A 57671-nucleotide genomic window follows, 5' to 3' on the forward strand; every position below is an offset into this window, starting at 1 on the left:
TGGTGGGTGGATGGCTGCCAATTATTCACATCAAGTTCATAAACCTTATTGGCAGCGTTTTCATTTTTCCCAGCTGAGGAACTACATGCTGCTAAACCAATAGAAATGAGCAAAACCAGCAGTATCCCTACGTACTTTTTCATCCTATCTTCCCCTTTTTAGGATTGCCATCTACAATTGTATCGATATACGATAATTGATTCTGACAACCAATATTTTTAAATAGAATACTCTCTTTTTATTATAAAATCAATATTTATTCAGAAAATTATTTATTTTATTTATTTATTTAATTTTCTGATATTAACATCTAAAAAAAATAATAATAATCATTAGTGGTTAGATAACCCCTCTTTCTTTTAACCTCGCGATCTCTTCTTTTTCCAGCCCTATTTCAGTTTCTAAATATTGTTCTGTATGTTCGCCTAGCAACGGAGGATGAGTTTTAGTTTGTACTTGTAAGGTAGAGAATCTAATAGGGCTCTTAACAAGTTTTACAGTACCAAGGGTCGGATGAGAAATCTCCTCAACAGCCTCCCTCGCTATCACTTGTGGGTGCTCAAACACTTGCTCAATATTGTTAACAGGCCCTGAAGGTACGCCGCTTTTTGAAAAAACATCAAACCATTGATCTGCTGTTTTTTCGTAAAATACTGCTTGGATTTTTTTCGTAAGCTCTTCCCGATTTTCCACTCTTCTTTCATTCGTCACATATCGTTCATCCTCAGCCCATTCCGGATGGTTTAAAGCGATGCATAGCTGCTTAAATAACCGTTCATTGCCTGCGCTGACCATTAATGGGCGATCCGAGCATTGAAATACTTGATATGGAACAATGTAGCTATGCCCATTGCCGATTCTTTTTGAGACTTTACCAGTATTTAAATAACTGCTGGCAACATTGGCTAATGAGCTTAACTGGACGTCAAGCAATGAAATCTCTATCTTTTGTCCTTTGCCTGTTAAATCTCTTAACCGAATGGCTGATAGAATACTAATTGCAACGTATTGAGACGTCATTATATCAATGACAGGCAACCCCACTCTGGTAGGCTCTCCCTCTGGAGAACCGGTTACATCCATCAGTCCACCTATTGCTTGAATAACAGGGTCAAAACCTGGTTCATTTTTATAAGGTCCTGTATGCCCATAGCCTGTAACAGAACATAAGATAAGATCTGGTTTAATAGACTTTAATACTTCATATCCTAAACTCATTCTTTCTAATGTTCCTGTTTTGAAATTTTCTAAAATAACATCAGCTTTCTTTATCATATTTAAAAATAATTCCTTGCCCTCTGGATCCTTTAAGTTTAAGGTAATCGATTGCTTATTCCGATTTGCACAGAGATAATAAGTACTTTCCCCCTCAATAAATGGAACCCAATCTCTCATGCTGTCTGTTCCTTCAGGAGATTCTACTCTAATTACCTCCGCTCCCAAGTCTCCTAATATCATCGTTCCCCCTGGTCCAGCATAAACTCTCGATAAATCTAAAATCCTTATTCCTTCCAATGGTTGCATTATACTCCTCCTAAAAAATCAAATAAGTGTTCATAAGAAAGAAACGATAGAAACTCCTTTACGCTGCTAACAAACTCAGCTTTCTTTTACAGCTTCTTTAGTCAAATCGCTACTTAACGAAAACCTTCTGCTAATATGATGTCTGTTCGCATTTTTTAAACCTAAGGCATCGTTGGCAATAAGAATCCTTTGTATATTTGCCGAACCCTCCCCAAAATGAAGCATGTTGGCATAATTCACATATTTCATGATTGGATAATCATCTGAAATACCATTTCCGCCGAATATCTCTAATGCACTCCTTGTCACTTTAGCAGCCACCTCAGAGGCAAAGTATTTTGCATATGAACTTTGTCTTGTCGCAGCTTCACCTTTATCTTTTAAATAGCCGCTTCGATAGGATAAAAGTCTTGCCCCGTCCGTTTCAACAACCATATCAGCAATTAAATGCTGTATCATTTGATACTCGCCAATTGGCTTGCCGCTTACTACTCTTTCATGACAATATTTTAAGGATTCATCGATACAGCCTTGTGCAATGCCAACCAGCCGTGAAGACACTGTAAGCCTGCCGTAATCAAGTGCATTCATAGCGATTTTAAAACCCTCTCCTTCCTTCCCCAGAAGGTTTTCCTTTGGAATGCGATAATCTTCAAGGAAAACATCACAGCTTCTAGTCATATAGCCAAGTGCACTGATTTCTAACGGATTCGCTGTAAAACCTGAGCGGTCTGTCTCGATAATAAATGCAGATATGCCATTATGCCCCGCGTTTACATCCGTCTTTGCGAATAGCACACCTACATCCGCTTCATTTGCAAAGGTGATCCAGGCTTTTGAACCATTAAGCACATACTCATCCCCATCCAAACGAGCGGTCGTTTTCATGGAACCTGCAGGATCTGATCCACCACCTGATTCAGTCAAGGCAAACATGCCTATTTTATCGGCTTTGATTAAATCAGGAACATATTTTAGGATTTGTTCTTCTGTACCCCAATTCAGGATAGTAAATGGACATGTCATCGCTTGCATATTGAAAGCGTACCCAAGAGAAGGATGAGCTTTAGAAATCTCTTCAGCGATAATTGTTAAATTGAGAAACCCAAGTTCCGAACCGCCAAACCTTTCAGGAAAACACGCTCCAAAAAAACCTGCTTTCCCCATCTTTTGAAAAATTGGTTTAGGAAACAGCCGATTTTCTTCATAGTATTTTAAGTTTGGTTGGATCTCTTTTGCAATAAAATCACGAACCATGCCTCTAATTTGTATATTTTCCATCGATAAATCGAAATTCATTCATCACAGCTCCTATTATTAAAATTTTTAAATAATTATTAATTTTATAATATTATATTTTTTAATATTATTCAATATTTTATTTATTTTTATTATATAAATGAAAGATAAAAGACCCTAGAGCACTTTAGCTCTGGGTCTTTTCCTTGTTTTTTGTATCATTAAAAATCGTTTTGCCTATGCTGTACCAATCACTTCCTTGACTATCAATAATCACTGTTGCCGGAAAATCTTCAACAGTAAGTTTATAAATAGCCTCTGGCCCTAGCTCTTTATAAGCAACGACCTCCATTTCCTTAATTGTCCTTGAAATGAGTGCACCTGTTCCGCCTATGGCTGCTAAATATACTGCTTTATTCTTCACGATAGATGCAACGACCTCTTCACTCCTATAGCCTTTACCAATCATTCCTTTGAGTCCCATATCCAAGAGCGTGGGAGTATATTTATCCATTCTGCTGCTCGTTGTTGGACCTGCAGAACCAATCACCATCCATGGCATAGCCGGTGTAGGTCCTACATAATAAATAAATTGATCTTTAATATCAAAAGGCAAGTCTTCACCTTTTTCTACTGCTTCAAACATACGTTTATGCGCGGCATCTCTTGCAGTGAAAATGGTACCGCTAATCAGCACTTGATCACCAGCTTGTAAATCTATTAAACATTTATTATCACAAGGTATCTTAAGTTTTAACAGAGAAATAATATTACCCTCCTATAATCGTATTTCTTTATGTCTACTTGCATGACAATTTAAATTTACCGCTACCGGTAAAGCTGCAATATGGCATGGTTCGATCTCTATTTTCACATCCAAAGCGGTGGTATCTCCTCCCAGCCCTTGTGGTCCGATCCCTAAATCATTCATTTCCTCCATCAGTTCAAGCTCTAAGGCCGCTATTTCCGGTCGGTCGCTGCGATGACCAATAGGACGAAATAATGATTTTTTCGCTAAATAAGCACATCTTTCAAAGTTGCCGCCGATGCCAATGCCAACAACTAAAGGAGGGCAAGCATTAGGACCGGCATGGGCCACCGTTTCAAGGATAAACTCTTTAACTCCTGCTTTTCCATCAGATGGTTTCATCATCTTTAAAGTGCTCATATTCTCACTTCCCCCGCCCTTCGCAGACATATGGATCGTAAGATGAGCACCTTCACATACCTCTATATGAATAATAGCTGGTGTATTATAAGTCTCGCTTTTTTCACGAGTGAGCGGGTGATCGACGATAGAATGGCGCAAGTAGCCTTCTTCATACCCTTTGATCACGCCTTCATTAATCGCATCATAGATATTGCCGCCTTCTATAAAACACGCCTGACCTAGTTCAACGATAAACACAGATACTCCTGTATCCTGGCACATTGGAATTCTCTCACTACTTGCGATATTTGCATTCTCAATTAAATCTTGCAGAACATCCTGGCCGATTGGTGATCTTTCTTTTTTTAACGCATCTCTAAATGCTTCAACTACATCATTTCCTAATTCAAAATTTGCTTCCTGACACATTTTAGCTACTTTTTCAACAATTGAAAGATAAGGAATTGATCTCATTTTGTCTAAACTCCTCTTATGTTCATTTTCAGGAAAACTTGGCGTTTGCCTGTCCTTTGGCAAATGCCGTAGCTTTTGCGTTTAATAAGCGTTCAAATTAACCAGGAATGTTTTTTTAGCCAGTTTAAGGTTAAGCTTTCTGATTTGCCAAATTGTAACTAAGCTTAGAGAGCCAGTTTTTAATTTTAATATTTTCTAAATTAAAAATGGTGGCCGCTTCTTCATCAGGACTTAAAACTTTGTCACTGACCATATTTGAAAATTTCGCAATCATCTCGTCCTTTTCTGCCCGGTTTTCAGGATCACCCTTAGGATAATCGGTTGAAGCTTCATATTTCATGCCATTCTCTAGAGTGATTTCTACTTTCGCTCCCCATTTTTCAGGGTAGGCTCCGTTGTAGTAAGGATCTGCCCTAACTGTCACTTTGTCCATTAGCCCTCGTATAGCAGGAGAATGTAATGACTCTTCAGTAAAGTCTTTCAATGATGCAGATTTATGGGCGGCAATAAGTGCTACGCAAAACTGACTGCTAAATTTAGATGCATAAATACTATCTGGTTGTGGATTATCTGTGATGTTTAATACCGTTTGGTAGGTTCGTATATCGATGCTTACAATGTTTTCATGTGTGAGGTTATGTTCCTGTGCAAGCTGGAGTACACAGTCCATAGCAGGGTGAGTGTGCCGGCAGGAAGCATGTATTTTAAAACTATTTTCAATAATTTTAAATTGTTTTCCTAAATGCTCTGTGATTTTTTCTTCATTATATTCAGTTGACATTGATTCAAAGAAGCCCCTTCTCCCTTCAAGTATTTTACTTGCAGAGGAAAAGTTTTTCCTTGCCAGCATCGCAGCTAATACGCCATTATAGGCTGCCTTAGCTGTATGAAGCTGTTTTGTATTTGCTCCGTCTTCAATAAATTCCCATAATCCTGCAGCTTGTGTACCGGCATTCCCTAGTGCAAAAGCAGTTTGCTCAACATTTAAGTTTAATAGTTTTGCACTTGCGGCCGCAGAACCAAAAGTGCCGCAAGTTGCTGTATTATGCCAATAATAATAATGCGATGGAGATACCGCTTCACCTATCCGGTAGCAAACCTCATAACCTGCCACAATCGCAGTAATTAACTCTTCACCGGACAAATCATATGCTTCCGCTATTGCGATAGCTGCGGGGATAACCACTGTACCTGCATGTATAATAGAAGATTTATGAATATCGTCTAACTCCACGATATGACTGCTGGCAGCATTAACGAGGCATGCGTTGCCAATCGATGATTTTCCACCGGTAATCAAAGTAGATTGTTCATTGCCGCCCCATTCTTCAACAAGCTCTTTTATCGATTGAATCGGTTTCTCATCTTTACCTGCGATAGCTGAACCGTACCAGTCAAGAATACATATCTTTGTAAATTCCACAACTTCTAAAGGCAGGTCTTCGTATTTTAATTGCACTGTATACTCAGCCAGCTTTTCACTTAAAGTCATTACTCTCCCTCTTTTCAGAAAATGTTAATATTAATCTATTTGAACATTGAAAAGCTTACACCATCTATCACGAGAAATGGAGAAGCCTATTCTCCATCCGATTTCAAATTCTTTATTAACGTTTCACCGGTACGTAAAATATGATTGCTTAAAATTTCGGCTGCCGCTTCCTTGTCTTCCCTCTTCAATGCCTCAAGTATTCTCCGATGTTCAACATTGGATGTTTCACTCTGTCCAGTAATGAGATGCGGCGTTTGTTGTGGAAGACCGTTCCATAAAGTATCAATGAATGTATTGAGACGCTTCCATTTGCATTGTTGCAGGAGCAAGCGATGAAACTCGATGTTACGCTCTACAAACTGATTTACATCAGTTGCTTCATCCATTAAATCAACCATTTTAGATATTTCTTCTAAATCAGCTCTCGATAAAGTATCTGCACTTTGAAGCAATGCCATTTTTTCTAGTTCTGCACGAAGCGCATATACTTCCTTAATATCTTCATGTTTAATCGTTTTAACAATCGCACCTTTGTGAGGTACGAGTGTGATTAGCCCCTCTGTTTCCAGCTTTCTGAGTGCCTCTCTAATTGGCATCCTGCTTACACCTAATTTTTCTGCAAGATCAGATTGCTTTAATCGTTCCCCAGGCTTAAATTGACCTTTAATGATTGCTTCTCTGATTACATTGCAAACTTTCAAATGCAGTGTATCACGATTATCTAACTTTAAATCAATATCATTGGACATATACATACCATTCCTTTATACCTTTTACAGATAGGATACAAAATCCAATCTAAATTGTCTATACTTTTCAGAAATTAAACTCACATAAGTCCTATCCAATTCCACCATGTCATTGCAACAGCGATTGTCACAACAATCATTACGAGTGTCATAATTAATCCTGGTAAAAGAAATATCTTTTGCTGAATTTGTCCAGAACTATAAACAACAATATTAGGAGTAGATTCAACAACTAATATATATCCATGTAAACAAGCGAGTGCCGCTGTTAAACAAATTAAGACTGGATCGACCCCTGCACTGGCTGATAAGCCAATGTAGATTGGAATTAATGTCACTACCGCTGTAGAGACGTTGGCAACAGCTAAATGTAAAATATGAGTAATGATCAGGATAGTTGTGACTGCCATAATTGGCGATTGCAGCAAATTCAGTATCCATTCAGCGCTCAAACTATTGCCAACAAACTGTGAAGCACCAGAATCATTAAATGCATAGCCAAGTGACAAAGTAGCTCCTGTTAATAGGATGGTATCAAAATTTATTTTTACGATATCCTCCCATTTAGCGATGCCAGTTCCAGGCAAACTCATTAAAATAACACCTACGAGTGCGGGAATGGCAGGATTTAATCCATGAAAAGGCTCAGAAAACCAGAGACAAACGATGGTAAATAAGATTGCTAGACATTTTTTTTCTGCAATTCCCATTCTACCGAGACTTTTTAACTTTTTCCCCATCTCTGCCTTTACATGAGGAAATTGTTCTTCTCCCTTTGGCAGCGGAAAACATTTTAATAGTACAAACCATGAAGCCGGGATAAGAAGCAGCCAAATCGGTACGGTATATAAAAACCATTGAATATATGTAATCTGTATTCCAGTAAATTCTTTTAACAATTCAACTGCAAGTATATTGCCAATAGCTGCTGTTAAAACGATGGTTCCGCTAATAGTTCCGCCAAAAGCAACACCTAATAAAATCATCTTTCTCAAATTCCCTTTGCCCTTATCTCCTATATAGTCCAACGACATTAAGGCAATCGGCATAAGCAGGGTGGAACGAACGGCTGCAGTTGGAATAAAAAACGCCTGAACTTGAGGAATCATAATAATACTGGCCAAGAGCCCTTTCGCATTTCCACCCCATTTGGCTAAAATATAAAATGCCATTCTTTTAGGCAGAACGGTTGCATTAACTCCCTTGGCCAACATCATTCCAGCAATAATTAGAAACAATGCAGGAGAAGAAAACCCACTAAAGACAATGTCAATCGAAGCAACATCCAGAATAAGCATGAGTACAAGTAAGAGCACAGATGTCATCCCAAGTGGAATCGGTTCAAATGTCCAATAAAAAACACTAAGAGCTAAAAGAGAAATCATTAGTTTTGCTGTTGTTGAATATCCCCCTGGAAGTATCCAGTAAATCACAGCCATAAAACAAACACCTAGTATAAGAAGGATTATTTTCTTGAATTGTTCATTACTGAATCTTGAAGGTTCTTTGTCTGCCTTCTCACTAACAAGGGGTTCTGGAAGACCCATTATTTACGCCTTCTTTCTGCATTCGAAACAACCAATTGAACTTAATTGATCAATTAGATCATACGGAACAATCTAAGCATTGTAGCATTAAGTTGTATTTATCCTCATGATGTATAAAGCCTTATGAGCATGTTTCGCTTCTTTATTTTTCGACTATTCAATCATAACATCTATGGATGAATATACAGCTAGGATAGAGAAAGCAAGAATGAAGGATTGTTAGAGCTTGTCAACAATTAGGAATCGTATATGGCTTCTCCACAAAGGTAAGAGGGAAAAGATATTATTCCAAAAGTGCTTTAGCTTTTTTATAAACAGGGTAATCAACTAGCCTTTCATTTACTTGTATAGAGGCAAGTCCCCTGACCTCGGCTGCTTCAAATGAAGCAACAATTTCCTTTGCCTCCATCACTTCTTTTTGACTGGGCTGAAAGATATGATGAATGGTTTCCAATTGTTTAGGATGAATAGCGAGCTTTGCTTTAAAACCATATTGTTTTCCCCTCTCAGCCTCCTTCATTAAGCCATCTTTATCATTAATATTAGAAAACACCGCATCAATCGGACTTTGAATTCCTGCAGCCCTGGATGCATTCACTATTTGAGATCTCGCGTAGATTAACTCTGTTCCTTCACTAGAAAGCGTTATTCCTATATCATGAGAAAAATCAATTGAGCCAAACGCCATTCTCGAAACAAACGGGTGCGAACGTCCTATCTCATAAGCAAAATGAATGCCTTTGGCAGATTCTATGAGAGGAATAACCTCAAAATCAGTTCTATTTCTTCCTGTTAGATGAAGATTGTACTCTATATAGTTACATACCTTCTTTAATTGCTGCTCAGATTCCGCTTTTGGTAAAACAATTCCTTGTACATCAGTGTTTATCGCTAAATCTATATCTTCTTTCCAATAAATTGTTGATGAGTCATTTATTCTTATAAAAATGTTTGATAAATCATTCAGATTTATCAAACATTTCTTTACTTCTTTTCGTGCTTTAATTTTTGCTGATACTGCCACAGAATCCTCTAAGTCAAGAATGACATAACCAGCATCACTTTTTACCGCTTTTTCCATCATGCTTTTTGAAATTCCAGGTACAAAAAGATAGGAGCATTTCTTCACCTTATGCCTTCCCTTCGGATGTATTTTTTTTTAGTTACTCAGCAAGAAAAAGGGAGATTTGCGGAAAGAAGATAACTAAAATTAACGCAAGAATCATCAGTGCATAAAATGGAACGACCCCTTTTATGACTTCACCAACCTTTTCTTTCGTTATCCCGCTCACAACAAATAAATTGAGTCCTACAGGCGGTGTAATCATCGCTAGCTCCATGTTAATTGTCATAATAATCGCAAAATGGATGATGTTAATATCAAACAACGCTAATACTGGCAGCAAAATTGGTAATGTAATAAGAATAATCGCTGTTGCTTCTAAGAACATTCCCAGTAAGAAGAACATGATATTGACACCAAATATAAATATCCATTTATTTGCGGAGCTCTGCTCTATCCATAAAGCAAATGCCTGTGGTACTTGTTCGGTCGTCAGGAACATTCCAAAGATCATTGCCGAAGCGATAACTAAAAATATCATCGCAGTTACATTTATTGACTCTTTTAGCACTTCACGAAACATTTTAAAGGTCATTTCTTTATAAATAAAAACAGAAACTATTATTCCATATAAACAAGATACAAATGCGGCTTCAGTCGGTGTGACAATACCTGAATAAATTCCTCCGAGAATGAATACCGGTAACATAAAACCCCAAATAGCCTTATAAGTTTTTTTCCACCTTATATTCATCGACACTTTCTCTAATCTGCCATAATCATTTCTTTTCGCATGAAAGATAGCTGAGATTAATAATAATCCACCGAGCATTAAACCTGGAATAATACCAGCTGCAAACAGCTTGCCGACAGATTCTTCCGCAACCGTTGCATAGATAATTAGCGGGATAGATGGTGGAATTAGAATACCCAAAGTTCCAGCGGCAGCGACTAATCCCATTGAATATCTCTTGCTATATCCCGCCTTCACCATAGCAGGTATCATAATTCCGCCAATCGCTGCTGCAGTTGCTGGACTTGATCCCGAAATAGCTGCAAACACCATACAAGCTAGAATCGTTACAACAGCAAGTCCGCCACGCATATGGCCAACCCATGATTTTAAAGATTCTATTAAGTGATATGATATTCCACCCTTTGACATAATGACTCCGGCAAAAACAAATCCCGGGATAGCCATGAGCGTTGCCGAGTTTAGCGAGTTAAACATTTTTAAAACAACTGTGTATAATGTGAAATCCACCATGAATAAGGCAATGATACTTGAAAGCCCTAAACTGATGGCGATTGGTACTCTTAGGAGGCAGAGTATCGCAAAAGCAACGAATAAGATGATAATTGCTGTCATGCGCCTACCCCTTTCTTTTTATTCTCTTCACTTAATTCTTTCATTTCCTCCACAAGAACTTCGAGCTCTCCAGTTAGCTCCTTCTTGTCGCCTTTTGCTGCTTTATACGATTTAGCTAAGAAATAAATGCCCATAAGTGCCAAACTAACTGGCAATACTAGGAAGGTGATCCACATCGGCAAACCGACATCAATTGTTTTAGTGCCTTGAATTTTTGTAAGCGTTATCAATTCAATCGAAGAATACGCTAGATAAAAAGAAAAGCCTGCACCAATTATATTGCTAATACAAGCTATAATTCTCTTATACTTAAAAGACAATTTATCAAATAACAATTCAACCTGAATATGCCGACTGTCCTTAAGAGCCATGCCAAAACCTAAAAAAATAGACCATACAAGCATAAATTCAAATATTTCTGTTATCCAAGCCTGGGGATAGTTTAAAACATATCTAGTAAATACCCCGTAAACACTAACAGCAACGCCTCCCACGAATAAGATACCTGCGACTCCTTCCTCTAAAATATCAAGCTTTTTTAGTAGATTCATTTGTTCAACTCCTTTTGTAGATTGTATCCAATCTGTTTTTCTATATTACTTTACTATATATCTTAAGATAAATAAACAGAAAATTTATTATTTTTTATGTATTCACAATAATTCGCACTTTTGTTATACTATGAATTAGATCGTTTTTTTCTGATATTGTATCCAATATACATTTTATAAGGAGGTCCTCTCTATCATTGATGATTGAAATTTTAACGAAGGGAAATGAAAGCGGTTACCTTATACTTGAAAAATTGAAAAGAAATTCTTTTGATTTCCATTGAAGAAGGAGGTTCTAAATTGAATAGATTAAAGAATTTACTCGCCATTATATTCGTTCTATCCGTCGCTGCTCTAAGCGGGTGCGCTAACAGTACAAGTCATGCTGACGCACAACAAACAGAAGGTGTACAGGAAATGACTATTAAAATTTCTCATGTAGTAGCAGAGAATACACCTAAACAAATGGGTGCATTAAAAATGAAGGAAGTCATTGAGGAAAAATCAGAGGGCAAAATCAAAGTGCAAATTTTCCCTAATAGTTCACTGTTTGGAGACAAGGATGAATATCAAAACTTAATTGCCGATAATATTCAGTTCATTATGCCTGAAATGACCAAGCTCGTCGGCAACGAAACTGGATTTAATATTCCTGCGATGCCTTTCTTATTTGAAAACGATCAGGCAGCTGAAGATTTTTGGGATGACGAAAAAGGAAAAGAAGTATTAGGCCGGCTTGAAAAAGACGGCGTAATCGGTGTATCCATGTGGCCAAATGGTGCTAAACACATTACGAATAATAAAAGACCAATAGAATCGCCAGAGGATTTTAAAGGGATGAAAATCAGAACAACCGGAGGGCAGTTATTAGAAGAACTATTTGGAACGCTTGGAGCAGGTTCCACCTCCATCCCATTCGGTGAACTGTACACAGCCCTTCAGCAAGGTACAGTTGATGGACAAGATAATCCCTATAGTAATATAGAATCAAAGAAATTTGATGAAGTACAAAAGTATATTTCGATAATGGGGATTACACGAGTCGATTATGCACTTTTAACCAATACAACCTTCTGGAACAGCATGAATGATGATACGAAGGCCATCGTTGAACTTGGTATAGAAGAAGGAACGAAGATAGCAAGAGAATCTGCATCAAAATTAAATGAAGAAGCACGCGAGAAATTGATACAAAATGGAAATGCGCAAATAAATGAACTTTCAGAAGAACAAATTGCAGAATTCAAAGAATTTCTAACGCCTTTATACAATGAGTGGAAAGAGAAAATTGGTACTGATATTATCGAAGATGCTGAAAGCAGATAAACTGCCTTTAAGCAACAAAAAAAGAATCCCTTTTAAATCGGGATTCTTTTTGTTAATCATTGCTTTAATCGATTACAAATCTCCTCAGCCACTTCATTCGTAGTTGAATTTCCGCCTATATCTGGAGTTTTAATACCTGATGCAGTTACCTCTTCTACAACAGCAAGCAGCTTTTCTCCCATTTCAACCTCACCCAAATGATCGAGCATCATTTTCGCCGTCCAAATTTGTCCGATCGGATTGGCTATCCCCTTCCCATAAATATCTGGAGCAGAACCATGGACCGGTTCAAACATGGAAGGGTACTTCCCATTTGTGTTAATATTGCCGGCAGGCGCAATTCCGATACTGCCCATAATGGCTCCGCCAATATCTGTTAAAATATCTCCGAATAAATTGCTAGCCACAATCACATCGAACGTTTGCGGCTTCGAAACAAAAAATGCAGCCAATGCGTCAATATGGTTTACTGATGTTTCGATTTCTGGATATTCTTGCTTTACTTCATTAAACACTTCATCCCAAAAAGGCATAGAATGAACAATCCCATTGGACTTAGTTGCTGAAGTTACATGCCCTTTTCGGGTTTTTGCTACTTCAAAAGCATATCTCATCGCGCGCTCTGTTCCCTTTTTAGTGAAAATGGCATTTTGAATGGCAATCTCGTCTTCTCCCTTATGTATTCTTCCTCCAGATTCGCTATATTCACCTTCGCTATTTTCTCTAACAACTAATAAATCAAAATCTCTCGGATTTGCAAGCGGTGATGTTAATCCTTTGAATAATTTTGCAGGTCTTATATTTATGCTTTGTTCAAATTCTCGTCTAATTTTTATTAATAAGCCCCACAATGATACGTGATCTGGTACAATTGCAGGGTTGCCAACAGCGCCAAGAAAAATAGCATCAAAGTTTTTTAATATTTCGAGTCCATCATCGTCCATCATTTTTCCATGCTCTAAATAGTATTCACAGCTCCAAGGAAATTCCTTTGTTTCAAAGTTAATGCCCCCATGCACTTCTGCAACCGTATGTAAAACGTTTAAAGCAGCAGGAACAACTTCCTTGCCTATTCCGTCTCCTGGGATAACTGCGATATGATATGTCTTCATTTCTTCCCCACCCTCATTCACATTTTTTATCTCTTTATTCATCATAGTCCTTATTATGGAAATATTCAATTTAGATGTAAAAACTAAGGATAGGTTTTCTATAAAGCACATAAGACACTGGACATAATGAATTAATTAGTATATAAATTACATGAATCTATTGTATAACATACCTTGAGGAAGTGAATGGATTGGCAGAAAGAATATCTGTTGCCATAAAGCTAAAAAATGTGAAATACGGAACAAAAAATATGGAAATTTTAAAAGAGATAACCGGAGAAATATATAAAGGAGGAATTACCACACTCGTTGGTCCTTCTGGATCTGGTAAATCAACTCTCTTCAGTCTTTTAAACGGGATGAAAACCCCTCAAACTGGAACGATTATCATTAATGACAAGGATATTGGCCAATACGACCCTATCCAACTAAGAAGAGAAGTAGGCATCGTTTTACAAAAAGCGACGATGTTAAGTGGAGATGTTTATAAAAATTTATCACTTCCTTATACGTTGCAAGGAAAAAGACTTTCAGAAGAAAAAGCCATAGAAATGTTAAAGTTAATTGGTCTAAATGAATCGTTCTTACATAGAAAGGCAAATGATTTATCTGGTGGGCAGCAACAAAGAATTTCTATTGCCCGTACATTACTTAACGAGCCGCCGATCTTGTTGCTTGACGAGATTACTTCATCTCTTGATCAAGCATCCCAACATGAGATTGAACAACTCATTTCCAATGTCAATAAGCAATTTTCTACAACTATCTTATGGATTACACATAACTTGAGACAAGCATTGACAATTGGTCATGACACATGGGTAATGATCGATGGCAAGCTAGTTGAATCAGGAAGCAGCGACCTGCTGCAAAACCCAAGGACAGATGAAGTAAGACGGTTTTTGAAAGGTGGGGAAAAATGAGTTATCTTACCCTGTCAATAACATTAATATTTGTTCTCATTCCGTTCATTCTTTCAAAGCAATTCAAATTGGGACTAGAAAAAGATACGGTTATTGCAACTGTAAGGTCAGTTATTCAGCTGCTTGCGGTTGGTTATATTCTACAGTTTGTATTTGATTCTGAAAGCTATCTTTTCATCATCTTAATGATACTTTTAATGATTGGTGCGGCTGTACAAAATGCAAGAAAAAAAGGTGTTTCTATTAGCGGGATAACATGGAAGCTAATCGTTACGTACAGTTTTATTGAAATTTTGACACAGAGTATTTTGATTGGATTGAAGATTATACCTCCAACCGCACAGTATATTATCCCGATCAGCGGTATGCTCATCGGCAACTCTATGGTCCTCTCTATCCTTTTTCTTAATCGTTTTACAAGTGAAGTGGAGAATCGCAGCGATGAAACAGAACTGATACTGACACTTGGAGGAACGCCAAAACAATCGATTCACCATTCATTAATGTCTTCTATTAGAGCGAGCACCATTCCAACCATTGAAAGCCAAAAAACGATTGGTCTCGTACAATTGCCCGGAATGATGAGCGGGCAAATTATCGCAGGTGCAGACCCAGTCCAAGCAGTGATGTTTCAGCTGCTTATCATATTCCTTTTATTAACTACCGCTGTCATTACAAGTGTTATGCTTGGTTTTCTATCTTATCCTTCATTATTTAATGAACGAATGCAATTCTTGAAATAAAACAGAGAACCGCGAAAAACCGTGAGAGAAATGGATGATTCCTTCACGGTTTTTTATTATTCCTATTGAATGAATCCCTTTCGAAAAGCTGAAGCAACGACCTGAGTACGATTTTTCGCCTTTAACTTTTTCATTAAGCTGCTTACATAGTCACGTATCGTGTGTTCACTTAAAAAGAGCAGTTTTGCTATCCTCTTATTGTCATTTCCTTCTGCAAGGAGCATAAGAATGGAATGCTCCCTTTCTGTTAGATGAATATCACTATTCTTAACTAATGCCTCCCCTCTTCTTGAAAAGAATAAGCCAAGCCTAATCCCTATTTGTTCCAATAAAGCCAATTCCTTCGAGGTACAATCAAATACCTCTCCCATTTGATCAAAAGTAAGCCAGCCAAATAATTGTTCTTCATGTACAATCGGAATGAATATCACGGAGGAAAGCCCAAATAACTGAATATGATCTTCATTTATATAATTTGTAGGATCTTTTAGAAAGATTGGCTTCTGTGCACTAAATACAGTATATTTTCCACCTAAGTGTCCCCTCATGCTTTGAACTTTCTGAAGCTCTGTACCCACTACTCCATAAAATTCATTCGACCATGGAACATAAGCATAAAACACGCAACGTTTATATTGAAACCATTCTTCACATTTCTTTAATATAAATGCTAAATTTTGTACCCCAGGAGAGCCAATTAATAACTTATTTAACTTATCTAATGATTTATTTTCCAAAATAGACTTCGTATCATTCTGTTCACCCTGATCACTGCTATTACAATGGTTATAGCTATAGACCAAGTATGTAAAAACAGATAGTGAATACATGACAATTGAAGTGCTGCGATGATGTTTTATTTGAATTAATAATGTGATAAGTGATTTTTCAAAAACCAGCTGGAATAAATTAAAGCTTTTCATTGATAAAATGGCCAATTGTGACATAAGCCATGTATGTAATTGTGCATTACCGTCCTCGCCGGGATGCTCCACTTTTGAATGTGTAAATAATTGCAAAAAAGAATCTAGCAGCATTTCTGTCGCTATCCGATCTGATTCTATAATAGAAGAGTCAAGGTTAAGATAAATATTGATGTTTTCCTCTAATTGTTTGCTATATGTTTTTACAAACATGACAAACTCAGAAAAAGTCATTTCTTCATATTGATTCAATGAACGCTTCATAATTCTTACTCCTTTAAACATCCCCCTATAAAAAGCGGGGAATTCTGATTCAATTATACATTATCTTGTAGGGTAGTATTTTGAAATCAAAATAGTAACATTATTATTAGGACAAATCAATGTATGCTTTAACGGCAACTAACTTATTATAAGTATGATTTGTTAAAAAATGAAAGGGGTATGTGCAAACGATGAGAGTTAATAATAAAATAGCGATTATTACTGGTGGAGGAACAGGAATTGGTAAAGAAACTGCAAATTTGTTATCTAAAGAAGGAGCAAAAATTGTGGTCACTGACATAAATGAAGAGTCAGGAAATCAAGCTGTAAAAGAAATCAAGGACAATGGTGGAGAAGCAATCTATATCCATCATGATGTGAGTAAGGAAGAAGATTGGATAAATGTTGCTAAGGAAACAATTGAGGTTTACGGTCAGGCAGATATACTATTCAATAATGCTGGTATCTACATTATTAAGCCGCTAGCTGAAATCGGGGTAGATGAGTGGAATAAGCTCATGTCTATTAATGTAACTGGTGTCTTCTTAGGTATGAAGCATATTATGCCTATCATGGCTAAACAGAAAAAAGGCTCTGTTATTAATGCTTCTTCTATTGCAGGCTTAACTGGTGCTGCCGGGCATGTTTTATACGGTGCTAGTAAAGGTGCGGTCAGAATTATGACAAAAGATGCAGCAATTGAATATGCGCCTATGGGTGTAAGAGTGAATTCCATTCATCCAGGTTACATTAATACCGGAATGGCAGACTATGCTTCAGAAAAAACGGGTCAATCTAAAGAAGAACTCGGGTCGAACCTATTTCCGCTCGGATATTTAGGTTCAGTGAAGGATGTTGCCAATACAGTATTGTTCCTAGCATCAGATGATTCAGCTTATTCTACAGGTGCTGAATTTGTCATAGATGGCGGAGCAACTGCAAGATAATTTATCAAATAGATGGGAGACTTGATGATGAAATTAAAAGATAAAGTAGCGATTGTAACTGGTGGAGCGAGCGGGATTGGCGAAGCTGTTGTTAAACTATATGCAGAAGAAGGAGCAAAAGTGGTCATTGCTGATTTCTCTGAACGCGGTAAAGAACTTTCAAAAGAATTAAATTCTGCTAATCACGATACTTTATTCGTAAAAACAGATGTAACAAAAGAGGAAGATGTAAAAAACGTCGTTGAAGAAACTGTAAAAAAATATGGAAAACTGGATATTATGTATGCAAATGCCGGAATTGCAGACGATGCCATTGCAACAGAGTTATCTTATGACAGCTGGAAACGCACAATTGATATTAATCTATCCGGCGTATTTCTCTCAGATAAGTATGCGATTGAACAATTCTTGAAGCAAGGTAACGGTGGAGTGATTGTCAACGCTGGTTCTATTCACAGCTTTGTTGCATTACCGTCCACTACTGCGTACGCATCTGCAAAAGGTGGTGTGAAACTATTAACACAAAACCTTTGTACAGCCTACGCAAAAGAAGGTATTCGTGTAAATGCAGTCTGTCCAGGGTATATCGATACGCCATTGCTCTCAAAACTTGATTCAAACGTAAAAGAGCACTTAGCTTCCCTTCATCCGCAAGGCAGATTAGGTAAACCTGAAGAAATTGCAAAAGCTGTACTCTTCCTATCAAGTGATGACGCAAGCTTTGTAAACGGTACAACTCTCCTTGTAGATGGTGGATATACATCACATTAATTACGTTGATTTTTTGGATAACAGGGTGCAAAATTGCACCCTGTTGTTTATTTTTCTTACTCCCCTGCTTCTCTGTATATTTTACTTTCGATTACGGAAAAATTGGTATGAGGTTTTTAAAGATGCATACGTACCTATAGCCGCATAGCCATAGAAATACCCCATGAATAATCCTGCAGTCAGACTGCCTCGATGACTGATAAGCACAGAAAAAACAATACCTATTGCCAAAGCAATGGAGGGAACCCATTGTTTTGGTATATGGAGATATATTTTCAGCAGCTGTGTCAAACATAGCACCAATGGCAATGCAATTACAGCATCCCAAAAGTTTGTATGTATTGTCGGGAAGTTCATTTTCAACACCATCCAAAACTTATTTTACTTAGTATTTTCCTATACTTCCGTTTTCATTATAGGATGAAGAAAATAATGAAGAATTGGATATAATATACAGAATTCGGATAGATTAATGAATAACCTTACTCTATAGGAGGATAAAAATGATTACATTGAAAAAAAACATGGAATTTAAAATCAAAGATGGATTTTCACCTAATATCTGTTTATCAGAATCACTAAAAATATTAGATATAACAGACTGCAGTATCATTATTCAAATGAATAAATCCAACAGACGTGGTGTATTTCCTTCTGATTATTTCTACTATTGGCTAAATAAAGGGGCATTAGTGGAAATTAAGGATCATCAAAAGAGAATATCATAATATTAGGTACCCTTTACAAAAGGGTACTTTTGTTATTAAATAAAACTTTTCATACTTTATCACTGACTTCATATCTTTATTAATGGAGGTGACTGAGATGGATCGTATTAAGAAAGAAAATAAAAAAACCGAACAGCTTAAACCATTTGTTCGCGAAAATAAAGGAAAGAAAATGACAACTAATGAGGGAGTAATGATCTCAAATGATGAAAACTCCTTGACTGCTGGAGATCGGGGGCCAACGTTACTTGAAGATTTTATCATGAAGGATAAAATGGCCCACTTTGACAGAGAACGGATTCCGGAACGAGTTGTCCATGCCCGTGGATATGGAGCCCATGGTGTCTTTCGCGTCTATGAATCATTAGAAGATTTAACGATGGCCCATTTCTTACAAGACCCTAATATAGAAACACCAGTTTTTGTAAGATTCTCTGAAGTGGCGGGATCAAAAGGTGCAAATGAGACAAATAGAGATGTACGCGGCTTTGCCACCAAATTCTACACGGAGGAAGGAAACTTTGATTTAGTTGGTAATAATATTCCGATATTTTTCATTCAAGATGGAATTAAGTTTCCTGATTTAATTCATGCACTCAAGCCTGAACCACATAATGAAATACCTCAAGGTCAAACCGCACATGATACTTTCTGGGATTTTATCGGAAGCAATGAAGAATCTGCTGCAATGATGATGTGGATTATGTCAGACCGTACCCTTCCAAGAAGCTTTAGAATGATGGAAGGCTTCGGTGTCCATACTTTTCGCTTAGTAAATAAAGAGGGCACATCCCGCTTTGTTAAATTTCATTGGAAGCCTGCGCTTGGCGTCCATTCATTAATATGGGATGAAGCACAAAAATTAGGTGGTGCGGATCCGGATTATCACCGTAGAGATCTATGGGGAAATATAGAGGATGGTTTCTTTGCAGAATTTGAATTAGGCTTACAAGTAATCGAAGAAAAAGATGAATTTATGTTTGACTTCGATATTTTAGATGCAACGAAATTATGGCCGGAGGAAATTGTCCCAGTACGGAAAGTCGGAAAAATGACTTTAAATAGAAATGTTGATAATGTATTTGCTGAAACAGAGCAAGTGGCCGTTCATCCTGGAAACATAGTAAGAGGCATTGACTTTACAAATGACCCACTTTTGCAAAGCAGAATCTTTTCCTACACTGATACTCAGATATATAGGGTTGGAACAAACTTTCAACAAATTCCGATTAATAGTCCTGTCTGCCCTTTCCATAATAATCAAAGAGATGGTGCAGCTCGATATATCATTGATAAGGATCGGGTTGCTTATCATAAAAATAATTTAGCAGATAATACACCTTACACTGTCCCAGGTACAAAAGGCGGCTTCGTTACATATCCTTCAACCGTCGAAGGATTAAAAGTAAGAGAAACAGCACCTAGCTTCAAAGACCATTTTTCACAGGCAAGGCTATTTTGGAATAGTATGACAAACGTAGAGAGAAATCATATTTTTAGTGCCTTCTGCTTTGAATTAGGAAAAGTAAAAAGTGTCTCAGTTAGGCAAAGAGTGGTCAATTTAATAGGCTATATCAGTACAGATCTTGCAGTTCTTGTCGCAAAAGACCTTGGTGTAGAGGTTCCAAAAGTCGAGGAATCACAAATAAAAGCTTCTTCTCCTGCGTTAAGTATGGCTAATACAAAGTTTTATACAGATTCTTTAAAGACAGGTATTTTGATTGCAGAACAGTTTGACAGTCATGTCGTAGGTAATCTGCTTGATCAATTAACTGCTGCCAAGCTAAAACCAGTAATCGTAAGTGAAAGACTTGGTGTAGTAAACGGAACGGACGGAAAAGAGCTGACAGTTGATGATAGTTTTCTCACTGGCTCTCCACTTTTATACGATAATTTATTTGTTGCTTCCGGCCGAGGTGCAAGTGAATACTTTAACCAAAAAGCGAAAAGTTTTATTATTGAACAATATAATCATTTTAAACCGCTTGGTGCTTCAAGAAGTGGAATGTACTTAATGCAGGAAGTAGGCATTATCAATAAACCTGGAGTGACAATCAATCAGGACCAATTTCAGCCATTTATTAATAATGCAAGAAAACAACGTTTTTGGGATAGAAGTTAATCTTCTAATCCTCTATACCAAAAAAAGCGAGAGTTTTATTTTTCACAAATATTTAGGTCAATATCCTTGATTAACCTTCTAAAATTCCAATTTCAAATAGTAGTCATATTCCAAACTTGATTTTATTTTTCATACATTATAAAGGGGTAGTTCAGCTCGTCAATTTGACAGTTGAACTACCCCTTTATCCAATTTGTTGATAAATATTACGATTGTTTACCAAAAATCTCTGCTTCTAAGCGTCTGCCAGTTGGTGTGGCTGCTAAGCCGCCTTCCGCAGTTTCTCTCAGAGCTGAAGGCATCGTCAGACCAATTTTATACATCGCATCGATTACTTCGTCACATGGTATTCTGCTAGTGATACCTGCTAACGCCATATCTGCAGCGGTCATTGCGTTTGATGCCCCCATCGCATTCCTTTTCACGCATGGTACCTCAACAAGTCCGGCTACCGGATCACAAACAAGACCTAGCATATTCTTTAATGTGATCGCCATTGCATGTGCTGACTGAGTGGGTGTACCACCCGCCATTTCAGTAATTGCTGCTGCTGCCATACCACTAGCAGAACCTACTTCTGCTTGACATCCACCCGCTGCTCCTGAAATAGAAGCGTTATTTGCTACCACAAATCCAAATGCTGCAGAAGTAAATAGAAACTCAATCATTTCTTCTCTTGTCGGGTTTAATACTTCCTTAACTGCGAAAAGCGTACCAGGTACGACCCCAGCAGAACCAGCAGTTGGCGTCGCACAAATGGTTCCCATTGCTGCATTCACTTCATTTGTTGCTACAGCCTTGCTTACTGCATCAAGCAGAGTATGCCCTGATAAAGCCTTACCCGATTGAATATATTTTTGCAAGAGGACAGCATCTCCACCAGTAAGACCTGATACAGAAGTCACTCCATTAAGTCCACGCTCAACAGCCTGTTCCATCACTGTAAGGTTGCGATCCATTTTCGCAATCACTTCTTCGCGTGAAAGACCTGTTACATCTATTTCTTGTTGAATCATTATTTCTGCGATTTTTACGTTTTTAGATTCCGCTAGCTCAACTACTTCAGCTACATTTTTAAACATCATATTATGACCCCCATTATGCATTATTACAATTAATCAACCATCTTGATGACTTGAGTCACATGCAAAAGCTCAGATATATCGTCCATTAATGTTTGATCGATCTTTTGGTCGACTTCAATGACCATCAAGGCCATTTTGCCTTTCTCCTTACGGGAGACTTCCATATGACCGATATTGATTTCATGATTAGCCAATATTTTTGTGACAGATGAAATGACACCAAACTGATCATTATGAACAACAAGGATGGCTGGATGTTCACCTGAAAGTTTTAATTCAAATGAGTTCAGTTCGATAATTTCAATCGTCCCACCACCAATTGATATCCCGACAAGCTCCATCTCTTTCTCATCGTCAAACAGTTTGATTCGGACTGTATTCGGATGGTCTGTCACTGCTTCCTCAACTGAGAAAGCAACTTCCATTCCCGCTGTATCAGCCAATTTTAATGAAGTAGGAATCCTTTCATCAAAGGTATCAAAGTCAAGTATTCCTCCGACAATCGCAACATCCGTCCCATGCCCCTTATATGTTTTTGCAAAAGATCCATAAAGATAAATTTCTGCTCTTTTGGGCTGATGCCCAAACAAAGTCCGTGCAACCCGTCCAATTCTAGCCGCTCCTGCTGTATGTGAACTTGAAGGTCCAATCATAACCGGACCGATAATATCAAATGCAGATCTATATTTCATATCGATTTGCCCCTTTTTCCTGTATTTCTCCATTATTCTATTAATCTTTATTTACTATGTTCAACCATTTCATTTGTATGATCATCATTCTTTGTTTTTATCTTTTGTAAATAGTTATAGATGGTAAATTTAGATACCCCAAGAACTGAAGCAACATATTCAGTTGAACCTTTAATTAGAAAGGTCCCTTTATCATCAAGTTGCCCGACACAATCAACCTTCTCATCTAATGTCATAAGAGCCGGTGCTTTTTTAAACTGTTGTAAAACTTGATTAACCATCTCATGAATGACATCTTGAACGGATGTGAAGAACGTCTCTTCTTTTGAATCAGATTCATCAAAACTGGTAAATGCTTCAATATCTCCCCCAAATTGCATCATAAGGCTAATATCGTAATTCATGCAAAGTGCGCCAATAATCTTGTTATCAGCATTTCTTAAAAACACAGTTGATGATTTTAATATTTTTCCTTTTTTTGTTTGTGTTTTATAATTTGCAATATCTTTTGTATCACTGTTCCCTTTTGCCAATTCATTCAAAACCAAATCTGTGATAGGTGCTCCCGGTGTTCTTTCGGTTACATTTCCCACAATATGAATTAATGATTTTTTTAAATCAGAAAAATCATGTACAGCCACTTCGCAGTTTGGTCCAAACATTTTCACAAGCATATCCGCTGTTCGAATAGCCATATCAAATACAGGCTGATTATTCTTCTTCACTATATTTCACTTCCTTTATTACAGTAAAAGAAAGATGCTTCATTTATTGAAATCGTTTACAAATTCATTATATCTCAAATCTTAATCATCATAACATAAAATCCTCTATTGTTAAAATAATATTTTAATAGCTACAAAAAAATTGTAAAATAATTTTATTTATTCTTTTATTCATATAAAAAGCCGCAACGATAAGTTACGGACTTCCTCTTTTTTCACTCTTCCTTTTCAACAGGGGCTTTTCTCCTCTTTGAGATTTCTTCACTTCTACTATAAAATTATCGCTTGCGTCATAAAAAGCCTGAGAGCCATTATACCTTTTAAAAAAACTATCACCTATAGCCAACAAAAATTTGTAAATGAGTATTCAACTGTCATAATTTTGTAATAGTTGCTGAAAGCTTTTAAAAAGAAGGCTATCTTAAATAATTCAGTTGATATTTGATTACTCCAAACGAATGTTCCATTATAAAACCAAGAACACTTGTTCGTAGGCTTTATGATGAAGTTAAGAGAATTGATAGCGGAAATTAAAAAATTAAATTCAGCAGAGCAAATTGTAGAAAAACATTTACCGATGTTACGTCAACTCCTCTATATCGAACTCATAAGCCTGATAAATGGTTAGATTTTATAAAATGTATGTTGGAAGGCTACTCCCTTCGTAAATCTGCTGACCTTATTGGTGATATTCATTATGTTACCTTGTTCTATTGGAGACATAAGGTATTATTTGCACTAAAACATATGGATTTTGAAACATTTTCAGGGATTGTAGAGATGGATGAAACATATTTTCTTTACTCTGAAAAAGGTAAAAGAAACTTGAAAGGACGTAAACCTCGTAAACGTGGAGGTTCTTCAAAATTTCGAGGTATTAGTCACGAACAAGTATGTGTCTTAATCGCAAGAGACCGACAAAAATCTACTAAATTATCATCGGACAACACGCTTTGCACTGATGCTTGGAGAGCTTTTTCTACCAATGCAAAAAGCAAAGGATTGGTTCATTATCGTTTTATATTTGATGGAACTGAACGTGTCAAAGGTCTCTATCATATTCAAAATGTCAATAACTATCACAGCCGATTAAAAGGTTGGATGCAACGGTTTAATGGTGTCGCTACAAAATACCTCGACCATTATTTGAGTTGGTTTTAGTTCTTGGATATATTTAAACTTCGCAGTGAAAATGCAACAGTTAGCAAAATGATTGTGGAAAGCACATTATTCCCAGCTAATACTACTTATGATAAACTAAGATTATCAAAGTTTCCAAATTAGACCAATTAGAGATATGAATAGAGATTGTTTTTTATTGGAGGGAAAAAATTGATAACTACTTATGTAAATTGGGGAGAATCAAGAGTTAAATTAACTTGGGAGAAAAATAGCTTACTTCCTCAATATAATTTAATCACAAGTGTACACGGCTTTTGTTTTCAAGAAGATAAATTATTATTGGTCGATTTAAACCATAGAGGATGGGATTTTCCAGGAGGACATATTGAACTTGGTGAAACTCCAGAGGAGTGCTTTAAACGGGAAGCACTGGAAGAAGGTTATGTTGAAGGAGAATGTAAGTTATTAGGACACATAATCGTTGACCATAGCGAAAACCCATTATTGACAGAAAGTAGTCCATATCCTAAAATTGGTTTTCAAGTATTCTACAAAATGAATATAACAAAACTACTCCCATTTGAAGGTAAATATGAATCTGCTCAACGAATGTTTGTAAATCCCAATGATGTTTCCTCATATTATCACAAATGGCACATTCTTTATCAGGAAATATTGGATTGTGCTATACAATAGCAAAGACCTTCTAACCATGAAGGTCTTTTTATACTTTAAATTATCAACAATATTCATTAACATAGCCAAAAAGAAACAACCGCAACAATTTGCTGCGGCATGCTACCTTATATATTCTTTAATATTAAGTTTAGACGACCAATCCGTTCTGCCTTCTCATCCTCTGAGGCTAAATCATATTTCTTCAATAGATGAAACATATTATTTAAAATATCCTGGGTATGCGCTCCATTAAAAAAATCATCGAATAAGACATGCATTTCATTTGGGAGAAATTCCTTTTGTGATTCATACTTCTTTTTAACCTCTTCATGGCTGTGATCGATTTTACATTCACTCATTTCTTTTGGCTCCTTTACTTAATCATTATGGTCTGGATGTACGTATTGATAATTATCCCGATTGATGGGAGTGAATCGTTTAGGTGTATGAAATCTTAATAAATCTTTATATAAAATCTGATCGGACATCTCCAATTGCTTGCGGGCTTTATCTGCTATGGAAGAATATTTGCCTGTGTCTTCAATGATTTCGCCTGTTGTATTATCATAAAACTTTTCATTAATCATTGTTACTTGGGGGGAAGTAAAATCACCATTTCTAAAAGGTATGATTTCTCTATGCTCATCAGATAATAAATCGGAACCAAAGTCTATATATTCCCTTGTATCAATACCCAGTAAATGAAGTACTGTTGAACGGACATCCACTTGACCACCTAAAGTTTGCTTAGGCTCTCCCCCAGTTTCTCCTGGTATATGAATAAACACTGGGACACGTTGGAGTTGAGTATATTCAAACGGTGTGATTTCCTTACCAATAATCTCCTCCATGGCTTCATTGTGATTTTCAGAAATTCCATAATGGTCTCCATATAAAACGATGACAGATCGCTCATATAAACCTGATGCCTCCAAATCAGCAAAAAACTGTTCTAAAGCTTCATCCATATAATTAGCAGACTGGAAATATTGATTAACAACATCATTTTCGGTTTCAGCCAGCGGGAAATCAGTGTCCCATTCATCCATTTTAAAAGGAAAATGATTAGAGAGTGTGATGAATTTCGCATAAAATGGCTCTGGTAATCTTTTTAAATACGGCATTGATTCTTTAAAAAAGGGTTTATCCTTCATACCATAATTTTTCGTATTTTCATCGGTCATCTCATAATATTCTGCGTCAAAAAACTCATTATATCCCATCGATTTATACATTTCATTGCGATTCCAAAAGGTTTTATAATTTCCATGGAAAGAGGCAGATGTATATCCATAGGATTGTAAGATCGCTGGTGTAGCCTGATAGGTGTTCTGTGCTTTATTGACATATACTGCCCCTTGTGCCATTGGAAACAAGGAATTATCCATAATAAACTCAGCATCTGAAGTTTTCCCTTGCCCTGTTTGATTATAAATATGATCAAAATAAAATGTTTGGTCATCCTTAATGAGCGAATTTAAAAATGGCGTTACTTCCTGACCATTTAATTCATAATCAATGATGAAGGTTTGCAAGGACTCCATTGATACATAAATGACATTCATTCCCTCTGCCTTACCGAAATATTTTGGGTTTGGAGAGGTCTGTTGTGATTTCATATAGTTTTCAACTTCAGTTATATCAGTTGAGTCGGCCAATGCTCTTTCACTTAAATACTTTGAATTTTGCACCGCATCATGAAAAGTAAAATTATAAATGCCAAGATATTTCACTAAATATACTCGATCAAAAGAACGGGTTAGCAGATCAGGTCGGTCTTTTTCAGCTAGACCAAGGTTAATAAAGAAGACAATAAGGCCAGCTGCAACAATCAGTGTCCCCTTCTTTTTACTACCCATATGTACTGGTTTATACCATCGTTTTGTTATGAGAATAATAAGCAAAATCGTATCAATAAAATAAAAGATATCTAAAGGAGACATGAGTGTCAGGGCGCTATCTCTAAGCTGTCCAGCATTTGTTTTCGTTTGCATAATAACTGGAACTGTAATGAAATCATTAAAAAAGCGATAATAAACAACATTTGCATATAATAAGATTGAAAGGACAATATTCATTGCTGCTAATATGATGGATTGGATCCTTCCCTTAAAAAATAAAGCGAGGCCAAAAAATATCAACGTGGAGCTAAGCGGATTCAGAAATAATAGAAATTCCTGCAGATAGTTGTCTATTCCTAACTTAAATTCAATCTGATACGTTACATATGTTTTTAACCAAAAAATGGCAACCACTAGAAAAAATAAAAACAAGCTATTTTTTGCTGCGCGATTGGAAAGATTCATATTACACCTCATTTTTACGAGCCGCAGGATATCTTAGGCTCTCAACCTGTACTGCAAAATCTGAAATTCACAGCCTAAAAATAAAATTATTAATCAAATTTTTGATAGGCTATTAAGAATAGTTATTCAACCTTATGTAGGCACTAACTTTCCTAAATAAACAACAACATATTTTTTAGGAAAAGTACGAAATAAATATAACATATTCAGCCCTAAAATTGTACTGATTACCCTTAATGAATTTCCACAATTTTCTACACAACTTATATCAAATTCTTCTTCTTTCCTTTTATAGGATCGTTATTTTTAAATAAAATATGACTCACTCTAATTTAGAGAGTGAGTCAATGATCTTAATCCGTCACTTCAACATGGCTTATTGACCAGATAGGGATAATTACTTCGTTGATGTCTGTTACATAACCTGAAATAATTTCAGTTATAACAATTACACCATCTTCCACTTTTGTTAACACACCGCTGGTAAATGAAGTATGTGCAAAAATATCAATTGTTCTGCCCAACAACAGCTTTAGTGCTTCAGGAAATGTTGATGCCAGTGTACATTTATCCATTATTTTACCTCCTTTAGCTTAAATTTGTTACAGATTGAATATTTCTAAATGGCACTAAATAAAATGTACTGCCAGATGTTACAACAGCATAATCGTTTCGTACATTTGATAAAACACCTGTTAAAGGTCTGCAGTTGTGATGATTTCTACAAGAGACCCAACAATCTCCCATAATTCTGCTCTTAATCCAGAGCGTGGTGCTGGTGCGGTGATCGGTAAACCAGCTCCTGGTGTTTCTTGCACAAGAATATTACTTACTAAATTGTTGACAAAACCTAAATCAACGATAGTAGAAGCAGGGTGTAATTTAAATAAATCATTATTAGCCATAAAAAATACCCTCCTTCATTTCTTAATTAATAACCATTTTATGTTGGAAAAGCGTTTTCGAATGGACGACTTCCCTAGTAGAACTGCCTGTTTATTTTTTTCACTGATTTATCCAAGATTAGATGCGCAAATTGATTCTCAAGTGGAAGAATACGCGAATAGAATATGGAAGAGGTGAGAAAATTGGGTCAAATAAAAGTACTAATGATTGTTGATCATTTAGGTACGAATGGTGCTGTTACACATGTTCTCAGTATTGCGAAGGCTTTAAAAAAGGAAGGTATTTATACCACAATAGCTGCTAATTCAGGTGCTATGGAGCAAAGATTTGCAGATGAGAAACTCCCATATTATATTGTGGACTTCCCTACTGTATTTACAAACGATATTCATTTGTTTAGTAGTGCGGCTGAAGATTTATATAGAATCATTGAAAATGAACAAATCAACATTATACACGGCCACCAAGTCTATTCTAGTTATTTTTCATGTGCTATTGCAAAATCTAGAAATATTCCATTTATATATACAATTCATGGATTATATAATCGTAAAGAGGAGCTCATAAATGTATTTATGCAGGCTGACAAGTTAATTGCAGTAAGCCCCCTTGTATATGAGAAAATGCAGCAATATGTACCAAAACAACCAGTCCTTATACCCAACGGGATTGATATGGATGAGTTTTCGCCTCATCCATCACAAGAATTAAGGATTAAAATGAATATACCTGAAAATGAATATATTATTTTATATGCCAGCAGACTTGAATGGAAAAAAGCAGATATTTGCATGATGGTATTAAATGCTTTTCAATTTATGAATAATCCTGCTGTTCATTTGATTATTGCAGGTGAAGGGCATCGTACTAAACAAATTTTGAATATGACAGCTCACCTAAATAGAAAACAAGGTCGGAAATGTATACATTTTGTGGGAAATCAGCCATATTTAAATCAATATGTATCTATCGCAGATTGTATTATTGGGACAGGTAGAACTGCATTAGAAGCAATAGCATCCGAGAAATGTGTAATAGCTGCAGGAAGCGAAGGGTATCTAGGCATTGTGACAAAAGATAATTGGAAAATAGCGCGCTATGGTCAATTCGCTGACCATAGCGCTCCATCTTCCATCAATCAATCCGTTTTAATAAGAGATATAGAATTGTCAATCCATAAACATAAAAAGGGTATTCATTCTTCTCATTTACGAACCCTTTTGTCAACAGATTTTAATTTAGACGAATCAGCAGCTAAGATAAGAGAAATATATGACCAAGTTCTAATAGACAACTTTTAAACTTTCCCACAACTAAACTTTGATGTTAAAATATTCTATATATCGACCCTAATTCTTGCAGGGCTGTAAAGGAAGTGACGTCTATTTATACTATTGAAAAAACAAAAAAAATAACATTTATCATTATGTCCTGCCTAGCAATTACTTTCACATTTACTTTAATATATTTTGCATCAATTGAAGGTATCTCAGCAACAGTATTGAAGGAGGTTGAAGCTGTCATATCTGACGAAGAGATCGACAACCTTATTACCGACCCAGTTATTCAGACTCTGCTTCAAGAAGAATCACAGGATATATCCGCCATTAATTTAAACGACTCTGATCTCCCTCTTAAATCAAAAGGACAAGTGGTTAAAAAGATTTCAGAGAACTTTTCTATAAAGGAAATTCAAGTGGTAACTTCCAAGGTTAAGAAAGGCATCACTCCAGAGGATAAGTCTGAAATCATGGATATGATTACAAATCGCCTTTCAGAAGAAGAATTAACAGCGATAAAAGTAATTGCCATTCAAGAAATGACGAAGAAATAATGAACCGCACCAAAATATATCCAGATGGTTCTAAAAATAGGCATTTGTCAAAACAATAGTTGATAGCCCTTCATACTCTATAATAGAGGGAGGGATGATTATGTATCAATTGGCGATTTTATATCTAGCTGGAATACTGGCGGGATTTGGTTTGGCTAATTTACCAACATCTGCGATTATTACACCTGGAATTGCAGAATTTTTTGCAATCATTGGGGGAATTGCGGTTATTGTTTTCTCCGTAGCAATCTTATACCTTGGCTTGAAAGCCATTCTTCGAAAATAATAAAATTTAAATTCCAACTGGTCATTTTTTGACCAGTTTTTTTCATTCTTTTCACAAAATTTACTTATGGCTGTTTTTTAAGAAAGTATAAAAGAGTATAATGTTATTTGAATCCAATTGATTGAGAGGAGTATTTTACGTTGACCTATCCAAGTACGAAAGAAACGTTTGAATTATTAAAAAAGCTTGTGTCCATTCCTAGCCCTTCTGGAAATACGAATGAAGTTATTACATATGTTGAAGATTTCTTTAATCATATTCAAATTGAAACGAAGAGAAATAGAAAAGGTGGCCTGATTGCTACCCTCCCAGGCAAGAATAACGATCAACATCGGATGCTTACTGCCCATGTTGATACTCTAGGTGCGATTGTAAAAGAAATTAAGCCAAGTGGACGACTCAAGCTCGATTTAATCGGCGGATTTCGCTATAACTCCATTGAAGGAGAATATTGTGAAATCGAAACATCAGGCGGGCAAAAATTTACTGGTACAATATTAATGCATCAAACATCCGTTCATGTATACAAAGATGCAGGTAAAGCTGAACGGAACCAAGACAATATGGAAGTTCGCATTGATGAAGAAGTTCATAGCGTTGAAGATGTCAGGAATCTAGGAATTGAAGTAGGTGACTTTGTCTCCTTCGACCCGCGCGTACAAATTACACCATCTGGGTTTATTAAATCACGCCATCTAGATGACAAGGCAAGTGTGGCCATACTGCTCCAATTGATTAAACAAATAAAATCAGAAGGCTTAGAGCTGCCATATACCACGCATTTCTTAATTTCAAATAATGAGGAAATAGGCTATGGCGGGAATTCGAATATCACTCCTGAAACGGTTGAGTACTTAGCTGTTGATATGGGGGCTATGGGTGATGGACAAGCAACAGATGAATACACAGTTTCCATTTGTGTAAAGGATGCTAGCGGACCTTATCATTACGAACTGCGCAAACGCCTTGTAGAACTCGCGAAGGAAAATAATATCGGCTACAAACTCGATATTTATCCGTATTATGGATCTGATGCATCGGCAGCTATTCGCTCTGGCCATGATATTGTCCACGGCTTAATAGGGCCAGGTATTGATTCTTCCCATGCCTTTGAACGCACTCATGAAAAGTCTATTGAGAATACTGCGAAGCTGCTTTATCATTACTTACAAGCTGGAATGGTTAAATATTAAGATGCTAAGGAGCGCTATATGGCGTTCCTCTTTATTTTTGGCACTTTTCTAAAAGACTGTTGTTTTATCATAAGTTTTCATAAAGTTGATTGGAGCGGATGTGAGAGACTCCTGCGGGAACAGCGGGACAGGTGAGGCTAACCTCCCGCCCCACGGAAAGCGAGCACCTGGAGAGGAAATCAACGACTACCTGCGAAAAGCAACAAAGTATACGAAAACAGCTTTATTTTTAATTATGGAACTATTCGTCGCCAAAGCATGTATATTTGTCCAGACAATTTCTGCCCTCAAAGCATAATGTATTAAAAAGGTGTGAACAATCCAAACATAGAGGCTGGAGGAAGCAGATGAATATATTATTCATTTTTTATGTGCCGAGTGGCGGTGTAGAAACATTAAATAGGCAGAGAAGTTTAGCTTTAAAAAAATATAATATAAATGCTCATTTCCTATACTATGAAAATAAGAAAAATAATATTAACGAGCATCATGCTCCTGTCTTTATTACCAATAAAGACGTAGAAATAAAAGAAATTATTAAAAAAGGGAAATACAGCGCCATCATAGTGGTATCTGATTTTAAAGCACTTCCCAGACTAAGGAAATTAGGATATGAAGGAAAAATGATTGTAGAAATCCAAGGTTATGGTTCTGAACGGGTAACGAGAACGGCATTTACAGATGCGGTTCCTATAGTGAAAGAATATGCAGATGGTTTACTAAATCCAAAAACGCCCCATATCAATCAGTTATTTGATGAGTTATTCCCTAGTATACCTCAGTATCATTTTAATAATTGCTTTGACTCCACACAATTTTGTTACCAGCCAGAATTATCAAATGAGGATCCAATTATAGGATGGGTTGGCAGAATAGAAGACAACAAAAATTGGAGTGAATTTCTAAGAATCGCCACCTACTTAGAAAAAAAACTAAATCACCGATTAAAAATCTATATGTTCGAGGACCCCACAATAAGTAACCAGCTTGAAAGGCAGAAGTTTCAAAATATGATTAGTCAACCAAGGCTTAATCGAAATCTAACTATTTTCAATAATGTCCCTAATTCCGAAATGGCTAACTATTTTTCTACTATTGGCAATTCAGGCGGTTTTTTATGTTCTACATCAAAGGTGGAAGGTGCCCCCTACGTCCTTCTTGAAGCGATGAGTTGTAAATGCCCTGTATTGACAAGTGATTCTGGCGGTGTCAGAAGTGCAATCATTCAAAGTCATACAGGTATGTATTATAAATTAGGCTCCCCAATAGATGGATTTAAACAAGGATTAGATCTAATGAAAAATATCACTTTAAGGGAAAGCATAAGAGAAAATGCACTTCAACATTTAGAAACGCACTTTAGTCCTGATGCTTATGCTGACAATTTTAGAAACATGTTAAGAGATATCGGATTGGAATGTTAACTTATGGCTATTTTCGTATACTTGTTTGCTTTTCGCAGGTAGTCGTTGATTTCCTCTCCAGGTGAATCGCTTTGCGCGGGGCGGGCGGTGAACTCTGCAGGGTCTCACCTATCCCGCAGCTCCCGCAGGAGTCACACACATCCGCTCCAATCACCTTTTATTCAATGGTTTGTCTTATCAAAACCTATGACATTCTCTTAGAAAAGAGCCTAACTTATAAAAAATTTATTTCTTTAAATATCACTAAAAAATCTTAGCTTGTGAACTAATTTTTCCACAGGCTAAGATTTTTTTAGTCTAATATATTGTTGTTAGTCACATTGGAGCTGGATAGTTATAGTTCCTTGTCATATCCATACAACAAAAAGTCCGTTGCATATAAATCTTCTACTAGCTTCTTTGTTTCTGCATTGTAGAAGCTGTTCATTTTGGGCAACAGATTAGAAAAAGCATCAATATTTAATATCTGATCGGCGTAATTACCTTCTCGCTTCATTTTTTTTGAGAAATGATGAGACGAGCCGGATAGTCTATAAAGCGGTGACTTTAACAAGCCATATTCTTTTTCTACTCTCCTAATTTGGTTATTAAGATCATCAATTTTAATATATTGAATATTAAAAAGCTCTTCACCTGTGATATATTGTTGGCCAATATGACGATCAATTGTCATAAATTGCGGTCCCATCTCCTTTAATTCAATAAGAAATTGTTTAAAAGAAAGACCTTCCTCAATTTTACGATTAAAATAATGAATGAGCCAAGGTGCAGCTAACGTATGCAAATAGGAGCTCACCGCTCTTTTATAAGGATTTCTTACTACCTTAATGATATCTTTTTTCCCTTGTAGTAAATCCAATTTTAATGCCTCAGTGTATTCCGGGTCTTTACGATATACATAGTCTCTATAGCTATGAACCTCCCCTCCAGATTCGGTTGCAACATCCTGCAGCAAGCCAATTTGATAAAAGAACCATCTATTCATTGTTGTACAGGCACTTTTAGGAGACCAAAGAAGAATAAGTGGAAAATCATGATTATGCAGAGGAATATATGAAGGGTTCAATATGGTAGTCATTGCTGCTATTTTATTCGTATCACTCAAAAAAACACACCACCTTTCTCGTAGACTTATAATCGTTTGATCAGTTCTTTCATTTTTGGCAGATATATTCCTTCAATTACCTTCATTTCATTCAACATCTCTTTTTGATGCTTGCTTGTACCTGACTGGTTATGCTGCCTGAACATTGTTAAAGCTTCATCTTGGTAATGTACTTTATATCCATTGACCAATATCCTCATCCACATTTCATAATCATGAGTATATCTAAAATTCAAATCGAATTCGCCAATATTCTCAAAGATCTTCTTTTTAATCAAAACAGTACATCCGTTGATTGCATTGAAGGTTAAATATGCATGATAAATATCTTTTACTGTGGCAAATCTTGGACATGCCCAGTTTACTACCGCCTGCTTTTCTGCATCTATAATGTGATAGTTTGTAAAGGCCATATCTGCTTGATTAGTAAGTATAAATGATAACTGCTTAGAAATTTTTTCAGGCATAAAAACATCATCTGAACTTAGCCAAGCTACATACTCTCCAGAGGCCGATTGAATGCCTGTATTTAAGGCTGATGCTGTTCCTCCATTCTCTTTCCGAATATAGTTAATCTCTTTACTATAGGGAGTTATTTTTTCAGTAAATTGTGTCGATCCATCGTCTATTAATAAAATTTCGATATTCTCATAGGTTTGATTGACTGCACTTTCTAGAGCTTGATCTACATAGGGACAATTATAGAATGGAATGATAATGGTCACCTTAGGGCCCATTTGTTTATCCCCCTTTATTTTATTAATATTTATAAGACAAGATACCTTCAATATGATATGAACTGATTAATCAAAAGTAATGGACAGATATACAAAAAAATAAGAACAATCGCATTGTTCTTATTTACTTTAGATATCTTTATGCCTTTCCCGCTGATACTCTAATATATCAGTCAAGCTTTTTCTAATATGAATCTTTGGTTTCCATCCCAATCCCATGATTTTTTCTGGAGGTTTGGCTAAGGAATGATCCAATTTGGGATTCTCTTGAGGTACAATTTCAAAAGGAATAGAAGATAAAGATTGATAGATAGATGCGATATCTAAAAGGCAATGGACCTTTCCAGATGAAATGTCATAAACCTCTCCATTTTGACCCTTCCTTAACAAAATCTCATACGCTGAAACGGCATCCCTCACATCAAGAAAATCCCGCGTGGCATTTATATTTAAATCATCCATTTTTCCGCTCTTGTTCGCTTTCTCAAGTTCGACGATTACCTTCGCCATTTTAGTGCAAATGCCATTTGATATCCCTGGTCCAATTAAGTTTGAAGGTCTTACAATAATAATATTCATGTTATAGAGCTTCATCCATGATTGAGCAATCATGGTTTGCATCGTTTTGCTTAAACTATATGGACTAGTTAAGCTGTCCTTTGAATTAGGGTTAAACTCAAGGGCAGAACCCGCAACAATGATTTTGCAATCAGGATTTATTCTTCGCAAAGCATCTACAAGATATAAAGTAGAAATTACATTTGCTTCTAGAGCTATAGTCGGGTTCATCCAGGATAAACTTGCGTCATTAAAACCAGCTAGATGAAGCACGAATTGTGGCTGTATTGTACCTATCATCCTGTCTACTTCTTGACTATCAGTCAATTCACATCGATAATATTTAACTCTCCAAGGATCGCTGACATTTCCTCTTCCAGCTGCAATTACATCATATCCGGCATTATAAAAAAATTCACAAGCATGGGATCCAGTAAACCCCCCTGCACCAGTAATTAGTATTTTGCCCTTTTCCTTCATTTCTCCCCATCCTCTATTTAACTTACAGACTGTTTCAAAAGCCTTTTATGTGCTCATGTATTTTATGATTAGTATTTTCTATTGTTGTGGGCGAACGAATAAAACACTTAAATATCTTCGACTTATTGGTAAAGTTGTCCAAGCTAAAATTTGATATAAATCATAATATATACAAGATTATTGCAAGGGAGGTGAAACTATTGGGGAAATTTTTAGATGCACAAACTTCACAAAATGCTAGTACAAATGGTGCCATTTCTATCCCAGTTACGACTACTCCTGCTCTGTTCGGTACTTTAGGTCTAAGCACTGCTGGTGCAGGTGCTAATATACGGGTAGGGATTTCATTATCAGTGACATTTTCTTCATTAGCATCGGTCTTAACACCGATAAGAGTTGATATCTATCGTGGCCAAGGACCTGGACGAGCATTGATCTATTCAGCTACGGATACATTGCCAGTGGCTGGACTTGGACTTGCTTCCACCACTGTGCTTTCCTTCAATGCAGCAGACTTTAATCCAACATCCGCTGATAATTTTCTAGTTTATCAAGCATTTATAAGTGCTCCTGGAGGAATTCTTTTGTTGCCAACAAGAACTGGTCCTGAAACTTTCTATGCTGCAGCATATTCTGACAACGTTTAAATGAAAAGAGCAGGCATTTAAATGCCTGCTTTCTGCATATTTTCATCCAGATTTTTAGCGCTATTTATAGATGGATTTTGGATTACTATACGATTAATCAACTAATTTTTTGTACATTCGTCCATAACAAACCTATTCGTTTGAATACTTATATTAGTAACAGAATTCTTTTACAAAGGGGATGTTACGATGAATATTTTACTTGCTACATTTTGGCAGGTCCCACACACTGGCGGTGTATGGAAATATATGCTCCAGCTAAAAGAAAGGCTTGAGGTGCTTGGACATTCAGTTGATTTACTTGGATATGGAAAAGACCATAAATTTGTTCATCTCGTAAATAAAAATCAACTAATAGATGTTTCTCATTTCGCAGGTTTAATAAATATAATAAAAAATGAACCCCCTCTTGACCCAGTTATAAAAATGTATGATAATTTACGGCTTAATTACGAAGAAGCAGTAAAAACTCTAGATTTAAACCAATATGACCTCATACACACTCAAGATGTGGTATCTTCCTCATGCATCAATAAAATCAGACCAAAACATACAAGTATGGTCGCCACATTACACGGGTGCGTTGCTCATGAAATCATCGAAGCATGCTATGCTGATAGATTAAGTGAAAAATCGCTAAATGGCATTCGTTATTTTCACGAATTGGAATTTGAAGGAGCAAGCTCTGCTGACTGTACAGTTGTTGCGAATAGATGGATGCAAAACATTCTAACAGAAGAATTCAAAGTGAATGAAGAACAAATATCCACCCTTCATTATGGATATGATATTGAGTCATTTTTACAAAAAATGAAAGAGCCTGCCAAGATGAAAGCTCCAAAGAACAAAAAAATCCTTTTATACACTGGCAGATTGGCAGAGTTTAAAGGTATCCACCATTTGATTGATGCCTTATATCATTTAAAAAAGCTGCGATCGGATTGGGTTTGCTGGATAGCAGGTGACGGACCAAAACAAACGGATTTGCAAAAACAAACGCAGCTGCTTGGTTTACAACAACATATTCAATTTCTAGGAAGCAGAGACGATATCCCCTCTCTCCTATCGATATCTGACATGTTGATTCTGCCAACCTTAATAGAAAATCAGCCTTTATCCGTAATTGAAGCACAGATAAGCGGTACCGCAGTAATCGTCAGTGCTGTTGGAGGTGTCCCTGAGATCATTGAACATGGTATGACAGGGATACTCGTTCCCCCAAAAGATGAACTGATGTTATTCGCACATATCAACTATTTACTTCAAGAGGACCAGTTTCGTTTTAATTTGGGTCAAAGAGCCAAAGAATGGGCACTTGAACATTGGTCATTGGATCAATCCGTTTCAAAACTTTTAACTGTCTATTATAAAGCCATTGCCTTAAATCATTCAAAATAGTTGAACCTAAAATAGCTCATAAGGAGGGCCAATTGTTTATACAACTGCTTTACTTATCACATAGAATAGTAACAAATTTGTCCGAATGGAGGTTATATTTTTGAAGGCAATCGTTACAGGTGGTGCCGGATTTATTGGTTCCCATCTTGTGGAAGCACTCATTACAAGAAAAGATGAAGTGCATATCATCGACAATTTATCTACTGGACATCAGACTTTTATCCAGCCTAACGCAGTTTTCCATCATACTGATATTACAAATAACAAGGTAAAAGAAATCATTATAAGAGAAAAGCCTGATATCGTCTTTCATCTAGCTGCTCAGGCTGATGTCACGAAGTCCATACATTCCCCAAAATTTGATGCAGACGTAAATATTAGCGGCACCATCAATTTATTAGAAGCTTGTAAAGAAGCAAATGTAAAACAGTTCATATTTTCTTCTACTTCTGCAGTCTATGGAAACTTAGAAAAACAACTAATAAATGAAGATGACCCTTCTATCCCAATCTCCTATTATGGATTATCAAAACTCACATCAGAATCTTATATAAAAATTTTTCATGAGCTCTATGGACTGCCTTACACAATATTGCGATATGGAAATGTATTTGGTCCTCGTCAAACAGCAAAAGGAGAGGGCGGTGTGATCGCTGTCTTTTTAGAAAGAATGAGAGATAACTTACCAATAAATGTACATGGAGACGGTGAACAGACTCGAGACTTTGTATATGTAGAAGATGTGGTTCAGGCAAATATTTTAGCTTCTGTTAACGCAAGTAATAATACCCTTCATGTAAGCACAAGTAAAAAAACCGCTGTAAATGAAATCGTTCAAAAATTTAATGAGGTTCACCATTCTAAGATTACTCCCATTCATGTTCAAGCACGGCAGGGAGATATAAAACATAGCTGCCTAGATAACCAAAAGGCAAAGAGAATAATCAATTGGCATCCAAAAACAGATATATCTGATGGATTAAAAAAGACGTATGACTACTGTTTTAATCTGCTGAATTCTGAAACTGATATGTAAAATATATGCTAAGAGATTGGAGGTGCAATATGAGTTTAAAGGATATACAAGGAGAGTATAATACTGTTTTTAGCTTGGGAAACCTTTGTCTATCTGCCATTCAAATGAAAAATAACCAAATAAGGCCATTCTCAGGAGTATTTGATTGGATAGGTACGCCCAAGACAGATACGGTAACCACATTAATAAAAAGCAGGTTCGCAAACTTTTTGAATTTTAACAATCTTGTTCCTGAGAAATACTTATCAGAGCGGGATCTATATGTATGGGACAAATTCTATGATATAGGCTTTAATCATGACTTTTATACTGATAAAAATTCTCTTACTCATTTAGGGGGATTCCCAGAAGTGAAAGCGAAATATAACCGTAGAATCAAACGTTTTCTTGATTCATTTGAAACGAGTGAAAGAATCTTATTTATTCGTACAGAAGCTGAGTATGGAGATGTGAAGGAGCTTCAAGCGACATTAAATAGCATGGTTAAAAACAAGTTTGAGCTGCTTATCGTTAATCATAAGAATATCCCAACCATGATTGAAAAAACCTGGGATATTAAACATGTAACGGTTGTAGAAATGCCAGATCATGAAATTTGGGAAGGCAATGATGCCCTATGGAAACAACTGCTTAAAGACGTAAAATTAAAAAAGTAATATAAAAAGAAGTGAAGATTGCGTTTAACTGCATTCTTTCACTTCTTCTTTTTGCCTAATTTTTTTCTATCCATCTTTTCATTTCTAATAACATTTCATCAAAACTGGGAATTTCATAATAAAAATCAGTCCTTGTCGATTGAATGGTGCGGTCAAGAACCATTTTCCCATCCGGCTTAATATCCACTTCTTTTTTTTCGAAGATTTCCTTTATCAGCTGCAAAAGCTGAAACTTAGAAATCGGCTTTTCCGCTCCCAAATGATACAGACCTTTAATATCCTGCTTAATCATCACATCAATCGCTTTTGCTAATTCTAATGTTGTAACCCCATTCCAAAATACATTTGTGAAACCTTTAACCTCGCCCTTTTGTTTCATGAACCAAAGGTATAGGCCGATTCCATCCTCTTTTAATTCAGGACCAATAATGGAGGTTCGAATGGTTAAGTGTTTATGATCAATAATTTCTCCTAAATGCTTTGATTGTGCGTAAATAGAATCGCCATCAGGTTCATCAGTTTCTGCATAACTCCCCTTTTCACCAAGAAAAACGCAATCTGTACTAATATGAATTAATTTCCCTTGTCGCCTTTCCATTAATTTTGCTAATTGATGAGGCAGGAGGCTATTCACTTGAAAAGCGAGCTTCGTATGATTGCTTGCATTCTCATTTAATATTCCGATACAGTTGATTGTAATATCAGGCTTAATTCTCTCAATGACTTCTTCAACCTTTGTCGAATCTGTCACATCTAAAAAGATAGCTTGAGGATCATGATGACTTCTGGCTGTATAAAACACCTCATACTCGGAATGGCTGCTAAAATAGGAGGTAAGCATATGTCCAGCCATCCCTTTCCCTCCTAATATTAAGAGCCTCATTTTAAATAAACCCACCTTTAACGAGCATTTTCTTCACTTCGTCCTTTGTCATTAAGGTGTTGCCAGAATTGTATTCTTCTAGATTGATTGGCAGATAGCTTTTATAATGCTCCTTTACTCCTTTAATTGAAATGGAAGGCAAAATCACATAATATTCATCATCGTAAGCAATTGTCATCGTGCTCTCATATTCAGACAGCAGCAATTCATGGATTTTCTCACCAGGACGTACACCCAGAATTTCAACCTCCACATCTTTTTTTCCAGAAGCCTCAATCAGGATTTGTGCGAGATCAATGATATTACAGGCGGGCATTTTCATTACAAATGTTTCACCGCCTATACTTTCAAAAGTAGCTTTAAATACAAGCTTGATCGCCTCTTCAACAGTCAAAAAGAACCGAGTCATTTTAAGATCAGTAATACCGACTTTTTGCTTTTCTTGAATTTGCCGCTTAAATACATGAATCACACTGCCGTTGGTACCTAGAACATTCCCTCCTCTTATACAAACAAATTTGGTATCAGTATTTAAAGTATTCGCATGAATAATTAACTTTTCTCCCATCGCTTTGGAGAGGCCATAAAAATTGGATGGATTAGATGCCTTGTCTGTCGATATATATACAACTCGATCGACCTTGCATTGTATGGCTGCATCGATGACATTTTGCGTTCCAATGACATTCGTCTTCAACGCTTCAATCGGCTGATCCTCACAAACGGGCACATGTTTTAATGCAGCTAAATGAAATACGTATTGTACTCCTTCGCAAGCTTTCAATATTGATTCCTTTTCTTTAATATCTCCAATTAGGAAATTTAGTGCAGGGTGATGGTCAAAAGCTTCTTTCATCGAGAACTGATTGGATTCATTTCGCGATAATATTCTTATTTCTTTTGGTTCATATGATAACAGCTGATGAACGAGTTCATAGCCCCATGAGCCCGTACCACCTGTCACTAAAATCGTCTTGTTTTCAAACAACTTTAAGTCCCCCTAGTAATATTTTCATCACTTTATCTGATACATTTTTGTCAGCATATCCTTCTGGAAATGCCCAATCTCTTTGTTGACTTATCATGACCTTTACGCAATTGAGAATTTGGTTAGCCTGAATGCCAGATATCATATTGCTACCGCATGCGATGGTCTCAGGGCGTTCGGTCGTTTTTCGAATGGTCACCGCTGGTACGTGGAATAAACAGCACTCTTCCTGTACTGTACCGCTATCAGTCAACACACAAAAAGCATTCTTTTCCAAGCTTACAAAATCAAAGAAACCAAATGGCTGGTGGAATTCCACCAATGGGTGAACGAATAACGAAGGATTAGCATTAATTTTTGATTTTGTTCTTGGATGAATGCTGCAAATTACCCTTTTTTGAAAGTTTTCTGCAACAAGATTAATTCCTGAAATAATTTCATTTAGACGATCTTCGTAGTCTACATTTTCTGCACGATGTGCGGTCAATAAAAAGTAATCCTGGGAACTTAACTTCAATTCGTTTAAAATGGCACTATTGTTAATTTGCTGATTATAATAATTCAACACTTCATTTATTGGATTTCCAGAAAGATATATCCTATTGGATGGTATGCCTTCCTTAAGTAAATTCTCTCTGCTCTGAGGTGTATATGGCAGGTTAAAGCTTGATATGGCATCAATCACCTTGCGATTCTTTTCTTCTGGCACCTCTAAATCAAAGCAGCGATTTCCCGCTTCCATATGAACAACTGGAATACCCATCCGCTCAACTAAGATTGAGCTTAATCCGCTATTTGTATCCCCCAACACAAGGACCTTATCAGGTTTTTCCTTATTCAAAATCGGTTCGAGTTCCTTGTATATAGTGGATAATTGGCTTCCGAGTGACTGCAGATTATGAAGGAATACATAATCCGGCTTTCGAACTTGAAGCTCTTTAAAAAATACATCACTAAGCTCGGCAGTGAAATTTTGTCCTGTGTGAACTAGGATATGTTTATCAGCAAGTGCATCAAGTTTTTTTATAATTAAACTTAAGCGAATGATTTCTGGCCTTGTCCCTAAAATAGTCATGATCTTCATTTTTCTCACTCCCCTGGACTAAATAATTAAAATCCCCATCAGCGATTGCCTTTTATATAAATTATGCTTGTTTTCGTTATTTGCTATAGGCGACTCTATTAGATTTTAGCCCTAACAAAAATTCAACATTTGCCCTGAATATAAAAGACGTCATATTTTAACTCGAGCTATTTAGCTATTTGCAGGCGAATACCATGTACAAGCAAATACTTCATACATACAAATATTAAGAATAATTCCCTTTCTAGTTAGAAAGGAAATCCAGTGATTATCTAGTTAACAGAAACATGAAAGGAGTAAAGCGAGGATATGAATGATTCAGAAAATATCATTTGGCACCAGTCACAGGTGAGCAAGCAAAATAGGCAAAAGCTTCATGGCCATAAGAGCGCAATGATCTGGCTCACTGGTTTATCAGGTTCAGGAAAATCGACCATTGCCAATATTGTTCAAAAAAAAATACACCAGGCTGGTGCAAGTGTTTACTTATTAGATGGTGATAATTTACGTCACGGCATTAACAAAAACTTATCTTTTAGTGAGCAAGACAGGAAAGAAAATATACGAAGAACAGCAGAAATAGGCAAGCTATTTGTAGATGCAGGCGTGATTGTCATCGGTGCCTTAATTTCTCCCTTTGAGGTCGATCGCATAAATGCTAGAAAGCTTTATGAACACGAGGAATTTATCGAGGTGTATATTAAATGTTCGTTACAAGAGTGTGAAAACCGTGATCCTAAAGGGTTATATAAAAAGGCAAGATCAGGAGAGATTAAACATTTTACCGGTATTGATCAGCCTTATGAAGAACCCGTTTCTCCAAATCTCATTATTAATACAGATGCACATTCCATTTTGGAATCAGCGGATTTACTATATTCATATTTAATTGATGAGATGAATCTATTAGAATGGGAGGTTCATGAAAATGACTAATGTCCGTCCACATGGAGGAACCTTAATTAATAAATTTAATCATGACACAGATACCTCTATGATTATTGGAGAGATAATGCTTGACTCAATGGCTCTTTCAGATCTTGAATTGATCGCTAATGGCGCATATAGTCCCCTTGATGGTTTTCTCGGAAAATCCGAATATGAATCCGTCATCCATTCTATGAGATTATTAAATGGTACCATTTGGAGTATTCCAATCACCTTACCAATTACGCGAGAAGAGGCGTCCTATTTACAATTAAAGGAAAAGGTGAAACTCGTTTATAACGGCGAAGTTTATGGCATCATCACATTAGAAGAAATTTATGAACCTGATAAAAATAATGAAGCTAAAAAAGTTTATCAAACAACAGATCCAAGCCACCCTGGCGTTAAAAAACTATTTGAAAGAGCAGAACTATACGCATCCGGACCAATAACTTTAATTAAGGAACCTGAAAAAAACCAGTCTTTCAATCATTACTATTTAACTCCAAGACAAACAAGAGAGGAATTTAATCAAAAAGGCTGGAAAACAATAGTTGGTTTCCAAACGAGGAATCCAGTCCATCGAGCACATGAATATATTCAGAAAACGGCAATGGAAACAGTTGATGGACTTTTTTTAAACCCATTAGTTGGGGAAACAAAATCGGATGATATTCCAGCCAATATCAGAATGAAAAGCTATGAAGCACTATTAAATCATTATTATCCGAAAGACCGTGTATTCTTGGCTGTTTTTCCTGCAGCTATGAGATATGCTGGACCAAAAGAAGCGATCTTCCATGCTATTGTGCGGAAGAATTACGGATGTACTCATTTTATTGTTGGGCGCGACCATGCTGGTGTAGGTGATTATTATGGTACTTATGATGCACAGAAGATCTTTGAGCAGTTTACAGAAGAAGAACTTGGAGTGACTATTCTCGCCTTTGAACATAGCTTTTACTGCTTGAGATGTGATAGCATGGCTTCAAGTAAAACTTGTCCTCATAGTAATGAGTTTCACCTTCACTTATCTGGTACAAAAGTACGCAGTATGCTTAAGGATGGCATGACACCCCCAAAACAGTTTAGTCGTCCAGAAGTAATTGATATTCTAATAGAAGAAATGAGGAATCAGTCATAAGGTGCCATACCCATGTTTTACTGGGGGCTTACATTAGGTTTAATTCTATTAGTCCTCAGGTTTTTTATGGTTTTTTATGAATGAAAGCCAAAATCTCCAATATGATGACCTTCATAATGGAAATCGGAGCCGCCAGTCATGATTTTGCCAAATTCTTTTGCCATTCGTTTGTATCTTTTCACATCTTTTTTTCCATGTTTCCGATGCCACACTTCAATCCCATCAAACGGGAGCTTCATTAATTTTCTTACTAGATGATCATTATGAATGAGAACTGGGTGTGCCAGCACTGCTTGTCCGCCTGATTGATGAATGAGTTCTATTGCATCTTCTGGTGTCAGCACAAACTTATCAACGTCGCAAGGCTTCCCATCCCCTAAGTATTTGTCAAAGACCTCTTGTTGGCTGCTTGCATATCCTTTTTCTACAACTGCTTTAGCTATATGAGGACGAGCAATCACACCTCCTGAACTATGCTTCAGAACGTCTTCTTCCGTTAAATACAATCCAATCAGACAAAATTTTCGAATAATATACTTTGCACGATTCCTTCGGTGCTCTTGAATTTTATCCAATACTTCTTGTAATTGCGGAGATTGAGTAACATTATAGCCGAGAATATCTATGTTTTCCCCTGCATATTTTGTCGTCAATTCTATGCCGCTCAAAACTGTTAAATCATATTCTTGCCCTTTTGTTATTGCCTCTTCAAGACCATCCAAAGTGTCATGATCAGTGATTGCGATGACCTTTAAACCCTTACTGGCTGCCTTTTCAACAATTTCAGTAGGAGTTAATGTCCCATCTGAAGCAGTCGTGTGCAAATGAAGATCAAATTTACTTTCTAAAATAAGTTTTCCTATATCCATGAACCTCTCTCCTTTTTTATTACTATAATATATGGCCGATTTACTTGTTCGACTGTGGTTTTCACATGGTAGACACGCATATTTATGAACAAAATGATAATTATTTTTATGAATTTAAAGAATATTCAAGGTGAAAAACTAACCAGGACATAAAAAAGACCTCTTTCCAATAGTAGAAAAAAGTCTTTACTGTTCAGGTGGTCTTTTCCCGCGTTGCAGATCCCTAATCGATAATCCATAGTCATATTGAAAATGAGGATAATCTTTAAAACTAGCCCAATCCCCACCCCATTCAAATCCAATTTCCTTTGCTATATCTACAACTTCCATCCAATCAGAAAGTCCATTTCCATTGCCGTCATACTCCATATCCCATACAAGGACACCATCCACTGTTAAAAGGGCAAAATCAATCGCAAGTCCAAAATTATGATAGGACTCTCCCCCTCTTGCATTTGTGACGATATTTCCTTCAACTGTACGACCTTTTTCATACAATGCCTCCTGATCCTCTGAACTTCTAAAATCATCCGTAATCACCACGGTTATTCCTTTATCCGCGGCTCTTACTATCAAATCATCTCTCTTTTCAGCAACCACTGGATGTAAATTTGTCGGCATTAGTGCATCTTCATATTCAGGAAAAACAATATATTGATAGACCAGTAGTCCTACTACAAACATAATGAGCAGAAATACGATCAACCTTAATAGCTTGGCTACTCTCAATCTTTTAAACCTCTCTTTATGAAAATCTAAAGCTGAGCTTTATTATTTAGTGTATCAGTTATTATAACGTAGATGCTATATAAAAGGTTTCGTTTTGTTAGAAAAGCGGGTATATAATAATCAACAAGCCAAAGGAGATGATTTTCATGAATAAAACACAACATGAAGGCAATAAAGATCAATTAAAAGGTAATGTAAAAGAGAAGTATGGTAAATTGACCGGCAACGAGTCGAAAGAAGCAGAAGGGAAAATGGATAAATTAAAAGGCAATGCCAAAGAAAAACTAGGTGATGCAAAGGAAGCCGTTTCTAAAACATTTAATAATAAATAAAACCAACAAAAAAAAGCTTGGGTTCCAAGCTTTTTTTGTCATTGATAACTTATGATGGCATTTTAACTTTATAATGGTGCATGGATTTTGGGATACCTTTGATTCCTAACAGCCCCATATACACCAAGTTTCTTATTCTGTACTCCATGAAGTCGGCTCCTGGATTCATTTCAATACCTTCTAATAATTCATAGATGATCATTCCAACTTGAATGAAGTCTTTATCTTTCTGTCGATGGTGCATCTCATTAATTTTTTCAATAATATGCATGTCAAAATAATCTTCAGGTAAAGTATGCAGCTGCTTGTCCTTCCAAGCACGTAACATATCACCCTGTTCTGAAATAACCTTCCATTCTTGCTCATAATTTTTTCGCTGCTCAATCGTTAACAGCTTACTATTTTTATTAGCCTCAAAAATTTGTCGTAAATTTTCAGGATTGAGGTTGTTTATCCTATTAACAGAAATTTGATTTGAAATTGAGCTCCATGATTCAGTCGTGTTGATTAGGTAGATGTTATTTTTCTTATCCCCTAGTAATTTGATGATGAACCGCAGGAAAACCTGATCATGTGTGTTATCTGCAAACCAAATATAGATAGGTATTTGCTTAGGAATATCATCTATATACAACAGAAATTGAGAAAATTGACTCTCATATTCCACTTTTTCTCTGAAATCATTAATATGATCAAATAGCCATTCACTTCTTACGTTTTGACCACTTTTCTCTACTAAATTTTCTATTGGGCCAACCATGAGAAAATCGGGTAGTGAGAGCGCATTTACTCGACGAAGGCCAACTTTAATAGATCCAGAATCCTGATCAGATGGAACGAGATGTATCGATGATGACAGGTTTGCAATATAACTGCCCCGTTTTTTAACTTCTTGATTAATCTCGTTTATCATTTCATGTATTGTACTGTCTTCAAAAAAATAACCTCTTTCAGTTTCAGGATCATTGTCGAGATGATTAAAATCGAAAAAATTCATCCCTTCTTTAAGATGAAATACCTCATTTCCCTCTAAACACTCTCCGTTAGTGACATAGTGGTCTTCATTTAAGTGATAAACTATCACAATATTCGGTTCCATGAAAAAATAGACACATGAACCATTCACTCGAGTTTGTATTTTCCCCATCTCCTTCGTATCATACAAAATACGCCGTATGAATTGAATGATCATATGGTGCATTATTATTGTTCCTATTTGTATCATCTAATATTTTCTGCGCATTAAACCTTGGCCGATCTTATTACAAACTTAAGCTGCAAGTAAAGATATCTTTGTTTCTATTTTACAGAATTTTATTAAATCACTGATTTTTTATCTTAAATTAAGAATTTATCAATAAACAGGGATTTCACCTAAATTTATTTTAATACGCAAGATATGCCTTATCGATCGATTCATGTTCAATCCGTTTTAATTTAAGTTCACACTGGCAATTAAAACACAAATCCTTGTACAAAATTCTTGCCCAATTCTCGAATAAGAACTTACTTAAAGTCTTTCAAATGATAATGCTAAGAGTGACCCAGTATATTATTTACATTCCTAGCTGAACATAGTTAATATTATTAACTACTACGAACAAAGAACTAGGTGGGCTCTGCATTATGAAAGCTGTAACATATCAAGGACCAAATCATGTACAGGTGAATCAGGTAGAGGATGCAAAATTAGGAAAAAAGATGATATTATTGTAAAGATTACTTCAACGGCTATTTGCGGATCTGATTTACATCTATATCAAGGTAATATGCCACTACCCCCAGGATACATAATTAGTCACGAACCAATGGGCATTGTAGAGGAAATGGGACCTGAAGTCACTAAAGTAAAAAAGGGTGACCGTGTTGTCATCCCTTTTAATGTTTTATGTGGACATTGTTATTATTGCCAACATGAAATGGAAAGCCAATGTGATAACTCAAACCCTCATTATGATTCTAAGGGATACTTTGGTTATACAGAGAAGTTCGGTAACCATCCAGGTGGTCAGGCCGAATATTTAAAGGTACCTTCCGGAAACTTTACCCCCTTTGTTATTCCAAATAGAATTATTATATTTCCCCCCTTTTCAACCGAAAGGGGGGCTCACTTATAGATAGATTACTTTCTGAATATTTATAGCTCTTTTTTTAAATGATATTGGGTGATATTCAAATTAAACGACTTTTGTTCCAATAACTCTGGGGCCAAATAGAAATCATTCCACTTCAATTCAACTTCTCCGAAATATTTTCTTGCTGAGATTAAAAATTGAGTCAATAAATAGTCATCCAGCTCTTTAGATAGCTGGAATTGGCGAATAATGATACCTTCGTTTGCTTTTTGAACAATAAGATGACCAATAACGACATTTTGATTCTTTAGAATAAGCTGTTCATAATTAGCAAGATGTGCCTCTTTTGCTTGCCACGGCGTTTTTTCATCCTCAAAAAAAGGGTTATCAACTACTTGTTCCAATGTGAGACTTGATTCACCTTCTTCAACTAATTTCCCACTCAGATAGTATAATGGTGTGATCATTTGATATCCTAAATTTCGATATAGAGCATAAGCGGTCGTATTGTCAGCTAATACTTCAAGATAGACAGTATTTATATTGTGTTTGCGCAGAGCTAAAAAACTGGACTGCATTAATTCTTTGGCAATGCCTTTTCCGCGATGTTCTGGGAGAATGGCCATCCCTCCACACCATGCTGTTTTCGTTTCAAGAGATATACCATGTAAACAAATTCCCACAGGCTTGTCATTATCTACTGCGATGAATGAACAGACATTATCGATTTTTAACATTTTCATGCGTTTGAAAAATGATTCTGCTGTCATTCGTACAGGAACTGCATAATCCTCATATGCCTCATTCCATACAGAAACGATCTTCGTATCGGAAAAACCATCTAAGCTTTTGATCTCCATATATAGGCACCTTCCTCAGTTTCTTTATTTTCACTCCACAGGTTTTAAAACGATTAAAATTTCATCAACACTTTTGATGTTTATTTACATTAACTGAAGAAAATACTTTTATACTTATTTTATTATCAGAGAGAATGTAAATTTAAAAATTAAATTTGTTTATGGGCTTAGTGAGACATTGGTACATGAATTAAGCAGACGAGTTTTTAGATTCATTAAGAAAGAAAGGAAAAAATGCTCTAACCTAAAAGTAATTGCTTTGCAGCTTGTACCCCAAAGTATACTCCGAAGGCAATTAAAGATAAGCCTGATAAAATAGAGATGAACGCGAGAATATTGCCAGTTAAATATTTTCTAAAGGTGCTCGCAATGCTTGCCATTGTTAAATCCCATAAAATTAAACCGATAAATATGGCAAAACTATAGATAACTACATATCCCTTATCATATTGAGCAGTTGTTTTTGCTAAGACAGACCCATAAATACCAAGCCAGAAAAGTATAGTTAATGGATTGGATATCGACAATAAAAAACCGGAAAAGAAAGACTTACTTGGAGTGTCATCATTGTTTCTAAAAGTGGAAGTTATTTTTCTAGCGTTCATCAAGCTTTCAACTCCTGTATACACAAGGACAAAAAAGCCAAAGGACCATAGAAAAGTTTTCATAAAAGGAATCTCTAAAAAATGGACCAAACCAAGAAAAACCAAAATCATATAAACTGCATCAGCTGTCATTGCCCCTAAGCCAACTAGCCAAGCGTGGATAAATCCGCTTTTAATTCCTTTATCTAGTTGTGCTGCATTTACGGGTCCAATGGGTGCTGCAAGTGATAGACCCAGAAAAATATAACCAAGAAAAGTAACCATAAAATATACCACCCCTTGTGTACACGCAAATCTCAACTTGCTTGTACCATTCTATTCTCCGTTACTGGGCAGTAGGACAACTTTTTTATAGTATTTCCCGAGTATAGAATAATAAATTTGAAAGGAGATGATATTGATGGATGTAAATCCAGCCATTTTACTGTAATTTTCACATATTTACGGACCTTATTTCAACTTTAATAGTTCCTTAATAGACCCTCAAAATCAGATCCTTTGCTAATTGTTGTGGAATTACAATCTTAAGTTGCAACCAGTATTACAGAGTTTAAATGATTTCCGCATTTCTTCCTATCAAAAGAAATAAGCCATTTGAATTAAATCATCATATGTATGACTATTAAACTTAATTGCTCTTCGTTTTATGCCTTCTCTTTCAAAACCTGCACTTTCATATAGTTTAATTGCACTTTCATTGCGGGACATGACTTCCAAATGTATTTTTTCTATCATTGGATTATGTTTTCCCCAGTAAATAAGACTCGACAGCAAGGCTTTACCTACCCCTTTGGATCGATACTCCTTTGCTACACTCATCCCGAATGTCCCTTGATGCATTGTTCTCTGCCGATTGCCATTGCTGAAATCTATAAATCCCATGATTTCACCCTCTAATTCGGCGATTAGTGCAAGTTTGTTTTCATCATTCAAGAACCGGTCGATATATGCTTTTTGTTCTTCTAAAGTTGGATTAAATTCTCCTTTTACAAATAATAAAAAAGGAGCTTCGTTGAAGATTACTTTTGTATAAGTTAACAATTGCTCAGCATCTTGAGGTGTAGCTATTCTAATACAAAATTTTCCACCATCCGTCATCCTAAAATTTTTATATACAAAATGTCCCAACAATTGCTCCTCCCTTTTCCATTGTATTTAAAGCTAGTAAATTTTTTATACAAAGTTTTATACTGTATTATTTTGATAATATCATTTGTTGATTAATTTTTAAATAATACTTCTGAATTTTCTAACATATTTTTGTTGAAATCAATAGTAACTGTTGATAATCAACCACCTTAAGGCACCAACTATAAAAACTTTTATAGCAAAAAAACTTACTGAATTCTTTAGTAAGTTTTTTGCTATAACAGTATGGGTACGAATGTTACAAGATGTTACTGGTTTTCTATATGGGCAAACCTGAAGATATCGCTTACGGTGCATTATTTTTAGCAAGTGATGAATCGAGATTTGTTATAGAGACAGAACTTATTATTGATGGTGGATGGTCCGCTCTATAAGAATAATATCATGATAAACAACAAAAAGGGATTGATCTCTGATGACAAGAGTTCAATCCCTTTACTTAAATAGTCAGGCTAATACAATTCTTTAAAATTCATTCTCTGATTTTCGTACAATCTTATACTCTATCTTTAAAAAAGATAGTCCAAAAATCCACATATGATGACTGGCCTTAAGGGTTCCATCTCCTGTCCCTGTCATACGAAAGCTTTCTTGAATTGGTAAAACCATCTGATTTCCTCTCCACAGAAGATAGATGCCAGCGTCTGACTCTTCGTTCGATCCTATACTTGTTAGCTCCAATTCATCTCCAATTGTATTTAGTTCAAGCACGCCAACCATCGATGTGAATGGGAGGGGCAAGGCAATATTCATATATCTCCTGCCTTTCGTCTCATGCCATGAATAAATTGCAACGAATGCCACCTCGTCTTCCACCTTTCTTAGCCATGCTCTTGGGGATGGCCTGCCATCAAGCTCCATATTAACAGGGAGAATATCACCTGTCATTTCCACTTCCTTAGAAGATAACGGGAGATTAATCTGCTGTACTCTTTTACTTATCAAATGATAAATGATTGCAAACGGCTTGAACCAACTCTTCCATTCAACCTTAGCGAATAGGCGATAATTAAGTGTATTTTCATAGAAATGAATGATGGTTGGATGAATTGAATCCATTTGAACATGTGGTTGATACTTTTTCATCGAATTAACCAAGCCGCTATACTTACCCTTTGCAGTGATATCAGAAAGAAGATTTTCTCCAATATTGATGCTGCCGCGGATCTGGCTCCTAGAGAACCTTCGTATTCTGTGCTTCGTGGAAGGCAATGCTAGCATCCACCCTATTAATCCACAAAATGCAAATACGACACAATTGAAAAACCCATGGAACTGCAGCATAAAAGGAATGCTAAGCGAAAAATCACGCCATAATTGACCGATTGCATAGAGGAAAGAGAATAGAATCGTTATACCTAGAGAGCTGAATGATAAGATAATCAATCCTTGCTGCAGACGATTTTCATATTGCGTTTTAATAGATAAAAATATAAGACTATATATGCCTATAAGATAGAATATGACTGAGAGAATCTCAATCCAAACTGAAAAGGTAATGCCTGCTGCAAGGATGATTGGTGCAAGTAATATGATGCTCCCGATATAAGGATAAGATGATGATTTATTCACTCGGCCCAAAAACCCCATAAATACAGGCAGTAAAAAGGCCGAGTAGTGAAAATGAATCGATGTTAGCCAAGTGATGATTGGTGAAAATCCGGTATCGATTTCAGCGATATGCGCAAAAAACCAAATGCCCCCAATGGATAGATAGACGAGACCCGCATCAATCATAAATTCCTCAAATCTAATGAAGCCTCGTTTGCAAAATCGATAGAATCCATAAAACGCGACGATAAAGGTATATGCCAAATAAACTGCACCTAGAACAATATCATAGGCAGTCGATTCCGTTATATAGAGAATCATGACTGAAATATAGGCAGGAAAGGTTAAATATAGATAATATTTCGCAAACCAATCTTCTTCATCCATAATAGCAATCAATACAATGGGTATATATACAAGCTGGGCTACAGTCAGCATAAGCAAATAGCTCTGGCTTTCACCCCAAGCGGCAGTAAGCAAGAACACTCCAACTGAAAGGAGAAGCAAACCTTTTTTTCTATTCATGTTTAAATTCTCCTTCATATGAAAAGATCAAGCCAAACAGGGGATTCTTTACTTTTACTGCAATAGAATAACTATCATTATCCTCTTGAAATTTTTCCTCAACCTCTGCAATCCCTTGAAACCACTTTGGGATAGAAATCTCTTGTTTCCCGACTATCATACGCTGTTTACCCGAGCGGATCAGCAAAGATTGATCCGCTTTTACTTGAAAATGCAAGTCTGAATAAACGATAGGTGGATCCCCTAAGTAATCCTTTACAATTCCACTTCTTGAATCCCAGCTCATTGTCGCATTGAAAAAGCGCTGATTATTTTCAAAATCAAAAACACGTTCCCAATAGATCTGTTCTTCCCCTTGTTCATTTAAATAGGGTGTATTGGTTATCTGAAATTGAATATTCTTCCCTTGCTCTGGAAAAAGCAGCTTTCTGCTGATACCTAAGTGCAATAAAGGCTTAAGCAATAATGAGCCAGTTTTTACTTCTTTCATTGTTCCTTTTGCTTGAAAAGAAGATTGATTGAGAAACAGATACCTTTTTTGCAGCATCGGATGCAGCTGATAAAATTGTTCTCCCAATGCCTTTTGATAGATTGACAAAACCTTTTACCCCTTTCGTATGCAATTTCTGGATGAAGGCAATTCCTTACTAAGGATAAAACCTGCAATTGAGAGAACCCATAGGCTGATATTAAAGGTCAATGGATTAAACGGAGCCATTAATGAAGCAGGATTTGCTGCAATCGCTCCAATTGTTAATAATGGGAATATAAAAATCTGCAGCATAAAGAGTTTTCGTTTATTTCTCAAAACAAGCCATGTTACAGCAAAACAAATTTCTAAAATGCCTGCCAATTGAACTAAACGGTAACCAGTCATTTCTGATAACGGCACGAGATTTGTGATCATAGTAATTTCGTCAGGATGCATTAAAACAAGCTTAGGAATAAGACCGTGATAAAACCATATAAAACAAAAAAATAGCGAAATCATCCAGCTGCTGAAAAACCTCATATATTGCGCGGCAGGGGATTCACCTTTTTCCAGCCAATTTTTTAATACATCAAAACTAAGTGCTGTTCCCCAGCCAATCATTGGTCTAATAAGAATAGCATCAAAGAAACCTCCAATTTTGCCAAAAGGGACTTCATAATTATATTGCGTGATAAAGTTCACGTTCTCTTGACGAGGAGAATACTTCCAATAGCCCTTCCCTTCTTTAATGGGGGAAAGCGATGTATTCGCACCAAAATGCAAGGAAGAGGACCTTGTCCCATTTTTACTATCATAGCTCCCTGCCGAAACACCCCACCCTTCTATTTCAATTAGTGGCCCAAGAGAACGCTTATAGGAAAAGTGTTGCTCCTCACCTTCTTTTTTAGGTAAATAGGTAATGGATGAAAAACGGATATCCCGCTGTTCATGCAAGGAAGGCGTTTGCGTCGCTTCCCACAACTTTTCTATTGAAGTATGTATCTCAGTTTCTACATAAATTGGTTTAGGTGTCATATAATCACCCCCGTAAGAATCATTTTCACCTTTATTATACCGCTAAAACACTTCAGTTTCTGCATTAATTGGAAAAAACAAAAAAAGAGCAGGTCTATAAAATCCTCGTTAGACCTGCTCATAAACTATTTTATTGTTAAATAAATTTCTTGCAATTCTAAATAATACCGTCTCTTTTGAGGTCATTATACTCAGCCTGAGATATCCCTAATTCACCAGTTAAAATTTCATGCGTGTGTTCTCCCAACAGCGGCGGTGAAGATTTGCTCATTATATTTAGCCCCGAATGTCTTAAAGGACTTTTCGTCATTTTCACTTCTCCCATTTTTGGGTGATGAAGATATTCAACCGTTTCTCTTGCCAGGACTTGCGGGTGCTCCATTGCTTGTTCAATGGTATTAACTTTTCCAGCTGGTATTTGGAAATTAGAAAATAATTTTAACCAATCATCTGCTGATTTGCTTTTCATGATTAAAGTTATCTTTTCAACTAATATCTCTTTATTTTGGAGACGGCTGTCATTTGTCGCAAACCGTTCCTCTGTTCCCCATTCAGAATGATTGAACAACAGACATAAGCTGCGAAAAAGTCGATCATTCCCAACGCAGAGCATTAATGGTTGATCGGCACATTGGAATACTTGGTATGGAACGACATTATTGTGCTGGTTGCCCATCCTCTTTGAAACCATGTCCGCATTTAAATACCCACTTGATATATTCGCCATACTGCTGATTTGCACATCCAATAAGGAAAGATCAATATGCTGGCCTACTCCATTTGCGTCACGCATTCTAATGGCTGCCATGATGCTGATTGCAACATATTTGGAAGTAAGTATGTCTGCGATCGGGATACCTACCTTCGTCGGCTCATTCTCTGGATGACCAGTTACGTCCATTAAACCACTTAATGCCTGGATAACTGGATCAAAGCCAGGTTCCTTGCTGTAAGGTCCTGTTTGCCCATATCCTGTAACTGAACAAAGAATGATTTCTTTCTTAACTGACTTCAAGATATCATAATCTATACCGAGCTTTTTCATGGTTCCTGTTTTAAAGTTCTCGATTACGACATCTGATTTTTTTACTAAATCTAACAACAATGCTTTTCCGCTCGCTGACTTTAAATTAATCGTAATTGAACGTTTATTGCGATTAGCGGAAAAATAGTAAGCACTTTCCCCTTTCACAAACGGGCCCCAGTCTCTCATACTGTCGGTACCCTCTGGCGATTCAATTCTAATCACATCAGCACCGAGATCAGCGAGTATCATAGATCCTGCTGGAGCAGCGTAGACACGGGATAAATCTAGGATTCTTATATTTTCAAGAGCCTGCTTCATACTTATCTCTCCTACTATGTTTTGTATCTTTCAATGCGTATGAGGGATTATTTAAAATTCGGCTTCCGTTTCTCTACTAGTGCCCGGACACCTTCTTGATAATCCTCTAATTCAGTAGCGATTGCCATTGAAGAAGAGATCATATCTAATGAAGCTCTTAAACTCATCGTTTGATTTTGATAAACTGCACGTTTAATGAATCTTATCGACTGTTGTGGTCCGGATGCAAGCTTTTTTAAATATTTTTCAGTAAAGCTTTCAAGCTCTTCCTCAGATACAACATATGTAACCATGCCTTTCTCTTTTGCTTCTGCTGCGGTTAGTACCTTACCTGTCCATAACAGGTCAAGCGCTTGGTCAATCCCAGCCAGCCGAGGAAGGAAATAGGCTGCACCATCACCTGGAACAAGACCAACATTCACGTAACTTTCAGATAGCTTTGCTTCTTCACTCACAATGCGGATATCACACATCAAGGCCATATCAAGCCCAGCTCCAAAAGCAGACCCATGCATCTGAGCAATCACTGGTTTATCTATTTCTTCTAAAAGTAAAGGCACACGCTGAACTTTTTTCCATAAGGAATTTTTTCTTGCAAGACCTGTTGACACACGGTCTTCGTCACTTTTATAAAAACCATTTCCAGCCATCATTTCTTTTACATCTCCGCCCGCACAGAAGCTTTTGCCATTTCCCTTCACTAATACCACTCTTATCTCGTCTGAATCACGGACGGTTTCAAGCGCCTGAATCCATAAGTCTATCATTTCTTCGCTAAATGCATTCATTCGTTCAGGTCGGTTTAACACAATTTTCGCAATACCATTTTCTACTGTAAAAAGTAAATCCGCCATTATACGCTCTCTCCTTTAATCCACAATTAATAGATTTTGTTCGTCCGTCAACACTTCCCATAAAGTAGGACTGTTTTTTTCAATCAGACTTTTCGCAAGTACACTTCCCCAATAGCTCTCATTACCTGATTCATCTCTCCACGACCATAGCCTTCTCGTTAAATGATGTAAGCTATGTTCGTATGTCATGCCTATTGCTCCATGCAATTGATGTGCGGCCATTGCAATTTTTCCACTTGCAGCACTTACCTTCATTTTCGCCAGTGGAATTTCTGTTTTATATTGACCATCCTGTAATGCCTGAACGGCCGTATTTACCGCTGTAATGCATGCAACCGTTTCACCGGCTAACGAGGCAA

Annotated in this window: 60 protein-coding genes and 3 pseudogenes (2 of these 63 cut by a window edge); 24 read left to right on the forward strand and 39 right to left on the reverse strand. The window is 36.5% G+C overall.

Annotation, left to right across the window (positions count from 1 at the left end; translation table 11 throughout):
* The 11 genes from J2S17_RS07540 to J2S17_RS07590 all read right to left on the reverse strand — a co-directional run.
* On the reverse strand, positions 1–143 hold the start of the coding sequence (locus J2S17_RS07540) for a TRAP transporter substrate-binding protein (protein ID WP_307473455.1). Its footprint begins 922 nt before the window's first position; only the first 143 of its 1065 coding nucleotides appear in the window; the start codon lies at positions 141–143; its stop codon lies beyond the left edge, outside the window.
* 196 nt (positions 144–339) lie between these two features.
* Positions 340–1524 (reverse strand): CaiB/BaiF CoA transferase family protein, encoded by a 1185-nt coding sequence (locus J2S17_RS07545; protein WP_307473457.1) that lies wholly within the window; start codon positions 1522–1524, stop codon positions 340–342.
* A 75-nt stretch (positions 1525–1599) separates the two neighbouring features.
* Positions 1600–2823 carry an acyl-CoA dehydrogenase family protein gene (locus J2S17_RS07550; protein WP_307473459.1) on the reverse strand — a complete coding sequence of 408 codons (1224 nt, stop codon included), beginning with the start codon at positions 2821–2823 and terminating at the stop codon, positions 1600–1602.
* A 127-nt stretch (positions 2824–2950) separates the two neighbouring features.
* Positions 2951–3532 (reverse strand): Fe-S-containing hydro-lyase, encoded by a 582-nt coding sequence (locus tag J2S17_RS07555; RefSeq protein WP_442342039.1) that lies wholly within the window; start codon positions 3530–3532, stop codon positions 2951–2953.
* Between the two features lie 9 nt (positions 3533–3541).
* Positions 3542–4387: a fumarate hydratase gene (locus tag J2S17_RS07560; protein ID WP_307473460.1), complete on the reverse strand. Its 846-nt coding sequence runs from the start codon at positions 4385–4387 to the stop codon at positions 3542–3544.
* 130 nt (positions 4388–4517) lie between these two features.
* Positions 4518–5879, reverse strand: coding sequence for an MmgE/PrpD family protein (locus J2S17_RS07565; protein ID WP_307473463.1), 1362 nt, complete (start codon positions 5877–5879; stop codon positions 4518–4520).
* Positions 5880–5965: 86 nt separating this feature from the next.
* Positions 5966–6628: a GntR family transcriptional regulator gene (locus J2S17_RS07570; protein WP_307473465.1), complete on the reverse strand. Its 663-nt coding sequence runs from the start codon at positions 6626–6628 to the stop codon at positions 5966–5968.
* Positions 6629–6708: 80 nt separating this feature from the next.
* Positions 6709–8175 (reverse strand): SLC13 family permease, encoded by a 1467-nt coding sequence (locus tag J2S17_RS07575; RefSeq protein WP_307473467.1) that lies wholly within the window; start codon positions 8173–8175, stop codon positions 6709–6711.
* 283 nt (positions 8176–8458) lie between these two features.
* The gene (locus J2S17_RS07580; RefSeq protein ID WP_307473470.1) at positions 8459–9304 is read right to left on the reverse strand and encodes an HpcH/HpaI aldolase/citrate lyase family protein; all 846 of its coding nucleotides are present in this window, start codon (positions 9302–9304) and stop codon (positions 8459–8461) included.
* A 34-nt stretch (positions 9305–9338) separates the two neighbouring features.
* Complete coding sequence (locus J2S17_RS07585; RefSeq protein ID WP_307473471.1) at positions 9339–10607, reverse strand: TRAP transporter large permease; 1269 nt, start codon at positions 10605–10607, stop codon at positions 9339–9341.
* A complete protein-coding gene (locus tag J2S17_RS07590) occupies positions 10604–11158 on the reverse strand; it encodes a TRAP transporter small permease (protein ID WP_307473473.1) in 555 nt (184 codons plus the stop codon). Before J2S17_RS07590 ends, J2S17_RS07585 begins: the two co-directional genes overlap by 4 nt.
* Positions 11159–11458: 300 nt before the next feature.
* Here J2S17_RS07590 and J2S17_RS07595 point away from each other — a divergent pair, with 300 nt between their 5' ends.
* Positions 11459–12484 (forward strand): DctP family TRAP transporter solute-binding subunit, encoded by a 1026-nt coding sequence (locus tag J2S17_RS07595; RefSeq protein ID WP_307473475.1) that lies wholly within the window; start codon positions 11459–11461, stop codon positions 12482–12484.
* A gap of 56 nt (positions 12485–12540) precedes the next feature.
* On the opposite strand, the gene J2S17_RS07600 is transcribed toward J2S17_RS07595, so the two are convergent.
* Positions 12541–13596 carry a tartrate dehydrogenase gene (locus tag J2S17_RS07600; protein ID WP_307473478.1) on the reverse strand — a complete coding sequence of 352 codons (1056 nt, stop codon included), beginning with the start codon at positions 13594–13596 and terminating at the stop codon, positions 12541–12543.
* A gap of 191 nt (positions 13597–13787) precedes the next feature.
* Here J2S17_RS07600 and J2S17_RS07605 point away from each other — a divergent pair, with 191 nt between their 5' ends.
* Positions 13788–14519 carry an ABC transporter ATP-binding protein gene (locus tag J2S17_RS07605; protein WP_307473480.1) on the forward strand — a complete coding sequence of 244 codons (732 nt, stop codon included), beginning with the start codon at positions 13788–13790 and terminating at the stop codon, positions 14517–14519.
* A complete protein-coding gene (locus J2S17_RS07610) occupies positions 14516–15262 on the forward strand; it encodes an ABC transporter permease (RefSeq protein WP_307473482.1) in 747 nt (248 codons plus the stop codon). The genes J2S17_RS07605 and J2S17_RS07610 overlap by 4 nt, the downstream gene beginning before the upstream one ends.
* A 62-nt stretch (positions 15263–15324) precedes the next feature.
* Here J2S17_RS07610 and J2S17_RS07615 read toward each other — a convergent pair whose 3' ends face one another.
* Positions 15325–16449 (reverse strand): LuxR C-terminal-related transcriptional regulator, encoded by a 1125-nt coding sequence (locus J2S17_RS07615; RefSeq protein WP_307473483.1) that lies wholly within the window; start codon positions 16447–16449, stop codon positions 15325–15327.
* 191 nt (positions 16450–16640) lie between these two features.
* Between J2S17_RS07615 and J2S17_RS07620 the strand changes: the two genes are divergently transcribed.
* Together J2S17_RS07620 and J2S17_RS07625 are read left to right on the forward strand one after the other, a co-directional pair.
* Complete coding sequence (locus tag J2S17_RS07620; RefSeq protein ID WP_307473485.1) at positions 16641–17396, forward strand: SDR family NAD(P)-dependent oxidoreductase; 756 nt, start codon at positions 16641–16643, stop codon at positions 17394–17396.
* Positions 17397–17423: 27 nt separating this feature from the next.
* Positions 17424–18167 carry an SDR family NAD(P)-dependent oxidoreductase gene (locus J2S17_RS07625; protein WP_307473487.1) on the forward strand — a complete coding sequence of 248 codons (744 nt, stop codon included), beginning with the start codon at positions 17424–17426 and terminating at the stop codon, positions 18165–18167.
* An 81-nt stretch (positions 18168–18248) separates the two neighbouring features.
* Here the strand turns inward: J2S17_RS07625 and J2S17_RS07630 are convergent, their stop codons facing one another.
* Positions 18249–18524 carry a hypothetical protein gene (locus J2S17_RS07630; RefSeq protein WP_307473489.1) on the reverse strand — a complete coding sequence of 92 codons (276 nt, stop codon included), beginning with the start codon at positions 18522–18524 and terminating at the stop codon, positions 18249–18251.
* Positions 18525–18670: 146 nt separating this feature from the next.
* On the opposite strand from J2S17_RS07630, the gene J2S17_RS07635 reads away from it, so the two are divergent.
* Positions 18671–18895, forward strand: coding sequence for a hypothetical protein (locus J2S17_RS07635; protein ID WP_307473491.1), 225 nt, complete (start codon positions 18671–18673; stop codon positions 18893–18895).
* 97 nt (positions 18896–18992) lie between these two features.
* Positions 18993–21017: a catalase gene (locus J2S17_RS07640; RefSeq protein ID WP_307473493.1), complete on the forward strand. Its 2025-nt coding sequence runs from the start codon at positions 18993–18995 to the stop codon at positions 21015–21017.
* Between the two features lie 206 nt (positions 21018–21223).
* Here the strand turns inward: J2S17_RS07640 and sdaAA are convergent, their stop codons facing one another.
* The 3 genes from sdaAA to J2S17_RS07655 are packed head-to-tail and all read right to left on the reverse strand — an operon-like array spanning position 21224 to position 23519.
* The gene (gene sdaAA, locus J2S17_RS07645) at positions 21224–22099 is read right to left on the reverse strand and encodes an L-serine ammonia-lyase, iron-sulfur-dependent, subunit alpha (RefSeq protein ID WP_307473765.1); all 876 of its coding nucleotides are present in this window, start codon (positions 22097–22099) and stop codon (positions 21224–21226) included.
* Between the two features lie 32 nt (positions 22100–22131).
* The gene (gene sdaAB, locus J2S17_RS07650; protein ID WP_307473495.1) at positions 22132–22794 is read right to left on the reverse strand and encodes an L-serine ammonia-lyase, iron-sulfur-dependent subunit beta; all 663 of its coding nucleotides are present in this window, start codon (positions 22792–22794) and stop codon (positions 22132–22134) included.
* A 47-nt stretch (positions 22795–22841) separates the two neighbouring features.
* Positions 22842–23519: a helix-turn-helix transcriptional regulator gene (locus J2S17_RS07655; RefSeq protein WP_307473496.1), complete on the reverse strand. Its 678-nt coding sequence runs from the start codon at positions 23517–23519 to the stop codon at positions 22842–22844.
* Positions 23520–24077: 558 nt separating this feature from the next.
* Here J2S17_RS07655 and J2S17_RS07660 point away from each other — a divergent pair.
* Positions 24078–24803 (forward strand): annotated as a pseudogene (locus tag J2S17_RS07660) (IS1595 family transposase); the annotation flags it as partial.
* Between the two features lie 48 nt (positions 24804–24851).
* The gene (locus J2S17_RS07665; protein WP_307473498.1) at positions 24852–25337 is read left to right on the forward strand and encodes an NUDIX hydrolase; all 486 of its coding nucleotides are present in this window, start codon (positions 24852–24854) and stop codon (positions 25335–25337) included.
* Between the two features lie 107 nt (positions 25338–25444).
* Here the strand turns inward: J2S17_RS07665 and J2S17_RS07670 are convergent, their stop codons facing one another.
* The 4 genes from J2S17_RS07670 to J2S17_RS07685 all read right to left on the reverse strand — a co-directional run bounded on the left by J2S17_RS07670 (position 25445) and on the right by J2S17_RS07685 (position 28530).
* Positions 25445–25678, reverse strand: a complete 234-nt coding sequence (locus tag J2S17_RS07670; RefSeq protein WP_307473500.1) for a hypothetical protein — start codon at positions 25676–25678, stop codon at positions 25445–25447.
* 18 nt (positions 25679–25696) lie between these two features.
* Positions 25697–27625, reverse strand: a complete 1929-nt coding sequence (ltaS, locus tag J2S17_RS07675; RefSeq protein WP_307473502.1) for a lipoteichoic acid synthase — start codon at positions 27623–27625, stop codon at positions 25697–25699.
* Positions 27626–27978: 353 nt separating this feature from the next.
* Positions 27979–28200, reverse strand: coding sequence for a hypothetical protein (locus J2S17_RS07680; protein ID WP_307473504.1), 222 nt, complete (start codon positions 28198–28200; stop codon positions 27979–27981).
* Positions 28201–28320: 120 nt separating this feature from the next.
* Positions 28321–28530: a hypothetical protein gene (locus J2S17_RS07685; protein ID WP_307473507.1), complete on the reverse strand. Its 210-nt coding sequence runs from the start codon at positions 28528–28530 to the stop codon at positions 28321–28323.
* Between the two features lie 183 nt (positions 28531–28713).
* Here J2S17_RS07685 and J2S17_RS07690 point away from each other — a divergent pair, with 183 nt between their 5' ends.
* From J2S17_RS07690 to J2S17_RS07715, 6 genes are all read left to right on the forward strand, one after another.
* Positions 28714–29832 carry a glycosyltransferase gene (locus J2S17_RS07690; protein WP_307473509.1) on the forward strand — a complete coding sequence of 373 codons (1119 nt, stop codon included), beginning with the start codon at positions 28714–28716 and terminating at the stop codon, positions 29830–29832.
* A 74-nt stretch (positions 29833–29906) separates the two neighbouring features.
* Positions 29907–30365: a hypothetical protein gene (locus J2S17_RS07695; protein ID WP_307473511.1), complete on the forward strand. Its 459-nt coding sequence runs from the start codon at positions 29907–29909 to the stop codon at positions 30363–30365.
* A gap of 100 nt (positions 30366–30465) precedes the next feature.
* On the forward strand, positions 30466–30651 hold the full coding sequence (locus J2S17_RS07700) for a hypothetical protein (protein ID WP_307473513.1): 186 nt from the start codon (positions 30466–30468) through the stop codon (positions 30649–30651).
* A gap of 140 nt (positions 30652–30791) precedes the next feature.
* A complete protein-coding gene (locus tag J2S17_RS07705) occupies positions 30792–31844 on the forward strand; it encodes a M42 family metallopeptidase (protein WP_307473515.1) in 1053 nt (350 codons plus the stop codon).
* An 85-nt stretch (positions 31845–31929) separates the two neighbouring features.
* Positions 31930–32142 carry a hypothetical protein gene (locus tag J2S17_RS07710; protein ID WP_307473517.1) on the forward strand — a complete coding sequence of 71 codons (213 nt, stop codon included), beginning with the start codon at positions 31930–31932 and terminating at the stop codon, positions 32140–32142.
* 49 nt (positions 32143–32191) lie between these two features.
* A complete protein-coding gene (locus J2S17_RS07715; RefSeq protein WP_307473519.1) occupies positions 32192–33268 on the forward strand; it encodes a glycosyltransferase family 4 protein in 1077 nt (358 codons plus the stop codon).
* Positions 33269–33602: 334 nt separating this feature from the next.
* On the opposite strand, the gene J2S17_RS07720 is transcribed toward J2S17_RS07715, so the two are convergent.
* The 3 genes from J2S17_RS07720 to J2S17_RS07730 all read right to left on the reverse strand — a co-directional run bounded on the left by J2S17_RS07720 (position 33603) and on the right by J2S17_RS07730 (position 36148).
* Positions 33603–34373: a sulfotransferase family 2 domain-containing protein gene (locus J2S17_RS07720; protein WP_307473521.1), complete on the reverse strand. Its 771-nt coding sequence runs from the start codon at positions 34371–34373 to the stop codon at positions 33603–33605.
* Positions 34374–34399: 26 nt separating this feature from the next.
* A complete protein-coding gene (locus tag J2S17_RS07725; RefSeq protein ID WP_307473523.1) occupies positions 34400–35110 on the reverse strand; it encodes a glycosyltransferase family 2 protein in 711 nt (236 codons plus the stop codon).
* A gap of 129 nt (positions 35111–35239) precedes the next feature.
* Positions 35240–36148: an NAD-dependent epimerase/dehydratase family protein gene (locus tag J2S17_RS07730; protein ID WP_307473525.1), complete on the reverse strand. Its 909-nt coding sequence runs from the start codon at positions 36146–36148 to the stop codon at positions 35240–35242.
* A gap of 200 nt (positions 36149–36348) precedes the next feature.
* Between J2S17_RS07730 and J2S17_RS07735 the strand changes: the two genes are divergently transcribed.
* From J2S17_RS07735 to J2S17_RS07750, 4 genes are all read left to right on the forward strand, one after another.
* Positions 36349–36795 (forward strand): hypothetical protein, encoded by a 447-nt coding sequence (locus tag J2S17_RS07735; RefSeq protein WP_307473527.1) that lies wholly within the window; start codon positions 36349–36351, stop codon positions 36793–36795.
* Positions 36796–36984: 189 nt separating this feature from the next.
* A complete protein-coding gene (locus J2S17_RS07740; protein ID WP_307473529.1) occupies positions 36985–38193 on the forward strand; it encodes a glycosyltransferase family 4 protein in 1209 nt (402 codons plus the stop codon).
* Between the two features lie 100 nt (positions 38194–38293).
* The gene (locus tag J2S17_RS07745) at positions 38294–39229 is read left to right on the forward strand and encodes an NAD-dependent epimerase/dehydratase family protein (protein ID WP_307473531.1); all 936 of its coding nucleotides are present in this window, start codon (positions 38294–38296) and stop codon (positions 39227–39229) included.
* A 29-nt stretch (positions 39230–39258) separates the two neighbouring features.
* Positions 39259–39885: a DUF1796 family putative cysteine peptidase gene (locus tag J2S17_RS07750; RefSeq protein ID WP_307473533.1), complete on the forward strand. Its 627-nt coding sequence runs from the start codon at positions 39259–39261 to the stop codon at positions 39883–39885.
* A gap of 55 nt (positions 39886–39940) precedes the next feature.
* Here the strand turns inward: J2S17_RS07750 and J2S17_RS07755 are convergent, their stop codons facing one another.
* Genes J2S17_RS07755 through wecB form a run of 3 tightly spaced genes read right to left on the reverse strand, consistent with a single transcriptional unit; the run spans position 39941 to position 42840 of the window.
* Positions 39941–40768: a dTDP-4-dehydrorhamnose reductase family protein gene (locus J2S17_RS07755; RefSeq protein WP_307473535.1), complete on the reverse strand. Its 828-nt coding sequence runs from the start codon at positions 40766–40768 to the stop codon at positions 39941–39943.
* A 1-nt stretch (position 40769) separates the two neighbouring features.
* Positions 40770–41756, reverse strand: a complete 987-nt coding sequence (locus tag J2S17_RS07760) for a polysaccharide biosynthesis protein (protein ID WP_307473537.1) — start codon at positions 41754–41756, stop codon at positions 40770–40772.
* Complete coding sequence (wecB, locus tag J2S17_RS07765) at positions 41749–42840, reverse strand: non-hydrolyzing UDP-N-acetylglucosamine 2-epimerase (RefSeq protein WP_307473539.1); 1092 nt, start codon at positions 42838–42840, stop codon at positions 41749–41751. Before wecB ends, J2S17_RS07760 begins: the two co-directional genes overlap by 8 nt.
* Before the next feature lie 309 nt (positions 42841–43149).
* On the opposite strand from wecB, the gene cysC reads away from it, so the two are divergent.
* Complete coding sequence (gene cysC / locus J2S17_RS07770; protein WP_307473541.1) at positions 43150–43776, forward strand: adenylyl-sulfate kinase; 627 nt, start codon at positions 43150–43152, stop codon at positions 43774–43776.
* Positions 43769–44911, forward strand: coding sequence for a sulfate adenylyltransferase (gene sat / locus J2S17_RS07775; protein ID WP_307473543.1), 1143 nt, complete (start codon positions 43769–43771; stop codon positions 44909–44911). The genes cysC and sat overlap by 8 nt, the downstream gene beginning before the upstream one ends.
* Before the next feature lie 74 nt (positions 44912–44985).
* On the opposite strand, the gene J2S17_RS07780 is transcribed toward sat, so the two are convergent.
* On the reverse strand, positions 44986–45780 hold the full coding sequence (locus tag J2S17_RS07780; protein WP_307473545.1) for a PHP domain-containing protein: 795 nt from the start codon (positions 45778–45780) through the stop codon (positions 44986–44988).
* Positions 45781–45966: 186 nt separating this feature from the next.
* Entirely contained in the window at positions 45967–46509 is a 543-nt protein-coding gene (locus J2S17_RS07785) for a M15 family metallopeptidase (protein WP_307473546.1), read from the reverse strand.
* A gap of 146 nt (positions 46510–46655) precedes the next feature.
* On the opposite strand from J2S17_RS07785, the gene J2S17_RS07790 reads away from it, so the two are divergent.
* Positions 46656–46841 (forward strand): CsbD family protein, encoded by a 186-nt coding sequence (locus tag J2S17_RS07790; protein ID WP_307473548.1) that lies wholly within the window; start codon positions 46656–46658, stop codon positions 46839–46841.
* Positions 46842–46890: 49 nt separating this feature from the next.
* Here the strand turns inward: J2S17_RS07790 and J2S17_RS07795 are convergent, their stop codons facing one another.
* Complete coding sequence (locus tag J2S17_RS07795; protein WP_307473550.1) at positions 46891–47940, reverse strand: DUF1835 domain-containing protein; 1050 nt, start codon at positions 47938–47940, stop codon at positions 46891–46893.
* A gap of 527 nt (positions 47941–48467) precedes the next feature.
* Here J2S17_RS07795 and J2S17_RS07800 point away from each other — a divergent pair.
* Positions 48468–48904: pseudogene (locus J2S17_RS07800) on the forward strand (alcohol dehydrogenase catalytic domain-containing protein); the annotation flags it as partial.
* Between the two features lie 74 nt (positions 48905–48978).
* Here J2S17_RS07800 and J2S17_RS07805 read toward each other — a convergent pair.
* The 3 genes from J2S17_RS07805 to J2S17_RS07815 all read right to left on the reverse strand — a co-directional run bounded on the left by J2S17_RS07805 (position 48979) and on the right by J2S17_RS07815 (position 51509).
* Positions 48979–49776, reverse strand: coding sequence for a GNAT family N-acetyltransferase (locus tag J2S17_RS07805; protein WP_307473552.1), 798 nt, complete (start codon positions 49774–49776; stop codon positions 48979–48981).
* 239 nt (positions 49777–50015) lie between these two features.
* A complete protein-coding gene (locus tag J2S17_RS07810) occupies positions 50016–50645 on the reverse strand; it encodes a LysE family transporter (RefSeq protein WP_307473554.1) in 630 nt (209 codons plus the stop codon).
* A gap of 312 nt (positions 50646–50957) precedes the next feature.
* The gene (locus tag J2S17_RS07815; protein ID WP_307473556.1) at positions 50958–51509 is read right to left on the reverse strand and encodes a GNAT family N-acetyltransferase; all 552 of its coding nucleotides are present in this window, start codon (positions 51507–51509) and stop codon (positions 50958–50960) included.
* A gap of 284 nt (positions 51510–51793) precedes the next feature.
* On the opposite strand from J2S17_RS07815, the pseudogene J2S17_RS07820 reads away from it, so the two are divergent.
* Positions 51794–51904, forward strand: a pseudogene (locus J2S17_RS07820) (SDR family oxidoreductase); the annotation flags it as partial.
* Positions 51905–51995: 91 nt separating this feature from the next.
* Here the strand turns inward: J2S17_RS07820 and J2S17_RS07825 are convergent.
* From J2S17_RS07825 to J2S17_RS07850, 6 genes are all read right to left on the reverse strand, one after another.
* Complete coding sequence (locus J2S17_RS07825) at positions 51996–53606, reverse strand: YndJ family protein (protein WP_307473558.1); 1611 nt, start codon at positions 53604–53606, stop codon at positions 51996–51998.
* Positions 53599–54204, reverse strand: coding sequence for a DUF4166 domain-containing protein (locus J2S17_RS07830; RefSeq protein WP_307473560.1), 606 nt, complete (start codon positions 54202–54204; stop codon positions 53599–53601). Before J2S17_RS07830 ends, J2S17_RS07825 begins: the two co-directional genes overlap by 8 nt.
* Before the next feature lie 6 nt (positions 54205–54210).
* Complete coding sequence (locus J2S17_RS07835) at positions 54211–55113, reverse strand: DoxX-like family protein (protein WP_307473561.1); 903 nt, start codon at positions 55111–55113, stop codon at positions 54211–54213.
* 157 nt (positions 55114–55270) lie between these two features.
* Positions 55271–56458: a CaiB/BaiF CoA transferase family protein gene (locus J2S17_RS07840; protein WP_307473563.1), complete on the reverse strand. Its 1188-nt coding sequence runs from the start codon at positions 56456–56458 to the stop codon at positions 55271–55273.
* Between the two features lie 47 nt (positions 56459–56505).
* Positions 56506–57312, reverse strand: a complete 807-nt coding sequence (locus tag J2S17_RS07845; protein WP_307473564.1) for an enoyl-CoA hydratase/isomerase family protein — start codon at positions 57310–57312, stop codon at positions 56506–56508.
* Positions 57313–57327: 15 nt separating this feature from the next.
* Positions 57328–57671, reverse strand: partial view of an acyl-CoA dehydrogenase family protein gene (locus J2S17_RS07850; RefSeq protein ID WP_307473566.1) — the 3' portion only. It continues 739 nt past the right edge of the window; the window shows 344 of its 1083 coding nt (coding positions 740–1083); its start codon lies beyond the right edge, outside the window; the stop codon is at positions 57328–57330.

The sequence above is a fragment of the Cytobacillus purgationiresistens genome, assembly GCF_030813235.1.
Classification (GTDB): Bacteria; Bacillota; Bacilli; order Bacillales; family Cytobacillaceae; genus Cytobacillus; species Cytobacillus purgationiresistens.

Coding starts and splice junctions, on each gene's coding strand:
- J2S17_RS07545 (WP_307473457.1), bottom strand. CDS start 1,524: ATGCAACCATTGGAAGGAATAAGGATTTTAGATTTATCGAGAGTTTAT.
- J2S17_RS07550 (WP_307473459.1), bottom strand. CDS start 2,823: ATGAATTTCGATTTATCGATGGAAAATATACAAATTAGAGGCATGGTT.
- J2S17_RS07560 (WP_307473460.1), bottom strand. CDS start 4,387: ATGAGATCAATTCCTTATCTTTCAATTGTTGAAAAAGTAGCTAAAATG.
- J2S17_RS07565 (WP_307473463.1), bottom strand. CDS start 5,879: ATGACTTTAAGTGAAAAGCTGGCTGAGTATACAGTGCAATTAAAATAC.
- J2S17_RS07570 (WP_307473465.1), bottom strand. CDS start 6,628: ATGTCCAATGATATTGATTTAAAGTTAGATAATCGTGATACACTGCAT.
- J2S17_RS07575 (WP_307473467.1), bottom strand. CDS start 8,175: ATGGGTCTTCCAGAACCCCTTGTTAGTGAGAAGGCAGACAAAGAACCT.
- J2S17_RS07585 (WP_307473471.1), bottom strand. CDS start 10,607: ATGACAGCAATTATCATCTTATTCGTTGCTTTTGCGATACTCTGCCTC.
- J2S17_RS07590 (WP_307473473.1), bottom strand. CDS start 11,158: ATGAATCTACTAAAAAAGCTTGATATTTTAGAGGAAGGAGTCGCAGGT.
- J2S17_RS07600 (WP_307473478.1), bottom strand. CDS start 13,596: ATGAAGACATATCATATCGCAGTTATCCCAGGAGACGGAATAGGCAAG.
- J2S17_RS07610 (WP_307473482.1), top strand. CDS start 14,516: ATGAGTTATCTTACCCTGTCAATAACATTAATATTTGTTCTCATTCCG.
- J2S17_RS07615 (WP_307473483.1), bottom strand. CDS start 16,449: ATGAAGCGTTCATTGAATCAATATGAAGAAATGACTTTTTCTGAGTTT.
- J2S17_RS07620 (WP_307473485.1), top strand. CDS start 16,641: ATGAGAGTTAATAATAAAATAGCGATTATTACTGGTGGAGGAACAGGA.
- J2S17_RS07625 (WP_307473487.1), top strand. CDS start 17,424: ATGAAATTAAAAGATAAAGTAGCGATTGTAACTGGTGGAGCGAGCGGG.
- J2S17_RS07630 (WP_307473489.1), bottom strand. CDS start 18,524: ATGAACTTCCCGACAATACATACAAACTTTTGGGATGCTGTAATTGCA.
- J2S17_RS07635 (WP_307473491.1), top strand. CDS start 18,671: ATGATTACATTGAAAAAAAACATGGAATTTAAAATCAAAGATGGATTT.
- J2S17_RS07640 (WP_307473493.1), top strand. CDS start 18,993: ATGGATCGTATTAAGAAAGAAAATAAAAAAACCGAACAGCTTAAACCA.
- sdaAA (WP_307473765.1), bottom strand. CDS start 22,099: ATGTTTAAAAATGTAGCTGAAGTAGTTGAGCTAGCGGAATCTAAAAAC.
- sdaAB (WP_307473495.1), bottom strand. CDS start 22,794: ATGAAATATAGATCTGCATTTGATATTATCGGTCCGGTTATGATTGGA.
- J2S17_RS07670 (WP_307473500.1), bottom strand. CDS start 25,678: ATGAGTGAATGTAAAATCGATCACAGCCATGAAGAGGTTAAAAAGAAG.
- ltaS (WP_307473502.1), bottom strand. CDS start 27,625: ATGAATCTTTCCAATCGCGCAGCAAAAAATAGCTTGTTTTTATTTTTT.
- J2S17_RS07680 (WP_307473504.1), bottom strand. CDS start 28,200: ATGGATAAATGTACACTGGCATCAACATTTCCTGAAGCACTAAAGCTG.
- J2S17_RS07685 (WP_307473507.1), bottom strand. CDS start 28,530: ATGGCTAATAATGATTTATTTAAATTACACCCTGCTTCTACTATCGTT.
- J2S17_RS07700 (WP_307473513.1), top strand. CDS start 30,466: ATGTATCAATTGGCGATTTTATATCTAGCTGGAATACTGGCGGGATTT.
- J2S17_RS07715 (WP_307473519.1), top strand. CDS start 32,192: ATGAATATATTATTCATTTTTTATGTGCCGAGTGGCGGTGTAGAAACA.
- J2S17_RS07725 (WP_307473523.1), bottom strand. CDS start 35,110: ATGGGCCCTAAGGTGACCATTATCATTCCATTCTATAATTGTCCCTAT.
- J2S17_RS07730 (WP_307473525.1), bottom strand. CDS start 36,148: ATGAAGGAAAAGGGCAAAATACTAATTACTGGTGCAGGGGGGTTTACT.
- J2S17_RS07740 (WP_307473529.1), top strand. CDS start 36,985: ATGAATATTTTACTTGCTACATTTTGGCAGGTCCCACACACTGGCGGT.
- J2S17_RS07750 (WP_307473533.1), top strand. CDS start 39,259: ATGAGTTTAAAGGATATACAAGGAGAGTATAATACTGTTTTTAGCTTG.
- J2S17_RS07755 (WP_307473535.1), bottom strand. CDS start 40,768: ATGAGGCTCTTAATATTAGGAGGGAAAGGGATGGCTGGACATATGCTT.
- wecB (WP_307473539.1), bottom strand. CDS start 42,840: ATGAAGATCATGACTATTTTAGGGACAAGGCCAGAAATCATTCGCTTA.
- cysC (WP_307473541.1), top strand. CDS start 43,150: ATGAATGATTCAGAAAATATCATTTGGCACCAGTCACAGGTGAGCAAG.
- sat (WP_307473543.1), top strand. CDS start 43,769: ATGACTAATGTCCGTCCACATGGAGGAACCTTAATTAATAAATTTAAT.
- J2S17_RS07780 (WP_307473545.1), bottom strand. CDS start 45,780: ATGGATATAGGAAAACTTATTTTAGAAAGTAAATTTGATCTTCATTTG.
- J2S17_RS07790 (WP_307473548.1), top strand. CDS start 46,656: ATGAATAAAACACAACATGAAGGCAATAAAGATCAATTAAAAGGTAAT.
- J2S17_RS07795 (WP_307473550.1), bottom strand. CDS start 47,940: ATGGAACCGAATATTGTGATAGTTTATCACTTAAATGAAGACCACTAT.
- J2S17_RS07805 (WP_307473552.1), bottom strand. CDS start 49,776: ATGGAGATCAAAAGCTTAGATGGTTTTTCCGATACGAAGATCGTTTCT.
- J2S17_RS07810 (WP_307473554.1), bottom strand. CDS start 50,645: ATGGTTACTTTTCTTGGTTATATTTTTCTGGGTCTATCACTTGCAGCA.
- J2S17_RS07825 (WP_307473558.1), bottom strand. CDS start 53,606: ATGAATAGAAAAAAAGGTTTGCTTCTCCTTTCAGTTGGAGTGTTCTTG.
- J2S17_RS07835 (WP_307473561.1), bottom strand. CDS start 55,113: ATGACACCTAAACCAATTTATGTAGAAACTGAGATACATACTTCAATA.
- J2S17_RS07840 (WP_307473563.1), bottom strand. CDS start 56,458: ATGAAGCAGGCTCTTGAAAATATAAGAATCCTAGATTTATCCCGTGTC.
- J2S17_RS07845 (WP_307473564.1), bottom strand. CDS start 57,312: ATGGCGGATTTACTTTTTACAGTAGAAAATGGTATTGCGAAAATTGTG.